The 57,671-nt window shown below is 64.2% G+C and carries 50 protein-coding genes (1 of these 50 running past the window's edge); 23 read left to right on the forward strand and 27 right to left on the reverse strand.

Features of this window, described 5'->3' with window-relative positions; translation table 11 throughout:
* Positions 1-426 precede the first annotated feature (426 nt).
* The 3 genes from hrpB to CRO48_RS06580 all read left to right on the forward strand — a co-directional run bounded on the left by hrpB (position 427) and on the right by CRO48_RS06580 (position 4,921).
* Positions 427-2,889 (forward strand): ATP-dependent helicase HrpB, encoded by a 2,463-nt coding sequence (gene hrpB / locus CRO48_RS06570; RefSeq protein ID WP_097138019.1) that lies wholly within the window; start codon positions 427-429, stop codon positions 2,887-2,889.
* Positions 2,890-2,945: 56 nt separating this feature from the next.
* Positions 2,946-4,262 (forward strand): ActS/PrrB/RegB family redox-sensitive histidine kinase, encoded by a 1,317-nt coding sequence (locus CRO48_RS06575; protein WP_097137539.1) that lies wholly within the window; start codon positions 2,946-2,948, stop codon positions 4,260-4,262.
* 71 nt (positions 4,263-4,333) lie between these two features.
* Entirely contained in the window at positions 4,334-4,921 is a 588-nt protein-coding gene (locus CRO48_RS06580) for an ActR/PrrA/RegA family redox response regulator transcription factor (protein ID WP_097137541.1), read from the forward strand.
* A gap of 132 nt (positions 4,922-5,053) precedes the next feature.
* On the opposite strand, the gene CRO48_RS06585 is transcribed toward CRO48_RS06580, so the two are convergent.
* Positions 5,054-5,575, reverse strand: a complete 522-nt coding sequence (locus CRO48_RS06585; protein ID WP_097137543.1) for an MmcB family DNA repair protein — start codon at positions 5,573-5,575, stop codon at positions 5,054-5,056.
* Between the two features lie 233 nt (positions 5,576-5,808).
* Here CRO48_RS06585 and CRO48_RS06590 point away from each other — a divergent pair, with 233 nt between their 5' ends.
* Positions 5,809-6,477: a L,D-transpeptidase gene (locus tag CRO48_RS06590; RefSeq protein ID WP_097137545.1), complete on the forward strand. Its 669-nt coding sequence runs from the start codon at positions 5,809-5,811 to the stop codon at positions 6,475-6,477.
* A 125-nt stretch (positions 6,478-6,602) separates the two neighbouring features.
* Here the strand turns inward: CRO48_RS06590 and CRO48_RS06595 are convergent, their stop codons facing one another.
* From CRO48_RS06595 to hslV, 7 genes are all read right to left on the reverse strand, one after another.
* The gene (locus tag CRO48_RS06595; RefSeq protein ID WP_097137547.1) at positions 6,603-8,777 is read right to left on the reverse strand and encodes a malate synthase G; all 2,175 of its coding nucleotides are present in this window, start codon (positions 8,775-8,777) and stop codon (positions 6,603-6,605) included.
* Between the two features lie 125 nt (positions 8,778-8,902).
* Entirely contained in the window at positions 8,903-10,909 is a 2,007-nt protein-coding gene (locus CRO48_RS06600; RefSeq protein WP_097138020.1) for a hydantoinase/oxoprolinase N-terminal domain-containing protein, read from the reverse strand.
* A 175-nt stretch (positions 10,910-11,084) separates the two neighbouring features.
* Entirely contained in the window at positions 11,085-12,485 is a 1,401-nt protein-coding gene (locus CRO48_RS06605; protein WP_097137549.1) for a cytochrome P450, read from the reverse strand.
* Positions 12,486-12,548: 63 nt separating this feature from the next.
* Entirely contained in the window at positions 12,549-13,493 is a 945-nt protein-coding gene (locus tag CRO48_RS06610) for a DUF1402 family protein (protein WP_407071900.1), read from the reverse strand.
* Between the two features lie 197 nt (positions 13,494-13,690).
* Positions 13,691-14,998 (reverse strand): ATP-dependent protease ATPase subunit HslU, encoded by a 1,308-nt coding sequence (hslU, locus tag CRO48_RS06615; RefSeq protein ID WP_097137551.1) that lies wholly within the window; start codon positions 14,996-14,998, stop codon positions 13,691-13,693.
* A 7-nt stretch (positions 14,999-15,005) separates the two neighbouring features.
* Positions 15,006-15,491, reverse strand: coding sequence for a GNAT family N-acetyltransferase (locus tag CRO48_RS06620; protein ID WP_280952646.1), 486 nt, complete (start codon positions 15,489-15,491; stop codon positions 15,006-15,008).
* A gap of 3 nt (positions 15,492-15,494) precedes the next feature.
* The gene (gene hslV, locus CRO48_RS06625) at positions 15,495-16,055 is read right to left on the reverse strand and encodes an ATP-dependent protease subunit HslV (RefSeq protein WP_097137553.1); all 561 of its coding nucleotides are present in this window, start codon (positions 16,053-16,055) and stop codon (positions 15,495-15,497) included.
* A gap of 213 nt (positions 16,056-16,268) precedes the next feature.
* On the opposite strand from hslV, the gene hisB reads away from it, so the two are divergent.
* The 7 genes from hisB to coaA are packed head-to-tail and all read left to right on the forward strand — an operon-like array spanning position 16,269 to position 20,897.
* Positions 16,269-16,862, forward strand: a complete 594-nt coding sequence (gene hisB, locus CRO48_RS06630; protein WP_097137555.1) for an imidazoleglycerol-phosphate dehydratase HisB — start codon at positions 16,269-16,271, stop codon at positions 16,860-16,862.
* A 26-nt stretch (positions 16,863-16,888) separates the two neighbouring features.
* Positions 16,889-17,362, forward strand: coding sequence for a DUF2628 domain-containing protein (locus CRO48_RS06635; RefSeq protein ID WP_176526678.1), 474 nt, complete (start codon positions 16,889-16,891; stop codon positions 17,360-17,362).
* 2 nt (positions 17,363-17,364) lie between these two features.
* The gene (gene hisH, locus CRO48_RS06640; protein ID WP_097137557.1) at positions 17,365-18,015 is read left to right on the forward strand and encodes an imidazole glycerol phosphate synthase subunit HisH; all 651 of its coding nucleotides are present in this window, start codon (positions 17,365-17,367) and stop codon (positions 18,013-18,015) included.
* A 28-nt stretch (positions 18,016-18,043) separates the two neighbouring features.
* The gene (gene hisA, locus CRO48_RS06645) at positions 18,044-18,787 is read left to right on the forward strand and encodes a 1-(5-phosphoribosyl)-5-[(5-phosphoribosylamino)methylideneamino]imidazole-4-carboxamide isomerase (protein WP_097137558.1); all 744 of its coding nucleotides are present in this window, start codon (positions 18,044-18,046) and stop codon (positions 18,785-18,787) included.
* Positions 18,784-19,560 (forward strand): imidazole glycerol phosphate synthase subunit HisF, encoded by a 777-nt coding sequence (hisF, locus tag CRO48_RS06650; protein WP_097137560.1) that lies wholly within the window; start codon positions 18,784-18,786, stop codon positions 19,558-19,560. The genes hisA and hisF overlap by 4 nt, the downstream gene beginning before the upstream one ends.
* A 21-nt stretch (positions 19,561-19,581) precedes the next feature.
* Positions 19,582-19,902: a phosphoribosyl-ATP diphosphatase gene (locus CRO48_RS06655; protein WP_097138027.1), complete on the forward strand. Its 321-nt coding sequence runs from the start codon at positions 19,582-19,584 to the stop codon at positions 19,900-19,902.
* Positions 19,899-20,897, forward strand: coding sequence for a type I pantothenate kinase (gene coaA, locus CRO48_RS06660; RefSeq protein WP_097137562.1), 999 nt, complete (start codon positions 19,899-19,901; stop codon positions 20,895-20,897). The genes CRO48_RS06655 and coaA overlap by 4 nt, the downstream gene beginning before the upstream one ends.
* A gap of 129 nt (positions 20,898-21,026) precedes the next feature.
* Here the strand turns inward: coaA and CRO48_RS06665 are convergent, their stop codons facing one another.
* From CRO48_RS06665 to CRO48_RS06680, 4 genes are all read right to left on the reverse strand, one after another.
* Positions 21,027-21,632, reverse strand: coding sequence for an alpha-ketoglutarate-dependent dioxygenase AlkB family protein (locus tag CRO48_RS06665; RefSeq protein WP_245423451.1), 606 nt, complete (start codon positions 21,630-21,632; stop codon positions 21,027-21,029).
* 32 nt (positions 21,633-21,664) lie between these two features.
* On the reverse strand, positions 21,665-22,180 hold the full coding sequence (gene lysM / locus CRO48_RS06670; protein WP_097137567.1) for a peptidoglycan-binding protein LysM: 516 nt from the start codon (positions 22,178-22,180) through the stop codon (positions 21,665-21,667).
* A gap of 108 nt (positions 22,181-22,288) precedes the next feature.
* Positions 22,289-22,723: an alternative ribosome rescue aminoacyl-tRNA hydrolase ArfB gene (gene arfB / locus CRO48_RS06675; RefSeq protein ID WP_097138029.1), complete on the reverse strand. Its 435-nt coding sequence runs from the start codon at positions 22,721-22,723 to the stop codon at positions 22,289-22,291.
* Between the two features lie 180 nt (positions 22,724-22,903).
* The gene (locus CRO48_RS06680) at positions 22,904-24,514 is read right to left on the reverse strand and encodes a phosphoenolpyruvate carboxykinase (RefSeq protein ID WP_097137568.1); all 1,611 of its coding nucleotides are present in this window, start codon (positions 24,512-24,514) and stop codon (positions 22,904-22,906) included.
* A 329-nt stretch (positions 24,515-24,843) separates the two neighbouring features.
* Between CRO48_RS06680 and CRO48_RS06685 the strand changes: the two genes are divergently transcribed.
* The 12 genes from CRO48_RS06685 (at position 24,844) to trxA (ending at position 42,607) form a co-directional block, all read left to right on the forward strand.
* Positions 24,844-25,569, forward strand: a complete 726-nt coding sequence (locus CRO48_RS06685) for a response regulator transcription factor (RefSeq protein WP_097138031.1) — start codon at positions 24,844-24,846, stop codon at positions 25,567-25,569.
* Between the two features lie 194 nt (positions 25,570-25,763).
* A complete protein-coding gene (locus tag CRO48_RS06690) occupies positions 25,764-27,497 on the forward strand; it encodes a stimulus-sensing domain-containing protein (protein ID WP_245423459.1) in 1,734 nt (577 codons plus the stop codon).
* Positions 27,494-27,949 (forward strand): HPr kinase/phosphorylase, encoded by a 456-nt coding sequence (locus CRO48_RS06695; RefSeq protein WP_097137570.1) that lies wholly within the window; start codon positions 27,494-27,496, stop codon positions 27,947-27,949. The genes CRO48_RS06690 and CRO48_RS06695 overlap by 4 nt, the downstream gene beginning before the upstream one ends.
* Positions 27,950-28,098: 149 nt before the next feature.
* The gene (locus CRO48_RS06700) at positions 28,099-28,500 is read left to right on the forward strand and encodes a PTS sugar transporter subunit IIA (protein ID WP_097137572.1); all 402 of its coding nucleotides are present in this window, start codon (positions 28,099-28,101) and stop codon (positions 28,498-28,500) included.
* Positions 28,497-28,802, forward strand: a complete 306-nt coding sequence (locus CRO48_RS06705; RefSeq protein WP_407071897.1) for an HPr family phosphocarrier protein — start codon at positions 28,497-28,499, stop codon at positions 28,800-28,802. The genes CRO48_RS06700 and CRO48_RS06705 overlap by 4 nt, the downstream gene beginning before the upstream one ends.
* 183 nt (positions 28,803-28,985) lie before the next feature.
* Entirely contained in the window at positions 28,986-30,386 is a 1,401-nt protein-coding gene (ahcY, locus tag CRO48_RS06710) for an adenosylhomocysteinase (protein WP_097137574.1), read from the forward strand.
* Positions 30,387-30,674: 288 nt separating this feature from the next.
* Entirely contained in the window at positions 30,675-33,221 is a 2,547-nt protein-coding gene (locus CRO48_RS06715) for an ATP-binding protein (RefSeq protein WP_097138036.1), read from the forward strand.
* A gap of 4 nt (positions 33,222-33,225) precedes the next feature.
* On the forward strand, positions 33,226-34,728 hold the full coding sequence (gene tsaE, locus CRO48_RS06720; RefSeq protein ID WP_097137576.1) for a tRNA (adenosine(37)-N6)-threonylcarbamoyltransferase complex ATPase subunit type 1 TsaE: 1,503 nt from the start codon (positions 33,226-33,228) through the stop codon (positions 34,726-34,728).
* A 13-nt stretch (positions 34,729-34,741) separates the two neighbouring features.
* Positions 34,742-35,473: a nucleotidyltransferase family protein gene (locus CRO48_RS06725; protein WP_097137578.1), complete on the forward strand. Its 732-nt coding sequence runs from the start codon at positions 34,742-34,744 to the stop codon at positions 35,471-35,473.
* Positions 35,470-38,664: a double-strand break repair protein AddB gene (gene addB, locus CRO48_RS06730; RefSeq protein WP_097137579.1), complete on the forward strand. Its 3,195-nt coding sequence runs from the start codon at positions 35,470-35,472 to the stop codon at positions 38,662-38,664. Before CRO48_RS06725 ends, addB begins: the two co-directional genes overlap by 4 nt.
* On the forward strand, positions 38,657-42,208 hold the full coding sequence (gene addA, locus CRO48_RS06735; RefSeq protein ID WP_097137581.1) for a double-strand break repair helicase AddA: 3,552 nt from the start codon (positions 38,657-38,659) through the stop codon (positions 42,206-42,208). The genes addB and addA overlap by 8 nt, the downstream gene beginning before the upstream one ends.
* 75 nt (positions 42,209-42,283) lie before the next feature.
* On the forward strand, positions 42,284-42,607 hold the full coding sequence (gene trxA, locus CRO48_RS06740; RefSeq protein ID WP_097137584.1) for a thioredoxin: 324 nt from the start codon (positions 42,284-42,286) through the stop codon (positions 42,605-42,607).
* A 95-nt stretch (positions 42,608-42,702) separates the two neighbouring features.
* Here trxA and CRO48_RS06745 read toward each other — a convergent pair whose 3' ends face one another.
* The 15 genes from CRO48_RS06745 to CRO48_RS06815 form a co-directional block, all read right to left on the reverse strand.
* A complete protein-coding gene (locus CRO48_RS06745; RefSeq protein WP_097137585.1) occupies positions 42,703-44,046 on the reverse strand; it encodes a bifunctional folylpolyglutamate synthase/dihydrofolate synthase in 1,344 nt (447 codons plus the stop codon).
* A 21-nt stretch (positions 44,047-44,067) separates the two neighbouring features.
* A complete protein-coding gene (accD, locus tag CRO48_RS06750; protein WP_097137587.1) occupies positions 44,068-44,970 on the reverse strand; it encodes an acetyl-CoA carboxylase, carboxyltransferase subunit beta in 903 nt (300 codons plus the stop codon).
* 39 nt (positions 44,971-45,009) lie between these two features.
* The gene (gene trpA / locus CRO48_RS06755; protein ID WP_097137589.1) at positions 45,010-45,849 is read right to left on the reverse strand and encodes a tryptophan synthase subunit alpha; all 840 of its coding nucleotides are present in this window, start codon (positions 45,847-45,849) and stop codon (positions 45,010-45,012) included.
* A 1-nt stretch (position 45,850) separates the two neighbouring features.
* Positions 45,851-47,071 (reverse strand): tryptophan synthase subunit beta, encoded by a 1,221-nt coding sequence (trpB, locus tag CRO48_RS06760; protein ID WP_097137591.1) that lies wholly within the window; start codon positions 47,069-47,071, stop codon positions 45,851-45,853.
* Complete coding sequence (locus CRO48_RS06765; RefSeq protein WP_097137593.1) at positions 47,068-47,760, reverse strand: phosphoribosylanthranilate isomerase; 693 nt, start codon at positions 47,758-47,760, stop codon at positions 47,068-47,070. The genes trpB and CRO48_RS06765 overlap by 4 nt, the downstream gene beginning before the upstream one ends.
* 64 nt (positions 47,761-47,824) lie before the next feature.
* Positions 47,825-48,586, reverse strand: a complete 762-nt coding sequence (locus CRO48_RS06770; RefSeq protein ID WP_097137595.1) for a M48 family metallopeptidase — start codon at positions 48,584-48,586, stop codon at positions 47,825-47,827.
* Between the two features lie 92 nt (positions 48,587-48,678).
* Positions 48,679-49,116 carry a DUF2852 domain-containing protein gene (locus tag CRO48_RS06775; protein ID WP_097137597.1) on the reverse strand — a complete coding sequence of 146 codons (438 nt, stop codon included), beginning with the start codon at positions 49,114-49,116 and terminating at the stop codon, positions 48,679-48,681.
* 141 nt (positions 49,117-49,257) lie between these two features.
* Positions 49,258-50,538, reverse strand: a complete 1,281-nt coding sequence (locus CRO48_RS06780) for a polyhydroxyalkanoate depolymerase (protein WP_097137599.1) — start codon at positions 50,536-50,538, stop codon at positions 49,258-49,260.
* A gap of 178 nt (positions 50,539-50,716) precedes the next feature.
* Positions 50,717-51,448: an SDR family oxidoreductase gene (locus CRO48_RS06785; RefSeq protein WP_097137601.1), complete on the reverse strand. Its 732-nt coding sequence runs from the start codon at positions 51,446-51,448 to the stop codon at positions 50,717-50,719.
* Between the two features lie 47 nt (positions 51,449-51,495).
* The gene (locus CRO48_RS06790) at positions 51,496-52,512 is read right to left on the reverse strand and encodes a zinc-binding alcohol dehydrogenase family protein (protein ID WP_097137603.1); all 1,017 of its coding nucleotides are present in this window, start codon (positions 52,510-52,512) and stop codon (positions 51,496-51,498) included.
* A 65-nt stretch (positions 52,513-52,577) separates the two neighbouring features.
* Entirely contained in the window at positions 52,578-53,552 is a 975-nt protein-coding gene (locus tag CRO48_RS06795; protein ID WP_097137604.1) for an ABC transporter permease, read from the reverse strand.
* A gap of 30 nt (positions 53,553-53,582) precedes the next feature.
* Entirely contained in the window at positions 53,583-55,133 is a 1,551-nt protein-coding gene (locus CRO48_RS06800; protein WP_097137606.1) for a sugar ABC transporter ATP-binding protein, read from the reverse strand.
* Positions 55,134-55,256: 123 nt separating this feature from the next.
* Positions 55,257-56,246: an ABC transporter substrate-binding protein gene (locus CRO48_RS06805; RefSeq protein ID WP_097137608.1), complete on the reverse strand. Its 990-nt coding sequence runs from the start codon at positions 56,244-56,246 to the stop codon at positions 55,257-55,259.
* A 313-nt stretch (positions 56,247-56,559) separates the two neighbouring features.
* Positions 56,560-57,006, reverse strand: coding sequence for an RbsD/FucU family protein (locus CRO48_RS06810; RefSeq protein ID WP_097137610.1), 447 nt, complete (start codon positions 57,004-57,006; stop codon positions 56,560-56,562).
* 32 nt (positions 57,007-57,038) lie between these two features.
* Positions 57,039-57,671, reverse strand: the 3' portion of a protein-coding gene (locus CRO48_RS06815) for an aldo/keto reductase (protein ID WP_097137612.1). The gene runs 390 nt beyond the window's last position; the window shows 633 of its 1,023 coding nt (coding positions 391-1,023); its start codon lies beyond the right edge, outside the window — the gene reads right to left on this strand; the stop codon is at positions 57,039-57,041.

Below are 57,671 nucleotides of genomic sequence, written 5' to 3' on the forward strand. Positions count from 1 at the left end.
AAGAACCTTAGAGCGAGTTCGTCGGTCGCCAGCAGCGCCGCCGCCCTCGTTGGTGAGGCGGTTTCTACGGCCCAACACAAAACAAGTCAACAGCCAATTTTGGGAAAAATGATATTTCTCATAACAGTCTGATCTTAAAGGGAAAATTGTCAGGCATGCCAAAAGGGGTGCCTTTTAGACCAATCAGGAATGGCAATTTGCTTCAAAATGGGAGCCAGGACAACCATGGAGGGCGCGCCCGCCCTGGCAGGTCTGCGGACGCTTTCGCCAACCCGGACAGCAGGCTATTGAAGCTCCAGTAGACGTGAACATCGGAGACGGCATGGCTGCCCGACGATATGGCAACGAGATCGCCCGCATGCCTATACGTGCGTATGCGAGGAGGCTCGTGCAGTGAGCGAGCCCAGCTTCACCGGCGCGACCCGCATTCCACCAGGGGGATTGCCAAAGCTCCCGGTCAGCGAGGTGCTGCCGCAGCTTTCGCAGGCGCTTGTGGACGGCAACCGCGCCATACTGGCGGCCCCACCCGGCGCCGGAAAGACGACGCTGGTGCCGCTGCACCTGCTGAATGCCCCGTGGCGCGGCAGCAATGGCCGCATCATCCTGCTGGAGCCCCGCCGGCTGGCGGCGCGGGCGGCGGCCGGACGGATGGCGGAACTGCTCGGCGAGAACGTCGGAGACACCATCGGCTACCGGATGCGGCTGGAAAGCCGGATCTCGGCGCGCACGCGCATCGAGGTCGTGACCGAGGGCGTGTTCGCGCGCATGATCATCGAGGATCCCGAACTTTCCGGCATCGCTGCGGTCCTCTTCGACGAGTTTCACGAACGGTCGCTCGATGCCGATCTCGGGCTCGCGCTGGCGCTGGACGCGCAGTCGGCCCTGCGCGAGGACCTGCGCATCCTGGTGATGTCGGCAACCCTCGATGTCGACCGCGTCTCACGCCTGATGGACGCGCCGGCGATTGAAAGCGCCGGACGGAGCTTTCCCATCGATATTCGCTACGCCGACCGTCCGGCAGGTGAGCGGATCGAGGACACGATGGCGCGTGCGATCCGCGAGGCCCATTCGGGGGAAACCGGCTCCATCCTCGCCTTCCTTCCGGGGCAGGCCGAAATCCGCAGAACGATGGAGCGTCTCGAAGGGCGCTTCGACGAGAATACGGCACTGGTGCCACTCTATGGCAACCTGACGCAAAGGGAGCAGGACGAAGCCATCCGTCCAACGGCGCTGGGCCGACGCAAGATTGTGCTCGCCACCTCTGTCGCGGAGACGTCGATCACCATCGACGGGGTGCGCGTGGTGATCGACAGCGGCCTGCAGCGCCTTCCCGTGTTCGAGGCGCCCACCGGCATCACCCGGCTGGAGACGGTGCGGGTCTCGCGCGCGTCTGCAGAGCAGCGCGCCGGCCGCGCGGGCCGGACCGAACCCGGCATTGCCATTCGCCTATGGCATGCCGGGCAGACGGCGGCGCTGCGCGCCTTCACGCCGCCGCAGATCCTTGCCAGCGACCTCTCCGGCTTCGTGCTGGACCTGGCGCAATGGGGCGTGACGGATCCTTCCAGCCTCGGGCTGATCGACCAACCGCCCCTTTCCAGTCTCGAGGAGGCGCGCACGCTGCTGCGCCTGCTCGGGGCGATCGACGGCTCCGGCAGCCTCACGGCAACCGGACGGAAGATGCGCTCCCTGGCGCTGCCGCCGCGGCTGGCGGCTATGGTCATCCATGCCGCGCGGGACGATGCCGCGCTGGAGGCGGCGCTGCTGGCGGTGCTCCTGACCGAGCAGGGGCTGGGCGGACCTTCCATCGATCTCGAGGAGCGGCTGCGACGCTTCAAAAGCGAGCGCGGCGAGCGGGCGGATGCCTCACGCCGGCTGGCCGGCCGCATTGCAGCGGCAGCGGGAGGGACGGCTGCGTCGGCGACCGCCCGCCCCGGCGCACTTCTGATGCACGCTTTCCCGGACCGAATCGCGCTGCAAAGGGGCGGCAGCGGCCGGTTCGTCATGGCCAACGGACGGGGCGCGGAGCTTCCCGAGACCGAAGGCCTTGCCGCAAGCCCGATGCTGGTCGTGGCTGACCTGACCGGCCAGGCGGGGAGGCATAGGGTCCTCGCGGCCGCCGCGGTGAGCCGGGCAGATGTCGAGGCGGAAATGGCCGACAGCTTCGTGCGCGAGGACCAGTGCCTGTTCGATCCCGCCAGCCGCCAGGTGCGCGCGCGACGGGTCACCCGCCTTGGCGCCATCATATTCGAGGAAAAGCCGCTGCCCCGGCCGACAGGGGCGAATGCCGCACGCGCCCTGGCCGAGGGCGTGAAGATGCTGGGGCTGCAGGCGCTACCGTTTTCCAAGTCTGGCGGCCAACTGCGCGAGCGGATCGGCTTCCTTCACCGCAGCGTCGGCGCTCCCTGGCCGGACACGGGCGACGAGGCGCTGCTCTCACGCCTCGACGAATGGTTCACGCCCTTCCAGGAGCAGACGCGCGGGCTCGACGACGTCACGCCCGCAAGCCTTTCGGAAGGGCTGATGGCGCTGGTCCCCTACGCGTTGCAGCGGGATCTGGAGCGGCTCGTTCCCACCCATTTCGAGGCCCCGACGGGCCAGCGACATCCGATCCGCTATGATGGGGCCGAGCCGACGCTGCCGATCCGCGTCCAGGAACTGTACGGGTTGCGCGCGCATCCCGCCCTCGCCGGCGGCCGATTGCCGCTGCTGCTCGAGCTTCTTTCGCCAGCGCACCGGCCGATCCAGACGACGCGCGATCTCCCCGGCTTCTGGGCGGGCTCGTGGAAGGACGTGCGCGCCGAAATGAGAGGCCGCTATCCGCGCCACCCCTGGCCGGAGGATCCCGCCAACGCCGCTCCGACGACACGAGCAAAGCCGCGTGGTACATGACGAACCGGGAAAAGGTGCGCGGTCCCCGCGCAAGACGCTAGCAGCAGGAAATGCCGATGGCCGGAAAGACCATACCGACGTACCACGACATCAGCGAGATCAGCCGCAGCCGGCAGCTCCGGCTGGAAACGCTGATCCGGCTCAGGTGGCTGGCGGTGGTTGGCCAATCCATCGCGGTGATCGTCGTCGCGTTCTGGCTCGGCTTCCCCTTGCCGTTCGCTGCCTGCTGCGTGCTGATCTCGCTCCTGGCGGCGGCGAATTTCTATCTGACGTTCCGGTATCCGCCGGCCCACCGGCTGACGCCGGCCGCCTCGCTCGTGCTGCTCGGCTTCGACCTCAGCCAGCTGATGGCGCTGCTTTTCATCACCGGCGGACTGGCAAACCCCTTTGCGCCGCTGATCTGCGTGCCCGTCATCATCTCGTCGTCGGCCCAGCCAATCCGGCACAGCATGGCGCTCGGCATCCTTGCCGTGGCAGGGATTACCGCGCTCGCCTTCACCCCCTTTCCACTGCCGTGGTATTCGGGCTCGATCCTCGTCATGCCGCCGATCCTGATCGCGGGGGTCTGGTTCGCCATCTGCTCCACCACCGGTTTCGCCGCATTCTATTCCTACCGCGTTTCGCTGGAGGCCTCGGAGCTTTCGGATGCGCTCGCGGCGACGGAACTGGTGCTCCAGCGCGAAAAGCACCTGTCCCAGCTGGATGGGCTGGCGGCGGCGGCGGCGCACGAGCTAGGAACTCCACTGGCCACCATCAGCGTCGTCGCCAAGGAAATGGAGCGCGAACTCGGCAAGGACCCCCGCTTCGGCGAGGACGTGCAGCTGTTGCGCAGCCAGAGCGAGCGATGCCGTGATATTCTTCGCCGGCTGACGACGCTCTCGGCCGAGGACGAGGCGCACATGCGCCATCTGCCACTTTCCTCGCTGCTGGAAGAGGTCATGGCACCGCATCGCGAATTCGGCATCAAACTCACCCTGAACGAGGAAAGCGAGCGCATCGGCGAACCGATCGGCCAGCGCAATGCGGGGATACTGTATGGCCTTGGGAACCTGCTGGAGAACGCGGTCGATCATGCGAGGTCGGAGGTTCGGGTCACCGCCAGCCACAACGCCGACCGGGTAAAGATCGTGATCGAGGACGACGGAGACGGTTATGCGCCGGATATCCTGCTTCGGATCGGCGAGCCCTATGTGACGAAGCGGCAGCGCGACGATCGCGCCGGCGGGCTGGGCCTCGGCCTGTTCATCGCCAAGACGCTGCTCGAACGCTCCGGGGCGCGACTGACCTTCGGCAACCGCCAGAACGGCGTGCCCGGCGCCCGGGTGGAGGTCGAATGGCCGCGGCATAGGATGGACATCAATCTCGCGAATTGACTTTACCCGCCGCTTTGGAGCGGTCATAAGAATTTCATCTGAAAGCAAGAAATACAGCGCGGAATTGCAAGATGTCCGACAAGACCGATGCCACTCAAGCCGATCCCGGATTTAGTGATGCCGACTACATCGGCGCGGATCCATCGCTTCTGCTCGTCGATGACGACGGCCCGTTCCTGCGCCGTCTGGCGCGCGCGATGGAGGCACGCGGCTTCGTCGTCGACATCGCGGAGTCGGTGGCCGAAGGCATAGCAAAGGCCAAGGGCACGCCACCGAAATATGCCGTCATCGATCTGCGCCTCGGCGACGGCAGCGGCCTCGACGTGATCGCGGCCATCAGGCAGCGCCGCGACGACACCCGCATCATCATGCTCACGGGATACGGCAACATCGCAACGGCGGTGAACGCCGTCAAACTCGGAGCCGTGGACTATCTGGCCAAGCCGGCGGACGCCGACGACATCTTCGCCGCGCTGACGCAGAAGCCCGGCGAAAAGGCGGAGCTGCCCGAAAACCCGATGTCGGCGGACCGGGTGCGATGGGAGCATATCCAGCGGGTCTACGAGATGTGCGAGCGCAACGTCTCGGAGACGGCGCGCCGGCTCAACATGCACAGGCGCACGCTTCAGCGCATCCTGGCCAAGCGGGCACCGAAGTAAGAGACATTCCCGAAGCTGCAAGCCGGCAGGCGGCGCCATTGCCTGCTTGGGTCTTGTTCTCGCGCATGCTGGTGTCGCAAAACCGCTGCGCACTTTCCCCGACATGCTTCCAGCGATACACGCGCGGCGAAATCAATCGCGGTCGCCGGAAACGATGGCGGCCATCTCCGAGCCCTCTCCCGCCTTGCCTGTCAGCAACTCGGCCTGAAGCAGGCGCCCTGCCGCAACCCGTGCGAAGGAAAAGGTGACGGACTTCCGGGTCGGCGGCGCAAGCCTGTGTTCGGGCGCCTCGCGCAGGATGTGGGCGCCGTAGCCGTCGGAGACGACGAGACCGCAGTCTTCCGGAAAAATGTCCAGCGGAACGCCCCTGTGCGTGGCGAAGAAGAGCCGGTCGCAGTGCAGCCGATAGTCGGGCCACTTCCTGTCGACGCGGAAATCCTCGATCGACGTCTTGATCTCGACGATCCAGATTTCGCCCTTCGGCGAAAGGCTGATCAGGTCGGCCCGCCTGCCGCTCGCCAGTGTCAGCTCGGCCAGCACCGCGTGGCTGAGTTCGCTGAACAGGCGTTGCACGCCGCGCCGCACCATCATGGCGCGCTCCGACTGCCGTCCGTCGAGGAGCGGATTGTCATTGTGCAGCGACAGGATCGTCATCGTCGAATCTCCAGGTGGACGCGGTCGCGCCATCTTATCAGCTTTCCAGAAAAGGAACCGCAACCGCCTGCGGCATCGGGAAATGTTGCAAAAAAGCAAGCCGTCGCCTTTTTGCTCCTGCGCAACCGCGCAGAGCGGCCGACGCCCTTGCAATGAGGCCGCCAACGAAAATAAACGTGGTTGCAGACGTCCGGAATGACCGGCACGCCACCTCCCGAGTCGAAGAGAATTAGATGCGCCTCCGCACTGCCCTTTTTCTATGCGGCCTTGCAGCGTCCGCGACGCTTGCCGGTTGTTCTTCCGTTCCCACGTCCACGCCGATCATCGGCGAGAAGGTGGCCACCAACCAGATCTTCACCTCCGAATACGGCCCGGTCGAGGACCACGGCTACGCGCTGCCGGCCATTCCGATCCAGCGGGTCGATCCGAAGTATCACCGCCAGATTGTCGATTATAAGACCGACGAGAAGCCGGGCACGATCGTGGTCAACACACCGACCCGCTTCCTCTATTTCGTGCTGCCCGGCGGCAAGGCCGTCCGTTACGGCATCGGTGTCGGCAAGCAGGGCTTCGCATGGGAAGGCGAGGCCTATATCGCCTGGAAGCAGGAATGGCCGATGTGGCATCCGCCGGAAGAAATGGCCCAGCGCAAACCTGAAGTGGCGAAGTATGTGAAAGAAGGCATGCAGCCGGGCCTGACGAACCCGCTCGGCGCCCGCGCCCTCTACCTCTTCAACGCCAAGGGGCAGGACACGCTGTTCCGCCTGCACGGCACGCCGGAATGGAGCTCCATCGGTACGGCTGCCTCCTCGGGCTGCATCCGCCTGATGAACCAGGACATCATCGACCTTTATTCGCGGGTTCGTCCCGGCAAGGGCGCGCGCGTCGTCGTCCAGCAGTAAGCTTCAAGCCACTCGCAAAGACGAAGAAAGCCGCCGGTCTCCCGGCGGCTTTCTTGTTTGATGGCGGCAGGGTGAAGCTCGGCCCGGCGATGGAGGCGCGCTCAGGCCGGCGACCAGAATGCCGATCAGCGCGCGGCGCGGGCAGCCTTGAGTTCGCGACGGCGGCGATGCAGGACCGGTTCGGTATAGCCGTTCGGCTGCTCGCGTCCCTTCAGCACCAGCTCGCAAGCCGCCTGGAACGCGATGGAGCCGTCGAAGTCCGTCGCCATCGGCGTATAGAGCGGGTCGCCGGCGTTCTGGGCGTCGACGATTGCGGCCATCCGCTTCATGGTCTCGACGATCTGCGCCTGCGTCACCACACCATGGTGCAGCCAGTTCGCCATATGCTGGGCGGAGATGCGCAGGGTGGCCCTGTCTTCCATCAGGCCGACATTGTTGATGTCCGGAACCTTGGAGCAGCCGACGCCCTGATCGACCCAGCGCACGACATAGCCGAGGATGCCCTGGGCATTGTTGTCGAGCTCCTTCTGGATCTCCTCAGCCGTCCAGTTCGGGCGCGTCGCGACCGGTACCGACAGGATATCGGCGAGCTTGGCGCGGGGGCGGCTTTTCAGCGCTGCCTGCAGGGCGGCCACCGAGACTCTGTGGTAGTGCGTCGCATGCAGCGTCGCCGCCGTCGGCGACGGCACCCAGGCGGTGTTGGCGCCGGCTTTCGGGTGGCCGATCTTCTGCTCGAGCATCGCCGCCATAAGGTCCGGCATCGCCCACATGCCCTTGCCGATCTGCGCATGGCCGGAAAGGCCGCATTCCAGACCAATATCGACGTTGGCGTTTTCGTAGGCGCCGATCCAGGCGGACTGTTTCATGTCGCCCTTGCGGATCATCGGGCCGGCCTCCATCGAGGTATGAATCTCGTCACCGGTCCGGTCGAGGAAGCCGGTGTTGATGAAGAAGACCCGTTCCTTCGCAGCCCTGATTGCCTCCTTGAGGTTGACGGTCGTGCGCCGCTCCTCGTCCATGATGCCCATCTTGATCGTGTTCGGCGCCATGCCGAGCGCGCCTTCGACGCGTTCGAAGATCCTGCTGGCAAAGGCGACTTCTTCCGGGCCGTGCATCTTCGGCTTGACGATATAGATCGAGCCGGCTCGCGAATTCTTGCGGCGACCGGCCGGGCCGACGTCGTGCAGCGCGATCAGCGCGGTGACCAGCGCATCCATGATGCCCTCGGGGACTTCGTTCCCGTCTGCGTCGAGGATCGCCGGATTGGTCATGAGGTGGCCGACATTGCGCACCAGCATCAGCGAGCGGCCGGGCAAGGTGATGGTCGAGCCGTCCGGCGCGGTGTAGGACGCATCGGCATGGAGCTTGCGGGTGAAGGTCTTGCCCGCCTTCTCGACCTGCTCTTCCAGGTCCGCCTTCATGAGGCCCAGCCAGTTCCGGTAGACGACGACCTTGTCGGCCGCGTCGACCGCCGCAACCGAATCCTCGCAGTCCATGATCGTGGTCAGCGCCGCCTCGATGCGGACATCCGAGACATGCGCGGCATCGCTCCCGCCGATCTCGGTCGTGGGATCGATGACGATCTCGATGTGAAGGCCGTTGTTGCGGAGCAGGATCGCGTTCGGCGCCGCAGCCTCGCCAAGATAGCCGACGAATTTCTCTGGTGTCTTCAGGCCCAACACCTCGCCATCGGTTACGACAACCTGTAGCGCACCGTTCTTGACGCCGAAAGACCTCGCCTCGCTCCACAGTGCCCCGGCCAGCGGCACGCTGTCGTCGAGGAAACCGCGTACCCAGGCGATCACCTTTTCACCGCGCTTGGGATTGTACCCCTTGCCGCGCGCAGCACCGTCGTCCTCCGCAATGGCGTCGGTTCCGTAAAGCGCATCGTAGAGCGAGCCCCAGCGGGCGTTCGCCGCATTCAGAGCGTATCGGGCATTCATGACGGGAACGACGAGCTGCGGTCCCGCAACCGTGGAGATCTCGGGATCGACATTTGCGGTGGTCACGGCGAAGTCCGAGCCTTCGGGTACGATGTAACCGATCTCGCGCAGATAGGCTTCATAGACAGCAAGGTCTGTCGGGGCACCGTTCTTCTTGTACCAATCGTCCAGCTTCGCCTGCAGCCCGTCACGCTTTTCCAGAAGGGCGCGGTTCTCTGGCGCAAGCTCCGTGACGATCGAAGCAAAGGCTGCGAAATAAGCATCGGCATCGACGCCGGTGCCTGGCAGGGCTTCCCTGACGAGGAACTCCAGCAACTCGTTGTCGTAGGAAAGCCCGTTCTTCTCGGTGTAATTCATCGTGATGCGCTCCGCGGCTGCGAGGACGTTCAGGTCCGTGATGCTGCCACTTTCTGCAAGCTTTCATTGCCAGTCAATTCAGCAATGGTACAAAGAATTTATTCCGCCAGAGAACAAATCGCCGGCTATTGATCGATAGCGATCCTTGGGCGCCCCGTCGCCGTCGCGGTGAAGCGCGCTTCCACCAGCTTTCTCTGGCCCTCGATTTCCGGCGCCTCGATCAATTCGGCCAGGGTCACGGCGGGTTCATCGGCACCGCTGAGGTGCGCCGCATGCAGGGCCGCGCCGATCGCGCGTTCGCGCGCCAGCGAGAAGGCCTCTTCCTCCGCCAGCAGCCGCACGCTTTCGCCCGATCCGCCGACGATGAAGATGCCCTCTTCCGGCACCGTGACGAAGACGGTCGCACTTGCGCGCACCTGGCCGACGACAGCACCGATCGCGTTGGCCACGTCGGCGTCGAACGGGATGGCCTGCTCGGTGTCGAGCATGTTCGCGATGGCCGGATAGTAGACCGGCGCGGAAGCGCCGAGGCCGATCAGCGGGCGATCGAGATGGATGCGGAACTGGACGATCCCCGGCCGACGCAGCAGGGCGCGGTCGACGGGTAGAGATTCTGCCGGGTCAATCGCGCCTACCCCGTCCTCGGCCAGGCAAGCGCCCATGATGGCGTCGCAGGACTGCCGCGTCAGCCGGTCGACGATCATGCGCGCCAACCGTTCGGCCGAATCCGCAATGGGCCTGCCTGACCCGTCCTTCGCCCGTGCCGCCAACTCGAGCCCGAGCCGGGCTGCCTCGCGGTCCCATTGGTCCTGCCGCCCGAGGACATGCATGGCGTCCGATGGCGTAATGGCGCTGATATGCACGAGACCGCGACCGACGAGCCGGTCAAGGGTCGCCTTCTGCAATGTGCTGGCAAGAAGCTGGTCCAGCGGCAGGGGCACGCCGGTGATGCGGTCGTAGAGCGCCTGCTCCTGCGACTGCAGGCCGCTTGCAAGGTTGTCCGGCAGGCCGGTGCGCACGGCAAAGCGACCGTCGTATCGCCCGACATGCGATGCCCGGAGCTGTCGTTCCAGCGCAGTGCGAACGACGTCGCCGTGAAGCGTGGACGCAAGGCTGAGGGGCAGGAAGCGCCGCGGGCCGAGATCGAGCCGAGCGGTCAGGCCGCGGTCGTTGATGCGCACTTCGGAATCGCCGCCGAGGCCGTAGGTCCGCATGGCGACCGCCTCGACCATGGTGCGGTAGCCCCCGACCACCGCCCCCTCGGCGTCGAGCCGCGGGCGCCCCTTGTCCAGTATCGCCACGTCGGTGGTCGTACCGCCAATGTCGGAGACCACTGCGTCGTCCATACCGGTCAGGTGGCGGGCGCCGACAAGGCTCGCCGCCGGCCCGGAGAGGATCGTCTCGATCGGCCGCAGGCTCGCCTCGGCCGCCGAAATCAGCGCGCCGTCGCCGCGCACGACCATCATCGGCACATGGATGCCGCGCCGGTCCAGATAGCCCTCGCAGGCCCCGATGAGCCGGTCGATCATCGAAACCAGCCGCGCATTCAGCAACGTGGTCAGTGCCCGCCGCGGACCGCCGAGCTTGGAGGAAAGTTCGTGGCTGCAGGTCACGGGCAGATGCGAGACCTCCCGGATCCGGTCGCGCACGCGCTGCTCGTGGGCGGGATTGCGCACGGCGAAGTATCCGGCCACCGCGAAGGATGAAATGCTCTGCGCCAGATCCGGCAACGCTGCATCGAGTGCAGCCATGTCCAGCGGGGTCTCGTGTCCATGCACGTTGTGGCCGCCGGGCAGGAACAGGACCGGGTCGTTGCCGAGCGCCTCGCCGAGCCCGTCGCGCTTTAGGTCCTCCGGCCCGAATCCGATCATGACCAGACCGGCGCGCCCGCCCTGCCCCTCTACGAGCGCATTGGTGGCAAGCGTCGTCGATAGCGATACGAGGCTGATGGCGGAGACGGGCGCCTTTGCCTGGTCGAGCACCGCCTCCACCGCGCCTGCTATGCCGACCACCAGGTCGTGCCGTGTCGTCAGCGCCTTGGCCTTCGCCACGACGCCGCTCGCTTCGCTAAAGAGGACCGCATCGGTATAGGTTCCGCCGGTGTCGATGCCGAGTAACAAATGGTCCGCCACGTGATCCATCCGGAGTGCTGCGTGCCCCTGCAGACACGCCAGATAAGGTTGCCGAAGGTGTTATTGCATCTTGGCCGGGATTGCCACAGCCCCGCATGCGACGGGATGCATCGAGAAGGGGCCGGCACGTGTCGCTTCGCCGCCACGCCGATCGAAGCGATCGACGGGCGACATTTCAGGCGGCGCGGGCGGTGACCGTCATGGGGAGCCCCCCGGCCGGCTGGGTCGTCAGACGCTGCAGCGGCCAGGGCCGGGTCTGCGGCGTCAGGTCGAAGCGATAGCGGCTCATCAGCACCGCCAGCGCGATCACGGCTTCCTGAAGCGCAAAGGTGGCGCCGATGCAGATGCGCGGACCGGCACCGAAGGGAAGGAACTGGAAGCGGTCGATGCCATCGCGGTTTTCCGGCAGGAAGCGCTCGGGGATGAAGGCGCGCGGCTTGTCCCAGTAGAGTTCGTGGCGATGCAGGGTCCAGGGCATGATGAGAACGGTGATCCCTGCCGGGATCTCGACGGTTTCGCCGCCCGGGCTGGTCCAGCGATCCGCCGCGATCGCAGCACGATTGATCGAGGGGGCCGGCGGATAAAGCCGAAGCGCCTCCTCGAAGGCGGCACGTGTCCAGGGCATCAGCTCCAGCCATTCGACGGGCTCTGCGCCGGACGCCAGCACCCGATCGATTTCCTCCTCCATAGCCGCGCGCGCATGCGGCACGTTGGCCACGCAATAGAGCGTCCAGGCAAGTGCGCGGGCCGTCGTCTCATGGCCGGCGCCGATGAACGTCAGGATGTTGTCCTCGATCTCTTCGCTAGCAAGCCCGTCGGGGCCCGCCTGCTGCAACAGCAACGTGAGGAAATCTCGCGGCACCGCGTCGGGGGCGGCACGCATGCGCTCCAGCCGGAGGTTCATGGTATTGCGGACAATCGACCGGAATTTCTCCAGAACTTTCTGGCCGCCGATCCGCGTCAGGCGCGGCACCCAGGAGGGCGCCTTCAAGAGATCGAACGGATCGACCCGACCCATTCGATGCAGCAGCGCGTTGACGTCGTCGGCAAAGCTTCCGCTGGAAGAGACGATCTCGCCGGAAAAGAGCGTGTCTGCGAGAATGGCGAATGTCAGCTCGGTCATGTCGTTGGCGACGTCGAAGACCGTGCCGTTTTCGCCCGCGTCCGCATACTTCGCAGCATAAAGTTCGGACTGGCGCAGCATCTGGCCGGCGAAGCCGCGAGCGTGGCGGGGCGTGAAGATCGGCGCCACCGCCTTGCGCGAACGTTTCCAGACGGCCCCTTCCGCCGTCAACAGACCATCACGCAGGATCGGGCGCAGAACCAGCTGGCGCACGTCCCCCATGCGATAGTTCTGGGCGTTGTCGACCAGTACGTGCTTTATCAGGCCGGGGTCGTTGACGATCAGCGTGTGTTCGCGAAAGAAGCGCGTCTCGATCCAGGGAAGCGTGTAGGACGGCTCGCCCCACAGTTCGAGCGGGTTGCGCAGGACCGTACGGATGATTTCCAGCCGGGACGGCGGCACGGTCCGCGGAAGCGGTGCCGGGGGTTCGAAGGGCTGCGGACGCATATCCATGGCGCTCCCTCGCACGTTACGCATTCCCGATCGGACGGACATCTTCGCCCGTGTTCATCCAGACTAGAGCAGCCCCTGCAATTCGGCCAGCTTATCGTTCACCAGCCAGCCGTAATAGTTTTCCTCCGGCCAGGGCGAGGTCCCCTCCGACCGGCGCCGGGCGAAATCCGCAGCGCGCGCATCGGGATTGCCGACATTATAGAGCGTCGCAGTAATGCCCGGATTGCTGGAGATGTCGACGTCGGCAATCTGCTTGTAGGCATCGATCGAACGACGGATCGACGCTGCCATGTAGGCCAGCGAGATATCCGGATCCATGATCGCCTTGTAGACGCCGGCGGCATCCTTTTCGTCCAGTCGGTCGTAGCCCGACACACGCACAACGACGTCCGTCAGCATCAGTGCCGTCAGTGGGTTGATCTGACCGAGGCCGAACGTCTGGCCGGCATAGAACGGCTGGAAGAAGACCGCGCTGAAACGGTTGTTCGGATAGGCGACGCCGCTAACCGTCCTGCCCTTGAACTGGCGGTCCCAGACGGTTTCGCGGCAAGACCATACCGCATAGGAGCCCTTCTTGCCCTCGCAGGAGGCAAACTCGGGACGATCCACGAACGTATCCACGCGCTCGCCATTGTAGGCGAAGCGAAAGCTGTCGCCGGCATAGGATGCGGCCTTGATGTAGTAACTCTGGAGACGGTCGTAGGCATCGACGTTGTAGGTATGCTCACCCACGATCGCGCCGACCATGTGGATCGGGGCGATGCCATATTGCGCCGCCACCGACTTGATCTTGGAGACCAGTTCGCGGTCGCCGGCCAAAAGGTCGCGCACCTTGTCGTACTTGGCGTCGAAGCTCGTCTTGCCCGCCTTGGTGCGGCGAACCGACGCGCCGGGCACGTTCGGCTGCTCGGCATTGCGATTGCCGGGTGGCACCACTTCGGTCGCCGAAGCGGGTGCGGCGGCAAGAAGGGTGGCGGAAATGGCAAGCATTGTCAGCAGATGTCGCACGATGCGGTTTCTCGGACCTTCGGACATGGTCTCTTCCAGCCTGTGTTGATTTTCGCGGCACCCATGCAGACCAATCGTGTCGGAATGATGCCGCACAGACACACGAAAACGCCGCGTTTCTAGAGCGAAGCGCGGCGCGTGTCGAGGAGACGGCGATCAAAATCGCGGGACCGGCAGGCTGGCCGCCGGTCGCCCTGTCAGAGGATGTAGCGCGAAAGATCGGTGTTGGAGGCCAGCGCACCGACGTGCTTGCGCACGTATTCGGCGTCGATCGTCACGATACTGCCCGCCGAATCCGGCGCTTCGAACGAGATCTCGTCGAGCACCCGCTCCATCACCGTCTGCAGGCGCCGCGCGCCGATGTTCTCGACACTGGCGTTCAGCTTGACGGCGACATCGGCCAGCGCATCAAGCGCGTCCTCGGTGAAATCGAGCGAGACTTGCTCGGTTTCCATCAGCGCCTTGTATTGGCGGATAAGGCTCGCCTCCGTCTCCGTCAGGATCCGGCGGAAGTCTTCCTTCGTCAGCGCACGGAGCTCTACGCGGATCGGCAGGCGGCCCTGCAGTTCCGGCAGCAGGTCCGAGGGTTTTGCCACATGGAAGGCGCCGGAGGCGATGAAGAGGATGTGATCGGTCTTCACCGGCCCGTACTTCGTCGCCACGGTCGTTCCTTCCACGAGCGGCAGCAGGTCGCGCTGCACGCCCTCGCGCGAGACGCCTGCACCGATGCCTCCGTCACGGGCTGCGATCTTGTCGATCTCGTCGAGGAAGACGATCCCGTCGTTCTCGACAGAACGCACAGCCTCACGCTGGATCTGCTCGTTGTCGATCAGCTTGTCGGACTCGTCGTCGATCAGCAGCTTGTAGGAGTCCTTGACCGTCGTCTTGACCTTCTTGGTACGACCGCCCATCGCCTTGCCGAACATTTCGGAAAGGTTGAGCACGCCGACATTGGCGCCGGGCATGCCCGGGATCTCGAAACCGGGCATGCCCGAACCGCTGTCGGCGATGTCGATCTCGATTTCCTTGTCGTCCAGCTCGTTGCTGCGCAGCTTCTTGCGGAAGCTGTCGCGCGTGGCCGGCGAGGCGGTCGCGCCGACAAGCGCATCGAGCACGCGCTCCTCGGCATTCAGATGCGCCTTGGCGACGACCTCGGCGCGCTTCTTTTCGCGCACGAGGCCGATACCGACCTCGACGAGGTCGCGCACGATCTGTTCGACATCACGGCCCACATAGCCGACCTCGGTGAACTTGGTAGCCTCGACCTTCACGAAGGGCGCGCCGGCAAGCTTGGCCAGGCGGCGTGAAATCTCCGTCTTACCGACTCCGGTCGGACCGATCATCAGGATGTTCTTCGGCATTACCTCGTCGCGCAGGTCGTCGCCGAGCTGCTGGCGACGCCAGCGGTTGCGCAGGGCGATCGCGACGGCGCGCTTGGCGTCCTTCTGGCCGATGATGTACCGGTCCAGCTCGGAGACGATCTCTCGGGGGGAAAAATTACTCATCTCGTTCTCACTTTCGGCGACGGTCCCGGGCCATCATCAGCGCCGGGCCATCCTCTGTGTGTCGTTCATCAAATGCGTGGAAACCCGCCTTCTCGTAAGCCCGGATCGCCCGCCTGTTATCGGGGTGCGGATCTATGACGACCCGCCGAACCCCCTTTCTGAAAAGCCCTGCGACGAAGGCTTCAATCATTTGCGGGCCGAGGCCCTTTCCGATGAGCGAGGGCTCGCCGATGAACTGGTCGATGCCGACCGTTCCGGCCGGCTGGTCACCATAGGGATGCCCGGGTCCATCGACCACATAGCTCTGGACGTAACCAATCGGCCTGCCATCGAGTAAAACCAGATAAGGTTCGACCAGGGGACCGCTGAAATGGTCTCTGATCCCGGCTGCCTCCATTTCCGGCTCGCCCCACCATCGCCGCACGTGCGGCTCTCCCAGCCAGCGCAAGACAAGCGGCATGTCCGCCTCCGTCACCGGCCGGAAGCCGATCACCGCCTAGCGCTCGGCATCCAGCGTCTCCACGACCACGTTATGATTGGTGTAGACGCAGATATCACCGGCGATCTGCATCGCGCGGCGGGCGACTTCCTCAGCCGACTTGTCGCTGTCCATCAGCGCGCGGGCGGCCGCGAATGCGTAGTTGCCGCCGGATCCGATCGCGAGCGTACCATGCTCCGGTTCCAATACGTCGCCGTTGCCGGTGATCGCCAGCGTGATGTTCTTGTCGGCGACGAGCATCATCGCCTCCAGATTGCGCAGGTACTTGTTCGTTCGCCAGTCCTTGGCGAGTTCCACGGCGGCACGCATCAGCTGGTCGGGATACTGCTCGAGCTTCTCCTCGAGCCTTTCGAGAAGGGTGAAGGCGTCTGCCGTCGCCCCTGCAAATCCGGCGATGACATCGCCCTTGCCGAGCCGGCGCACCTTGCGCGCATTGCCCTTCATGACCGTCTGGCCGAGGCTAACCTGGCCATCGCCCGCCATCACCACCTTGCCGTCCTTGCGCACCGTGATGATCGTGGTCGCGTGCATCGTTCCGTAGGGATCGTGTTCACTCATATGAATACACCTGAATATTCCGCACCCGCCGAAGCCGGGCGCGCGCCGCCCGAAATGGGCCGGCTCACTCGCATCCTATGTAGGGGGCGAAATGCCGATTGCAATCGGCTCCGCAGGTGGCAAAGCAAGCGATCCGGGAATGCTGGCATTTTGCCCGTGCGCCTGATATGGGGACGGCGAAGACCTTCTGCGAATACCAGGGTACGCACGTCCATGAGCCGCACAGCCAGTATTTCCCGCAAGACCAACGAGACGGCCGTTTCCGTGACAGTCGAGATCGACGGCACTGGCACCTCGAAGATTTCGACCGGCGTCGGCTTCTTCGACCATATGCTGGAACAGTTGTCGCGCCATTCGCTCATCGACATGGAGATCGAGACGAAGGGCGACCTGCACGTCGACGACCACCATGCGGTCGAAGACACCGGGATTGCGATCGGCCAGGCAATTGCCAAGGCGCTCGGCGACCGGCGCGGCATCACCCGCTACGCCTCGCTCGACCTGGCGATGGACGAGACGATGACGCGCGCTGCAGTCGACGTCTCCGGCCGACCCTTCCTCGTCTGGAACGTAGCGTTTTCGGCGCCGAAGATCGGCACCTTCGACACCGAACTGGTGCGCGAATTCTTCCAGGCACTGGCGCAGAACGCCGGTATCACGCTGCACATCCAGAACATTTACGGCGCCAACAACCATCATATCGCCGAGACCTGCTTCAAATCCGTCGCCCGGGTGCTGCGCACGGCAACCGAAATCGATCCCCGCCAGCAAGGCCGCATTCCCTCGACGAAGGGTTCGCTGGCCTGACCGGCAGACCGGCAGGACAAACCACTTTGACCACCGCGAGCTACCTGATCCTGACCCCGCCGGGCGCTCCAGCCGCGACCGAGAAGGCAGCGTTTGTTCGCGACGGATTCCGCTGGACCGCCTTCTTCTTTCCGGCCATCTGGCTGCTCGTGCACCGGCTGTGGTTCTGGGGCGCCGTTGCGATCGTGCTGCAGATCGCCGCCACCAGCCTTTCCGGCACGCCGGATTTCGCGCTTGCCGGCCTGGTCCTTGGAATCGCCGTCTCCGTGCTGACGGCCCTGGAAGGCCCGCAGGCGATCGTGCGGGCGCTGGAGGCGCGCGACTGGACGCTGCGGAGTGCTGTCCAGGCACGCGATCTGGCGACGGCCGAGCAGATCTACTTCAGTGATGTGCCGACGACGGAAGCCGCATCTGCTGCGGCCCTGCTGCCGCCGACTGACAAGACAACCGGAGCTGCCCGACCTCCCGCGCTCGGCCTCCTCGGCTATGACGGAGAATGACCATGCGCGTGGCAATCATCGACTACGGATCGGGCAACCTGCGGTCCGCGACCAAGGCCTTCGAACGCGCGGCGCGTGAGGCGGGAATTTCGGCGGAGATCGACCTTACCGACCGCCCCGAGCGCGTGGCGACCGCCGATCGCGTCGTTTTGCCCGGCGTCGGGGCCTATGCCGACTGCCGTCGGGGACTGGACGCCGTCGAAGGCATGACGGACGCGCTTCGCGAAGCGGTGGAACTCGGCGGACGCCCCTTTCTCGGCATCTGCGTCGGCATGCAGCTGATGTCCTCACGGGGGCTGGAGAAGACGGTGACGGACGGGCTCAACTGGATTGCCGGCGACGTCACACTGATGACGCCTGCCGACCCGGACCTGAAGATTCCGCAGATCGGCTGGAATACGCTGACGCTGAAGCGCGAGCATCCGCTGTTTTCGGGCATTCCTACCGGCGATGGCGGCTTGCACGCCTATTTCGTCCATTCCTACCACCTGCAGGCCGAAAATCCGGACGACGTGGTCGCGACGGTCGAATACGGCGGGCCAATGACCGCCTTCGTCGCCCGCGGCAACAAGGCCGGCGCCCAGTTTCATCCGGAAAAGAGCCAGTCGCTCGGACTGGCCCTGATCACCAATTTCCTGCGCTGGAAGCCCTGAGCCGCGCGACCGAACGGACAAAAGACAAATGATCCTCTTTCCCGCCATCGACCTCAAGGACGGCCAGTGCGTTCGCCTCAAGCTCGGCGACATGGACCAGGCGACGGTCTACAACCCCGATCCCGCCGCCCAGGCCCGGGCCTTCGAGGAGCAGGGCTTCGAGTGGCTGCACGTGGTCGACCTGAACGGAGCCTTTGCCGGCGAAACGGTCAACGGCGCCGCCGTCGATGCGATCCTGAAGGCGACAGGGAACCCCGTGCAGCTCGGTGGTGGCATCCGAACGCTCGACCACATCGAGAACTGGCTGTCGCGCGGTCTGGCGCGGGTGATCCTCGGCACGGTCGCGGTGCGCGATCCGGCGCTGGTCATCGAGGCCTGCAAGCGCTTCCCCGGCAAGGTCGCCGTGGGCATCGACGCCAAGGGCGGCAAGGTCGCGGTCGAGGGCTGGGCTGAGGCGTCCGAACTCGGCGTGATCGAGCTTGCGAAGAAGTTCGAAGGTGCCGGCGTCGCGGCGATCATCTACACGGACATCGACCGCGACGGCATCCTGACCGGCATCAACTGGGCCTCCACGCTCGAGCTTGCCGACGCCGTCTCCATTCCCGTCATCGCGTCGGGCGGCCTTGCGTCGATCGAGGACATCCGCCGGATGCTCGAGCCCGATGCCGCCAAACTGGAAGGTGCGATCTCCGGCCGCGCGCTCTATGATGGCCGGATCGATCCGAAGGAAGCGCTGGCACTGATCCGTGCGGCGAAAGGAAAGACGGCATGACCCTCAAGGCTCGCGTCATCCCCTGCCTGGACGTCAAGGACGGCCGCGTCGTCAAGGGCGTCAGCTTCGTCAACCTGGTGGACGCCGGCGATCCGGTGGAGTCGGCCAAGGCCTATGATGCGGCCGGCGCCGACGAGCTGTGCTTTCTCGATATCACCGCCTCCTCCGACAACCGCGACACGATCTTCGACGTCGTGGCGCGCACGGCCGAGCACTGCTTCATGCCGCTGACGGTGGGCGGCGGCGTCCGCTCCGTTGCCGATATCCGCAAGCTCCTGCTTGCCGGTGCGGACAAGGTCTCGATCAACTCGGCAGCGGTGAAGGACCCTGATTTCGTGGCGGAAGCCGCCGACAAGTTCGGCAACCAGTGCATCGTCGTTTCGATCGACTCCAAGAAGGTTTCGGGCGAGGGCGAGGCGGACCGCTGGGAGATCTTCACCCATGGCGGCCGGCAGGCTACCGGCATCGATGCCGTCGCCTTTGCCGAAAAGATGGTCGAGCGCGGGGCCGGCGAACTGCTGTTGACGTCGATGGACCGCGACGGCCAGAAGGGCGGCTACGATATTGCCCTGACGCGCACCATCGCCGACCGCGTGCCGGTGCCGGTGATCGCGTCGGGCGGTGTTGGCAACCTCGACCATCTGGTCGAGGGGATCCGCGACGGGCACGCGACGGCGGTCCTTGCCGCCTCGATCTTCCACTTCGGCACCTATACCGTCGGCGAAGCCAAGCGCTACATGGCCGAACACGGCATTGCGATGCGGCTCGACTGAATGTCTGGACAGGAACTTTCGATGAGCGAATTCACCCTTGCCGATCTGGAACGCATCGTCGCCACGCGGGCGGCGGCGTCTGCAGACGAATCGTGGACGGCAAAGCTTGTCGCCGCCGGCCAGCCGAAAGCGGCCAAGAAACTGGGCGAAGAGGCCGTGGAAACGGTGATCGCGGCGATCGAGGGGGATCGCGCCGCGCTGGTGAGCGAGAGCGCCGACCTGCTTTACCACCTGATGGTGGTCCTGAAGATCGGCGGCGTCGACCTTTCCGACATCATGAACGAACTGGAGCGGCGGACCGGCCAGTCCGGCATCGCCGAGAAGGCGAGCCGCACGAAATGATTACTCAGCCTCTGCATGGCAAGAACCGGGCGGACATTCCCGACGACTACGGCAACCATCATTATTCACCTTATCGGTTCTTCTCCGCCGAGGAATGGTCGCAGTTCCGCGCCGACACGCCGCTGACGCTGACGGCCGACGAGGTGCGGCGACTGCGCTCGCTGAACGACCCGATCGACCTCGACGAAGTGCGGCGAATCTACCTGTCGCTGTCCCGCTTGCTTTCCGCCCATGTGGAATCGTCGCACCTGCTGTTCCAGCAGCGCAAACGGTTCCTCAGCCTGTCGGACGAATCGAAGACGCCGTTCGTGATCGGCATCGCCGGATCGGTCGCGGTCGGCAAATCAACCACCGCCCGCATCCTTGCCGAACTGCTGTCACGCTGGCCCTCCAGCCCCAAGGTCGATCTCGTCACCACCGACGGCTTCCTGCATCCGAACGCGGTGCTGAAGCGCGAAAACATGATGGATCGTAAGGGTTTTCCCGAAAGCTACGACATGGGCGCACTGCTGCGCTTCCTGTCGGCGATCAAGGCCGGACAGCCGAACGTCAAGGCGCCGACCTACTCGCATCTGACCTACGACGTGCTGCCGGACCAGTTCCAGGTCATCCACCGCCCGGATATCCTGATCTTCGAAGGAATCAACGTGCTGCAATCGCGCAGCCTTCCGGCCGACGGCAAGGTCGTGCCCATGGTTTCGGATTTCTTCGACTTCTCGATCTACATCGACGCCGAGGAAGCGCTGATCCACAACTGGTACGTGGAGCGCTTCATGCGGTTGCGCGAAACCGCCTTCAAGAACCCGGATTCCTACTTCAACCGCTATTCGCAGGTCAGCGAGGAAGAGGCGCTGTCGATCGCTGAGGGGCTCTGGCAGAACACCAACCTGAAGAACCTGCGCCAGAACATCCTGCCGAGCCGGCCGCGGGCCGACCTCATCCTGCAGAAGGGCCAGAACCATCTCGTCGAAACCGTGGGCCTGCGCAAGATCTGAGCGTCCTTTCGGCGGTCGCTCACCCCGCGACCGCACCGCGTGAAAGAGCGGTACGCGCGACCCGTCCCAGTCCTTGTTCTTGCGCGCCTCGTTGTCTCAGAACCGCTGCACACTTTTGTGCGACATGCTTCAAGGCTCGACGCGACGGAGCGTGAGGTTGATGCGCCCGCCGTCCTTCAGAAGCGTGGACGTGCCCGGGTAGATCCGGTCCACCCCGTGGAAGCCAAGCCGGCTGTCGCCGCCCAGAACAACCACGTCTCCGCTTGAAAGCCGCAGCGAACGCGTCGGATCGCTGCGCGCGGTGCCGCCGATGCGAAACAGGCACTGGTCCCCCAGGGATACGGAAACGACCGGCGCCTCGAGGTTCAGCTCGTCACGATCCTGGTGCAGCCCCATCCTTGCCTGTCTGTCGTAGAAATTGACCAGGCAGGCCTGAGGCGGCTTGCTATAGCCGGCAACGTCGTCCCACAGCCGCAGCAGCGATGCGGGGATGGCAGGCCAGCGGGTACCGCTGACCGGGTGGCGATCCTGATAGCGATATCCGTGCTGGCGATCCGTCACCCAGCCGAGATCGCCGCAGTTCGTCATGCGGACGGACATTGGCCGACCGGTCTTCGGCATGGTCGGAACAAAGAGCGGTGCCACAGCGGCAACGGCGCGAACCTCCTCCAGAAGCGCCTCCTGCGCCGGCCGGTCGAAATAGCCGGGCAGGTAGCGGAACCCTGAAAGAGACACGTGCGTTGCCATTGCCTGCCTTGAGCCGGATGTCAGGCTTCGTTGAGGTCGGGTATGCGCAGCACCTGCCCCGGATAGAACTTGTCGGGATGGCTCAGCATCGGGCGGTTGGCATCGAAGATGATGGTGTGCTTGGCGCCCTTGCCCTTGCCGTAGGCAGCCTCGGCGATCTTCCAGAGATTTTCGCCCTTCTTGACGGTGTGGAACACGGGCTCCCTTGCCGGTGTCGCGGCCTTGACGAGGGCCGTCATGTCGGCCTCTGCGAGTTCCAGGCCGGAATCAGGCGGGATGATCTTCAGGTCCGCGGCCTCGACCTTGGAGATGCCCAGCGTATTGCCGACCGCGACCACGGCCTTTTCGAAGATGCTCTGGTCGGCAACGACGCCTTTCAAAACGCACTTGTCACCCTCGACGGAGACTTCGACCTTATCCGTGCCGAGTGCAAACGAATCCAGTTCCTTCTTCACGTCCTCGGACTTGGGCGCCTCTTCCTCGCCGCCGATACCGAGCTTTTTCCCCGCATTCTTGATAAAACTAAATAGGCCCATGACTTCCTCCTGAAAATCCGGCTGCCGGCCGCAAGCACAACTGGCTGTAATGCCAGAGAAAAGCTAGGCCATTTCCGGCATTCTTCAAGGCGTCTTTCGCCACTGCCGTCAATCTCCGGAGGGCTTGGCGCGCATCTTCTTCACGCCGGAGCGCCCGGCCTTCTCCTTGAGCCGGCGCTCGACCGCCCCCTTCGAGGGCCGCGTCTTTTTCCGCGGCGGCGGCGGCGGTTCCGCCGCTTCGAGAATCAGCGCCTTCAGCCGCTCGCGCGCATCCTCCCGGTTGCGCTCCTGGCTGCGGAACCGATTGGCCTCGATCATCAGAACGCCGTCCTTCGACAGCCGCCGACCGGCGAGGCCTGCGGCGTTGGCCTTGATCCGGTCGTTGAGCGAGGGGGAGTTGCGCAGGTCGAAGAAAAGCTGGACGGCGGTGGAAACCTTGTTCACGTTCTGGCCGCCGGGACCGCCGGCCAGAACGAACTGCTCGGTCAGTTCCCAGCCGGCAATGACGATGGATCCCTTGATATGTAGCGGGTCGCTGGCCACGGACATTTCCTCGATTGGCCTCCTGCATAGCGCATGCGGCCCCGCGGCGAAATCCCGTGCACGCGGCAATTGCGGCCACGGGCCTGCAGGCCGCAGTCAGGCCGCTGTCAGATGCGAAAAACCCGGCCGAGGCCGGGTTTCACGTGAATCATGCTCGAATTCAGAGGCTGGCGGGCAGCGTTACTCGGCGGCAACCCGGATGCCGGGTGCCGCGTCGCGCACCCCGCCGTCGACGTGGTCCTCGAACTTGGCGAAGTTCGTGACGAACATGTCGACCAGTTTGCGGGCCTGGCGGTCATAGGCCGAGCCGTCCGCCCAGGTCGAGCGCGGATCGAGGATCTTCGTATCGACGCCCGGTACCGAGACAGGAACTTCGAAGCCGAAATTGTCATCGCGGCGGAACAGCGCGCCGTTCAGCGAACCGTCGAGTGCCGCGGCCAGCAGCGCGCGCGTCGCCTTGATCGGCATGCGGCGGCCTTCGCCGTAGGCACCGCCCGTCCAGCCGGTGTTGACGAGCCAGCAATCGACGCCATGCTCGGCAATCAGCGCCTTCAGCAGGTTGCCGTACTCCGTCGGGTGGCGCGGCATGAAGGGGGCGCCGAAGCACGTGGAGAAGGTCGCTTCGGGTTCGGTAACGCCACGCTCTGTGCCTGCCACCTTGGCGGTGTAGCCGGACAGAAAGTGGTACATGGCCTGATCGGGCGTCAGACGTGCGATCGGCGGCATGACGCCAAACGCGTCGGCGGTGAGCATGATGATGGTCTTCGGATGCCCGGAGCGCCCCGTTTCGCTGGCATTCGGGATGAAGTGCAGCGGATAGGCGCAACGGGTATTCTCCGTCAGCGAGCCATCGTTGAAGTCCGGCACGCCGTTGGCATCGAGCACGACGTTCTCGAGAACCGTGCCGAAGCGCTGCGTGGTGGCATAGATCTCCGGTTCGGCCTCTGCCGAAAGACGGATCGTCTTGGCGTAGCAGCCACCTTCGAAGTTGAAGATGCCGTTCTCGCCCCAGCCGTGTTCGTCGTCGCCGATCAGCGTGCGCGTCGGATCGGCCGAGAGCGTGGTCTTGCCGGTACCCGACAGGCCGAAGAAGACGGCAGCATCGCCATCCGGACCGACATTGGCGGAGCAGTGCATCGGCATGACGTTCCTGGCAGGCAGGATGTAGTTCAGTGCGGTGAAGACCGACTTCTTCATCTCACCCGCGTAGAACGTACCCGCGATCAGGATCAGGCCGTTGGTCAGGTCGCAGGCGATCATCGTCTCCGTGCGAGCGCCGTGACGCTCGGGATCCGCCTTGAAGGTGGGAAGGTCGATGATGGTCAGCTTCGGCAGAAAGCTGCCCAGCGCTTCCTTCGCCGGGCGGATCAGCAGGTTGCGAATGAAGAGCGAGTGCCAGGCAAGCTCGGTCACCACGCGCGTGGGCAGGGCATATTCGCTGTCTGCGCCGCCGATCAGGTCCTGCACGAACAGATCCTTGCCGGCCGCATGCGCCAGCATGTCCTGTCTGAGCGCCTCGAAATGCGCGGGCGACAGCTCCTTGTTGTTGTCCCACCAGATCTGGCCGGTCGTGTTCTCATCGCGAACGACGAACTTGTCCTTCGGCGAGCGACCTGTGTGTTGTCCGGTCAGCGCGCGCAAGGCGCCGTGGGCAGTCTTGACGGCTTCGCCTCGAGCCAACGCCTCATCATACAGTTCCTCTTCGGCAAGGTTGTAGCGGACAGTCGCCACATCCTTGAAACCGATCGCATCGAGGCCGTACGAGGGGTTGCGAATGCCCAGTTCCTTCATGGCCGAGTTTTCCTTCGCGATTTAAGGGGAGAGAGAGAATTTGACCGCAAGCTAATCTTTGCGGCAGCAAAAGGCAAGCCGTCACTTAGAATAAGTCAATGATATCAGTATATTAATCGATTTAACAATATGTATGACATTTTAAATCGTTTAGAAAATCGATTTAAATGACGTCAGAGAGGACTATCTTTTCACGCACCTCTTGTCGCACCGAAGCGATTGCCACAATTTGTTCCACGTTTACCCCCAAGGAAGCGCACCATAACGATCGCCCGGGCCAGGCCCCTAAGCAAATCAGTGAGGCGCACATGACGATGGAGACCAGCAGGATGCAGACGATCGCACTAGTAGACGACAACAGGAACATTCTGACGTCGGTGTCGATCGCGCTGGAAGCCGAAGGCTACCGCGTCGAAACCTATACGGATGGCGCCTCCGCGCTCGACGGGCTGCTGGCCCGTCCGCCGCAACTGGCCATCTTCGACATCAAGATGCCGCGCATGGACGGAATGGAGCTGCTGCGGCGGCTGCGCCAGAAATCCGACCTGCCGGTGATCTTCCTGACGTCCAAGGACGAGGAGATCGACGAACTCTTTGGCTTGAAGATGGGCGCGGACGACTTCATCACCAAGCCCTTTTCCCAGCGGCTTCTGGTCGAACGGGTCAAGGCGGTGCTCCGACGCGCCTCGAGCCGGGAGGCTGCGGCGGCGGGCGTCGTCGCTCCGGCGAAACCGGGCGACACCCAGGCACGCTCGCTGGAGCGCGGCCAGCTGGTGATGGACCAGGAGCGACACACCTGCACCTGGAAGGGCGAGCCGGTCACGCTGACCGTAACGGAATTCCTGATCCTGCACGCGCTGGCCCAACGTCCCGGCGTCGTCAAGAGCCGCGATTCGCTGATGGATGCCGCCTACGACGAGCAGGTCTACGTCGACGACCGCACGATCGACAGCCACATCAAGCGGCTGCGCAAGAAGTTCAAGATGGTCGATGGCGAGTTCGATATGATCGAAACGCTGTACGGCGTCGGCTACCGGTTCCGCGAATCGGCCTGAACGCCACCCAGGCGGGCCGACAGGCCGGAAAGCCGCCGTCACCGTTCGAATTTTCTTGCATCGGCATGGGCGGCGGTGGCATCCCAGCCGGGATGGAGGCGGCCAGGGGCCGGTCGAAGGAATTGACTGCAGTAGCGCAAAACTCGCTGGACAAGGAGCTGGACGACCAGGACGGCCGCCCGGGCCCGCGGCCTGTGCGCTCCTACTGGACCTATCCGTTCAAACTCATTCGCCGCATTTTCGGCAATGCGGTCTTTTCCAGCCTGACGCGGCGGATCCTGTTCTTCAACCTCGTCGCGCTCGTCGTGCTGGTCGCCGGAATTCTCTATCTCAACCAGTTCCGCGAAGGCCTGATCGATGCCCGCGTCGAAAGCCTGCTGACGCAGGGCGAGATCATCGCCGGCGCCATCTCGGCATCGGCATCCGTCGACACCAACTCGATCACCGTCGATCCGGAAAAGCTGCTCGAGCTGCAGGCGGGCCAGAGCATCACGCCGCTTCCGAACGACGAGGACCTCGACTTTCCGATCAATCCCGAGCGCGTGGCCCCAGTGCTGCGGCGGCTGATCTCGCCGGCACGCGTGCGGGCACGCATCTACGACACCGACGCCAACCTGCTGCTCGATTCGCGCCATCTCTACACTCAGGGACAGGTGCTGCGTTTCGACCTGCCGCCGGTGGAGCCGGAGGAAAGCTCGTTCTTCGACCGGTTCAGCGCGTGGTTCAACCGGGTGCTGCAGCCGGGCAATCTCCCCGAGTACAAGGAGGCGCCTGGCGGCGACGGTTCCATCTACCCGGAGGTGATGAACGCACTGACCGGGGTTCGCGGCGCCGTCGTACGCGTTACCGACAAGGGCGAGCTGATCGTTTCGGTCGCCGTGCCCGTCCAGCGCTTCCGCGCCGTGCTCGGCGTGCTGCTGCTCTCGACGCAGGCCGGCGACATCGACAAGATCGTCCATGCCGAGCGCCTCGCGATCATGCGCGTCTTCGGCGTGGCGGCACTGGGCAACGTGTTCCTGTCGCTGCTTCTTTCCAGCACCATCGCCAATCCGCTCCGCCGTCTGTCGGCGGCAGCGATCCGCGTCCGCCGCGGCGGCGCGAAGGAGCGCGAGGAAATTCCCGACTTCTCGTCGCGGCAGGACGAGATCGGCAACCTCTCGGTCGCCATCCGCGAAATGACGACCGCACTCTATGACCGCATCGACGCGATCGAGAGTTTTGCCGCCGACGTCAGCCACGAACTGAAAAATCCGCTCACATCGCTGCGGAGTGCTGTCGAGACGCTGCCGCTGGCGCGTACCGACGAATCGAAGAAGCGTCTGATGGACGTCATCCAGCACGATGTCCGCCGTCTCGACCGGCTCATCAGCGACATTTCCGACGCATCTCGCCTCGATGCGGAACTGGCTCGTAGCGACGCCAAGACCGTCGATCTCGAGAAAGTGCTGGGTGACCTCGTCGATATCTCGCGCCAGGTGCGCAGCAACAAGAAGCCTGTGATCCTCGACTTCGTCGTCGATCGCAACGACAACCCCAAGGCGCGCTTCGACATCAGCGGCTACGAGCTGCGCATCGGCCAGATCATCACAAACCTGATCGAGAACGCGCGCTCCTTCGTTCCCGAGCAGGGTGGGCGGATCGTGGTGCGGCTTTCAAACGGTCGCAACGGCCGGCGCATCGTTCGCATCGAGGACAACGGGCCGGGTATCCAGGCGGAGGACATCGACCGCATCTTCGAGCGCTTCTACACCGACCGACCGGCGAGCGAGGGCTTCGGGCAGAATTCCGGCCTCGGCCTCTCAATCTCGCGACAGATCGCCGAAGCGCACGGCGGTACGCTGAAGGCAGAGAACATCATCGACCGCGGCACCGGCGAGATCAAGGGTGCGCGCTTCATCCTCTCGCTGCCGGCGGGCCGCGGCAAATGAGCCGGGCGGTCAACGTCCACGGCACCGCAATCGTCATCGGCACCACGGGCCTCATCTTCGTCGGTCCATCCGGCTCGGGAAAGACGGCCGCGGCCTTGCATTGCATCGGCAGGGCCGGCGCGCGCGGCCTCTTTTCCGCACTCGTCGCCGATGACCAGGTCATGGTGTCGCTCGCAGGCACATCCGTCATCGCCCGCCCTCCTCCGACCATTGCCGGCCTCGCCGAGATACGGGGGGCTGCGATCGTCAGCGTTCCGAGCATCTCCGCCGCCATCCTTTCGCATGCGATCGGCCTCGTGCGGCCGCCATATTCGGAGCGTATCGCGCCCGAAGCGGAAGAGTACGACCTGATGCCGGGGCGGCACCTCCCCCTTACCCGCCTGCCCATCGATGACGGGTTCGACTGCTTCGAGAGATTGCTGCTTTTGTTGCCCGTTCTCGCGCGAAATTGACATGCAAGCGTCGCGAATTGCCGGGTCCGGGGCATTTTTAACTTGCGCTCGGCCTATTCATCGACAAGATGACCTCCCCAACGGTGGACGTCTTTTTCGCAGTGCGGTATGTACGGCTGCCGATATTTTGGGCAATTGGAGCGGTGCATATGATCGGACTGGTGCTTGTCACCCACGGCAAGCTGGCGGAAGAGTTTCGCCTCGCACTTGAACATGTCGTGGGGCCGCAAGAGGCGATCGAAACCGTTTGCATCGGCCCTGAAGACGACATGGACCAGCGCCGGCAGGATGTCCTCGAAGCGGCACAGCGTGCGGATCGCGGCCAGGGCGTCATCATCCTGACCGACATGTTCGGCGGCACGCCGTCTAACCTCGCCATATCCGTGATGAGCAGCGGTTCGGTCGAAGTCATCGCCGGGGTGAACCTGCCCATGCTGATCAAGCTTGCCGGCGTGCGCAACGACGGAAACATGGAGCGCGCGCTTCTGGAAGCCTCCGAAGCGGGACGGAAATATATCAACGTCGCCAGCCGCGTCCTCAGCGGTAAATGAACGACGCTCACTCCACCCACGGTTCGACCATGTCCGTCACGAAAGAACTCCTCATCATCAACAAGCGCGGCCTCCATGCTCGCGCGTCGGCGAAATTCGTGCAGACCGTCGACGGCTACGACGCCGAGGTGACCGTCTCCAAGGACGGCATGACCGTCGGCGGCACGTCGATCATGGGGCTGATGATGCTGGCCGCCAGCCCGGGATGTTCCGTCCATGTCAGCGCCACCGGTCTGCAGGCGGCCGAAGTGGTTTCGGCGCTGGAGGCGCTCGTTGCCAACCGCTTCGGCGAGGAAATGTAACGCTTTCAGCCGATATAAAGATATAAAGACCTCTTTATATGCGTGTTGCCTGTCCCGACAAATCCTGATAAGCATGCCCGCAGCTACGAGCGGGCGCATTCCGCCCCTTCTCCGCGGCCGCGCACCCGATGCGGCCGGCGCCTGCGTGCGCCGAAACAGGACCAATTCAGTCTGGAGACCCGCATGAGCAACACCAAGGACTACATCGTCGCCGATATCGGCCTGGCCGACTTCGGACGCAAGGAAATTGCGATCGCAGAAACCGAAATGCCGGGCCTGATGGCCTGCCGGGACGAATTCGGCGCGGCAAAGCCGCTCAAGGGCGCGCGCATCACCGGCTCGCTGCACATGACGATCCAGACTGCCGTTCTGATCGAAACGCTGGTGGCGCTCGGTGCGGAAGTGCGCTGGGCCTCGTGCAACATCTTCTCGACGCAGGACCACGCCGCCGCTGCCATCGCCGCCGCCGGCATCCCCGTCTATGCGGTCAAGGGTGAAACGCTGGAGGAATACTGGACCTATACCGACCAGATCTTCCAGTGGGCCGATGGCGGCCTGTCCAACATGATCCTCGACGACGGCGGCGACGCGACGATGTACATCCTGCTGGGCGCGCGCGCCGAAGCCGGCGAGGACGTGCTTTCCAATCCGGGTTCCGAAGAGGAGGAAATCCTCTTTGCGCAGATCAAGAAGCGACTGAAAGCCTCGCCCGGCTGGTTCACCAAGCAGCGCGACGCCATCAAGGGCGTCACGGAAGAGACGACCACCGGCGTCAACCGCCTCTACCAGCTGCAGCAGAAGGGCCTGCTTCCCTTCCCGGCGATCAACGTCAATGACAGCGTCACCAAGTCGAAGTTCGACAACAAGTACGGCTGCAAGGAATCGCTCGTCGACGGCATCCGCCGCGGCACCGACGTCATGATGGCCGGTAAGGTCGCCGTGGTCTGCGGCTATGGCGACGTCGGCAAGGGCTCGGCAGCCTCGCTACGCGGCGCCGGCGCCCGGGTCAAGGTCACCGAAATCGACCCGATCTGCGCGCTGCAGGCGGCCATGGACGGTTTCGAGGTCGTGCAGCTTGAAGACGTGGTCGGCAGCGCCGACATCTTCATCACGACGACCGGCAACAAGGACGTGATCCGCATCGAGCATATGCGCGAGATGAAGGACATGGCGATCGTCGGCAATATCGGCCACTTCGACAACGAGATCCAGGTCGCGTCCCTGCGCAACATGAAGTGGACCAACATCAAGCCGCAGGTCGACATGATCGAGCTGCCGAAGGGCAACCGGATCATCCTGCTGTCGGAAGGCCGCCTGCTGAACCTCGGCAATGCCACCGGCCACCCCTCCTTCGTCATGTCCGCCTCGTTCTCCAACCAGGTGCTGGCGCAGATCGAGTTGTTTGCCAACACCGGCAAGTACAACAACGAGGTCTACGTCCTGCCAAAGCAGCTCGATGAGAAGGTCGCGCGGCTGCATCTTGCCAAGCTTGGCGCCAAGCTGACGGAACTTTCCGGCGAGCAGGCTGCCTATATCGGCGTGACGCAGCAGGGTCCGTACAAGGCCGAGCACTATCGCTACTGATCGTTACCCGACTTATCCACAATATGTTGTGTGCCGCCGCCTTGACAGGGCGGCGGTTTCTTTTTTGCCGGCGCGACTTCCCGGGGATTCTGGATGGAAGTATGGTTATGTTGTTGATTCGACGCTGAGATGCGGAGCTGGAGCGCCGCACGTCACAAGCGACGTGTGCGCCCGCTATGATCCCGCTTCTGCCGCCTGGCTTCCCCTTTGGGTGAGGCCACGCGGAGACGTCGGATCGGGGATGTCTTGTCGATCAGGCGGCAAACGGACGGAGACATACCGGGGATGATGTCGGAACGGAAACGAGGCCTCTTTGGGCCGGGCGCAGACGCGTCCACAAAACTTGCCACGCAGATCAGGACGACCTGCGTCACCCGCCTGTCGGCGATCGGAAACCACGCATGGCGGCTCAGGGCGCTGGCGGCTGGCTCTGCGCTTTCCGCCTTTGCCGTTCCTGCGCACGCGCAGCAGGAGGCCGCGACGCGGCTGCTCGGCTCATCCGAAGTCATCACATTTTCCGTCCTCATCGGCGTGGTCTCGGCAGCCCTGTTTTCCGCCATCTGGATGATCCGCCAGCGCGGCCGGCTCGAAGAGGAGATCGGCGGACTGCGCGCCACCGTCTCCGATGCCAAGCACCGCAACGCCCGTCTGCAGGCGCTGATCAGCGACAAGAACCGGCGCATCATCGTCTGGGACGGCCTGTCGCAGCGACCGGAAGTGCTCGGCCAGCTGCCGCCGGAGACGGGCGCACCCGCCGCCGACGCCGAATTTCTGGCTCTCGGCCGCTGGCTTAAACCGGGATCGGCCGCCGAAGCCGAACGTGCGATCGAGACGCTGCGCTCCCAGGCACAAAGCTTCGACCTCGTCGTGGAGACCGGCCGCAACGAGATCATCGAGGTGCAGGGCCGCGTCTCGGGGGGGCAGGCTTTCGTCCGCTTCGTCGCCCTCAACAACCTGCGCCGCGAGGTGGCGGAGCTGCAGCTCGAACGCGACCGCCTCGAACAGTCGGTCACCGTCTTCCAGAACCTGCTCGATACGATCGACCTGCCGGTCTGGCAGCGCTCCCGCGAAGGGACACTCGTCTGGGCAAACACGGCCTACGGGCAGGCCGTCGAGGCACGCGACGCGCAGGAGGCCGTTCGCGAAAACCGCGAACTTCTCCCGGCGGTGACCCGCGAAAAGATCCGCGCCGTCAGCACCTTCGACACGCCCTTCCGCGACAAGGTCTCCACCGTGGTGCAGGGCAGGCGCAATTTCTTCGAGGTGGTGGATGCCCTTTGCGCCTCGGGTTCCGCCGGCATCGCCCTCGACATATCCGAGACGGAAGCTGTCCGCGAAGAGCTCCAGCGCACCCTGAAGAGCCACGCCGAAACGCTCGACCATCTCGCCACCCCCGTCGCGATCTTCGACGGGACGCAGCGACTGCAGTTCTACAACCAGGCCTTCCAGAGCCTTTGGGACCTCGATACCGCCTTCCTCGAGAGGCATCCCGATCACGGCGAAATGCTCGACCGACTGCGGGCGGCTGCAAAGCTGCCGGAGCAGCTCAACTGGCGCCAGTGGAAGGAAAACGCCCTTTCGGTTTATCGGGCAATCGATACCCAGACCGATCTCTGGCACTTGCCCAACGGCCAGACGCTGCGGGTATTCGCCACCGCGCGCCCCCAGGGCGGCGCCACCTGGGTGTTCGAGAACCTGACGGAAAAGGTCGATCTCGAAACGCGCTACAACACGTTGCTGCAAGTACAGGGCGAGACGATCGACCATCTCTCCGAAGGGGTCGCCGTGTTCGGACCTGACGGGAAGATACGCCTGTCCAACCCGGCGTTCCGCGCACTTTGGGGCATCACCGAGGCCCAGGTCCAGGCTGGCACGCATATCCGCGCAATCGAGCAGGCCTGCGCGCCGTCCTATGACGGGGCGGATGGCTGGAAGCGTTTCGGGCAGATCATCACCAGCTTTGACGACGAACGCCCGTCCTATCGCGGCGTGCTGGAGCTTCACACCGGCCTCGTGCTCGATTTCGCCGTCACCCCGCTTTCCAACGCACAGACGATGCTGACCTTCGTCAACATCACCGACAGCGTTCGCGTCGAGCGGGCCCTGACGGAAAAGAACGATGCGCTGCGCAAGGCCGATGCACTGAAGAACGACTTCGTGCAGCATGTTTCCTATGAACTGCGCTCGCCGCTGACCAACATCATCGGCTTCGCCGACCTTCTCAAGACGCCGTCGATGGGATCGCTGAGCGAGCGGCAGGCGGAGTATGTCGACCACATCGCCACCTCTTCGGCAGTCCTCCTGACCATCGTCAATGACATTCTCGACCTGGCGACCGTCGATGCCGGGATCATGGAACTCGACCTGTCGGAGGTGAGCCTTGCCGACCTGCTCGACGACGTTTCGATGGAGTTCGCCGAGAGGCTGAAGGACAACCACGTCTCGCTGGAGATCGTGGCGCCGCCATCGCTCGGCACGATTGTCGCCGATCACCAGCGCCTGAAGCAGATCCTCATCAAGCTCCTCGCAAATGCCGCGAACTTCGCACCCGAAGGCACGGCGATCGAGCTGAAGTGCTGGCGCGAAGAACGCGATCTCGTCTTCAGCGTTTCAGACAGCGGTCCCGGCATCCCGCAGGACGTGCTGCGCACCGTTTTCAACCGTTTCGAGAGCCATGGCCGGCGCGGCGGCGCGGGGCTCGGGCTCTCCATCGTCGAAAGCTTCGTCAGCCTTCACAACGGCACCGTGACGATCGACAGCCGCGAAGGCGAAGGGACGCGCGTCACCTGCCGCATCCCCGGGGCCTCGCTGCCGGCCATCGCCGCGGCGGAATAGGTCAATGCCCATCGCCACGGTCCATCTTGCCGACGAAGCCGAAACGATCCGCTTCGGCGAAGACATGGCGCGCGCCGTCCGCCCCGGCGACCTGATCGCCCTGTCCGGCGATCTGGGCGCCGGCAAGTCCACCTTCGCCCGCGCGCTGATCCGCGCCGTGGCGGATGACGCGTTCCTTGAGGTCCCCAGCCCGACCTTCACGCTGGTACAAAGCTACGCGCTGCGGATCCCGATCGCACATCTCGACCTCTACCGCGTTGCGGACGCGGCCGAACTGGACGAACTGGGGCTGGAGGAAGCGCTTGAGGACGGGGTCTGCCTTGTCGAATGGCCCGAGCGGGCGGAAGACGCGCTGCCTGCGGAACGGCTGACCCTGCGTTTCCTGCATCACGGCAACGGGAGGCTGGTGGAAATCGACGGAACCGAGCCGCTGGCCGCACGGGTGCGCCGGACGCTGGAAATCCGCGCCTTTCTTGCGGATGCCGGCTTCACCGACGCCCGGCGCCGGCACCTGACGGGCGACGCCTCGATCCGGGCCTACGAACATGTCTATGCCGGCGACCAGCGTTACGTCCTGATGGATTCGCCGCGGCACACGCCCGGGCCGATCCTCGCCGACGGCAAGTATTACCAGCAGATCGCCCATATCGCCGAGGACGTCCGCCCCTTCGTCGCCATCGCTGCCCATCTTGGCGCGCGCGGCCTTGCGGCACCCGCCGTGTTCGAAAAGGACCTCGACCGCGGCATCCTGCTGATCGAGGATCTGGGGCATGATGGCGTACTTGACGCAGAGGGGCGCCCGCTTGCGGAGCGCTACCTGGAGAGCGTTGCCACACTCGCCGAACTGCACCGGCAGCCGGTGCAGGAGACGATTCCGGTCGGCGACGGAAGCGACTACCGCATACCCGACTTCGACCACGACGCGATCCAGATCGAGGTGAGCCTGCTCACCGACTGGTATCTGCCGTGGAAGACCGGTGCTGCCGCGCAGGCGTCGACGCGCGATGCCTACAGGGCGATCTGGAGTGATCTCGTCGCCGGGCTCGAAACAGCGGAAAAGAACCTGCTTCTTCGTGATTTCCATTCGCCCAACATCATCTGGCGTCCGCAGGCAAGCGGGATCGATCGCGTCGGCATCATCGATTTCCAGGATGCGATGATCGGGCCGACCGCCTACGATGTCGCTTCGCTTGTGCAGGACGCGCGCGTCGACGTGCCGCCGGAACTGGCTTCGCAGATGCTGGAGCACTATCTTGGCCTGCGGGAAGCGCAAGGTTCGGGCTTCGATCGCGACGCCTTCATGGCCGCTTGGCACGTCATGGCAGCGCAGCGCAATTGCAAGCTCGTCGGCATCTGGGTGCGACTGATGCAGCGCGACGGCAAGCCGGCCTATATGAAACATATGCCGCGCACGCTCGAAAACCTGCGCATAGCGCTGTCGCATCCGCGCCTCGCCCCCTTGCGCGAATGGTGCGGAAAGGCTGGAATCCTGTCCGACGAATCATAGGACGGATGCACCGATGAAGATCGAACATGCCATGGTGCTCGCGGCCGGGCTCGGGACGCGGCTGCGGCCCGTGACCAACACCATGCCGAAGCCGCTGGTGCGGATCGCCGGCAAGCCAATGATCGACTACGGTCTCGACGCGCTTGAAGCGGCAGGGGTCACGAAGGCGGTGGTAAACGTCCACCATTTCGCCGACCAGATGGTCGCCCATCTGTCCCGCCGTGCGCTGCCGGAAATCCTCATATCCGACGAGACCGAAGCGTTGATGAATTCCGGTGGCGGCCTGGCCAAGGGACTGAAGCTGCTCGGTGCCGAACCCGTATTCGTTCTAAACGCGGACCTTTTCTGGGTGGGGGAAAAACCCGGCGATCAGAGCAACCTGCGCCGGCTTTCCAGCTTTTTCGACCCGGAGCGGATGGACATGGCGATGCTCTGCGTCCGGCTGGAAAACACGACCGGTCATAACGGCCGAAACGACTTCTCGATGGATGCCGACGGACGCCTGACGCGCCACGATCCCGATCGCGGACAACCGGTCGTCTATGCCGGCGCGATTGCCATGATGCCGGCACTTCTGGAAGATGCCCCGGACGACGCCTTCAACCTGAATATCTATTTCGACCGCGCGATTGCGGCCGGCCGGCTCTTCGGGCTCAATCTCGACGGCCACTGGATCACGGTCGGAACGCCCGAGGCCATCTCCGAGGCGGAAGCCGTGGTCGGCGGGCAGGCGGGGGCGGCATGACCGCGCGGCCGGACTGCGCGGGACACGTCTTCTCGATCCATCCCGGCCTGCCGTTCCTTCGCACACTGGCACGGCACCTTTGCGACGGCTCGCTCCTGCCGGGCTTTCGCTACGATGCAGACGATCCGCTGTCGCTTGCGGACGTCACCATCTACGTGCCGACCCGTCGTTCGGCCCGCACGCTTCGCTCCGAATTCGTCGATCTCCTCGGCGGCCGCTCCGCCATCCTGCCTGTCATTCGCCCTCTAGGCGAGACTGACGACGACAGCGGTTTCTTCGACGAGGTCGCCCCCGTCGCGCTCGACATGGCCGAGCCGCTCGGCGGGCCGGCGCGCTTGCTGGAACTCGCACGGCTCGTGCTCGCCTGGCGCAACAGCCTGCCGGCGGCGATCACCGCAGTTCATGCCGAGAGCCCGCTCGTCGCCCCCGCCAGCCCCGCCGACGCGATCTGGCTTGCCCGCGAACTGGCGGACCTCATCGATGCGATGGAGACGGAAGAGCGCGATTGGGCCGCGCTGGAAAACATCCAGGCGGCCGATCACGCGCAGTGGTGGCAGTTGACCCTCGCCTTCCTGACGATTGCCAGCGAATTCTGGCCGGCGCGACTTGAGGAACTGAACCGCTCCTCGCCCTCGATCCGGCGAAACGCCACCTTGCACGCGGAAGCCGAGCGCTATGCGCTGTCGCCGCCACCCGGCCCGGTGATCATCGCAGGCTCGACCGGCTCCATCCCCGCCACCGCCAGGCTGATTGAAGCCGTGGCCGGAGTTGCGGGCGGCGTTATCGTGCTGCCGGGCCTCGACTTCTCGATGTCCAGCGAGGAGTGGCAGCTGATCACACATGATCCGTTATCCGGCCAACCTTCGCGCGATGCTTCCAACCGCAGCCATCCCCAGTATGGCCTCAAGCGGTTGCTGGAGCGCCTCGGCGTCGACAGGAGCGACGTCGCGGAGCTCGGCTCGCCGGAGCCCGACCTGATGGAACGGGCACGTATTCTCTCCCGGGCGCTTTTGCCCGTGCACGCCACGGCGGGCTGGGAGCATCAGCGCCAGACCACGGACGAGCGCGCTCTTCTGAATGCCTTCACCAACGTGTCGCTGGTCGAGACGGGGAACGAGCGCGAGGAGGCTACCGCGATCGCGATTGCCCTTCGCCTTGCGCTCGAAGGGGGTGCCGACAGCCAGGCGGCGCTGATCACGCCCGACCGCAAGCTCGCGCGGCGCGTCACCGCCGAGCTTGCGCGCTTCGGGATCGAGGCGGACGATTCCGCGGGCACGCCGCTTCTTTCCACCGCTCAGGGCACGCTCATGCGTCTTCTGCTGGAAGCGACGCTGCGGCCCGGCGACCCGGTCGCGCTGGTTTCCCTGCTCAAGCATCCGCTGGCCCGCTTCGGGCTGTCGGACGAAGAGAAGACAGCTGCGGCCACCACGCTCGAACTCTTGGCCCTGCGCGGCGGCACGGCCGAGGTTGACATATCCACTCTGGAACCCTTGCTGGACGCCGCCGTCGTCCGCCACGCCGCCGACCGGAAGCCGCCGGAATGGCGGACGGCCATCGACGAAGACGCGGTCGCCAAGGCCCGCCATCTTGCCCGCCGGATCTCGGCGGCCGCAGAACCGCTTGCCGGCGTCACGGTGCGTCACGGCCGCACCGGGCGGCGCTTCACCACCACACTTCCCTTTTCCGACTGGGCCGAGCGCACGGGACGGGCACTGGAGGCCACTGCGGTCGATGAACGCGGCAGTCTCGCTAGCCTCTGGTCGGGCGAGGCCGGCAGCGGGCTCGCAACCCTGTTGAAAGGCGTGATGGAGGCCGAGGGACAACTGGAGGCCGACGGTCCGCAATGGTGCGATGCGCTCGAAGCACTGGGCGCGAGCGAGACGGTGAAGCCGCGCTCGATGCGGCATCCGCGGATTTTCATCTTCGGCGCGCTGGAATCGCGCCTGCAGAGCGTCGAGACGATCGTGATCGGCGGGCTCAACGAAGGTTCGTGGCCGGGGCAGACGACGAACGATGCATTCCTCTCGCGGGTGATGAAGGCGAATATAGGCCTGGAGCCGCCGGAACGGCGGATCGGCCAGCTGGCGCACGACTTCCAGATGGCCTGCGCCGCAAAGCGCGTGGTGCTGACACGGGCGATGCGAAGCGGCACCTCGCCCACCGTCCCCTCGCGTTGGCTGCAGCGCCTGCTGGCGATCGGCGGTCCGACGCTGGCCGACGAGTTGCGCGGGCGGGGATCTGACCTAGTGCACTGGGGATCGTTGCTGGACCAGCGGCCGGCGCAACCTTCTGCCAGGCGACCGGAACCGCGGCCGCCTGCGGACCTGCAGCCCCGCAGCTACTCCTTCAGTGAGGTCGGACGACTCCGCCGCGACCCTTACGCGATCTATGCGCGGCGGATCCTGCGGTTGCACCCGATTGCCCCGTTCAACGTCGATCCCGGCGCGGCCGAACGCGGCACGCTCTACCATAGGATCGTCGACCGCTACGTCCGCGAGAAGACAGCGGGGGCGACGGACGCGCAACTGATGAGCCGGATAACAGAGGAGGAGTTCGACCTGATGGCTCTGCCGGTCCATATCGATGCCGTCTGGCGTCCCCGCTTCCGGGGCGTCGCGCAGGCCTTCCTGAAGTGGGACGGCCGGCGCACTCTGAGCGTCGAAAAAACGCTGACAGAGGTTCAGGCTTCCCTCGACCTTTCGATTGCGGGAGTGAGGCTCACCGGAGTCGCCGACCGCATCGACCTTCGCTCCGACGGTCGCGCGGACCTGATCGACTACAAGACGGGAAGTAGCCCCTCGCCCAAGATTGCCCGCGCGCTGCTCGATCCGCAGCTGGCACTCGAGGCCGCCGCCATGAAGCGTGGCGCGTTCCGCCGCCTGCCGGCGACGCCGCCCGGTGATCTGCTCTACATACGCCTGAAGCCGGGCGAGCGCTTCAATGACGAGATCGTCAACAACGAGCACTCGGCGCCGCGGGCGAACTCCCATCCGAAGTCGGCGGATGACCTGGCCGAAGAGGCGCTGGCGGAGCTGGAAAAGCTCCTCACCCAGCTTCTGGCCGGGCGCTACGGCTTTGCCTCACGCGTGATACCGGAAGCCGAACGGGATTTCGGCGGGGAGTACGACCATCTGGCCCGTGTCGCGGAGTGGTCGACGGCGGAAGGCGGGGAAGGAGAGGACGATGGTTGAAGACGACCGGCCGTCGTCCGACGACCCGGGCGCTTGGCTCAGCTGGACCAGCCGCAAGCAGGGGATGGCATCCGATCCGTCCGGATCGGCTTGGGTTTCGGCCAATGCGGGCTCTGGCAAGACGCATGTGCTGACCCAGCGCGTGATCCGCCTGCTGCTGGCTGGCTGCCGGCCGTCGGCGATCCTCTGCCTGACCTATACCAAGGCCGCAGCGTCGGAAATGTCGAACCGCGTCTTCGAGCGCCTGGCCGAATGGGCCGTTCTGCCCGACGAAGATCTTGCCAGGCGCGTCGCCCAGATCGAGGGCGTGCAACCGGATCGGATCAAGCTGCAGGAGGCCCGCCGGCTGTTTGCACGGGCACTGGAAACGCCGGGCGGCCTGAAGATCCAGACGATCCACGCCTTTTGCGAAGCCCTGCTCCATCAGTTTCCGCTGGAAGCGAACGTTGCCGGCCATTTCTCTGTCCTCGACGACCGCGCAGCGGCGGTGCTGCTGGCCGATGCGCGCAGATCGCTTCTGACCGCCACGTCTGCCGAAGACGACGGCGATCTGGCTTCGGCCTTTGCGACCGTGCTCGACATTGCCGACGATACCGGTCTGGACAGGCTGATCAGCGATATCGTCGCTCATCGCGGGGCGCTCCGCACCTTTATCGAGGAAGCTGCCGACCATGGCGGAACGACCGCGCTGCTGCGGGCCCGGCTGGATATCGCGCCGGAGGAGGATGCTCAGAGCCTGACCGAGGCCTTCTGGCCGCCGCCCGGGTTCGACGCGGCCCTGTTCCGCCGCTATCTGGAAACGGCGCTGCAGATCGGCACGGATACGGTCAAGGGGAATGCCGCCGGCCTCTCCACCGTGCCCGAGCTTGCCACGGCAGAAGAGCGACGCCAGTCGCTGTGCGCGGTCCTCTTCAACAAGACCGGAGGTCCAGCGAGCCTCGATCGCGCCTTCCTGTCGAAGAAGATCAAGGACAGCGATCCGGCCTTCGCCACCTTCTTCGCCGACCTTCAGGACCATGTCATTGCCTGCGAGGACAGGCTTTGCCGGTTTCGCATGTTCGAGGCGACGCGCGCGGCGCTTGTCATCGCCGAAAGGCTGATCGGCGACTATGAGGATCTCAAGCGCGGGCGCAGCCTGCTCGACTTCGACGACCTGATCGATCGCGCAGCGAACCTTTTGACCCGAAGCGACGCGGGCGCCTGGATTCACTACAAGCTGGACCAGGGTATCGACCACGTGCTGGTGGACGAGGCGCAGGATACCAGCCCACGCCAATGGGAGATCATCGGGGCGCTGACGGGAGATTTCTTTGCCGGATTCTCGGCGAGGAACGGCGCCCGGACGGTGTTTTCCGTTGGCGACGAGAAGCAGTCGATCTATTCGTTCCAGGGTGCGCGACCCGAGCGCTTCGCGGACGAAGGACGAGCGACGCGGCGCCGGGCGGCCGAGGCCGGAGCGATATTCGAGACGATACGGCTGCTGCTTTCCTTCCGCTCCACCCGCGACGTGCTCTCAGCCGTCGATCAGGTGTTCTCGGTCCCTGAAAACGCCAGAGGCCTTTCGCCGGCGAACGACGACGTGGTTCATGTCTCGAACCGCGGGAGCGAGCCGGGCGCCGTCGATCTGTGGGACGTTATTGCACCGACCGAAACGGTCGACGAGCAGGACTGGATCGCACCGTTCGACGCGGTCCCCGAAAAGGCGCCGGTCAACATTCTAGCGCGCCGCATTGCCGATACGCTCGCCGACTGGATCGGCCACGAGACGGTGACGGAGAAGGGCATCGTCCGCAAGATGCGCCCCGGCGACGTGATCGTTCTGGTCAGGAAACGTGATGCTTTCGTCAACGCGCTCACACGGGCGCTTAAGCAACCGCACGGCATCCCCGTTGGCGGTGCCGACCGTCTGGTCCTGACCGGCCACATCGCCGTCCAGGACCTTATGGCGCTCGGACGGTTCGCCCTGCTGCCGGCGGACGATCTTTCGCTTGCGGCGCTTTTGAAGAGCCCGCTCTTCGGGATCTCCGAAGACATGCTCTTCGACCTTGCCGCCCGGCGACCCGAGAAGATCAGCCTTTGGGAACATCTGCGCCTGCAGGCGCAGGAGGATCTGCTGACGGCACCGCTGGTGCGGCGGCTGGAGGCACTTTCCGGGCTTGCCCGCGATCTCCCGGTTCACGACTTCTATGCGCGGGTGATCGGCATGCTCGGGGGACGCGCAGCCTTCCTCGCCCGGCTCGGGCAGGAGGCGGGTGAAATCATCGACGAGTTCCTTTCCTTCGCGCTGGAGCAGGAAGAAAACGGGCTGCCGGGCCTGCAGGCGTTCATCTCGACGCTGGAACTCGAGGCGCCGACGGTCAAGCGGGAGCAGGACAAGGGGCGCAACGAGGTCCGCATCATGACGGTGCATGCCGCCAAGGGGCTGGAGGCGCCGGTGGTTTTCCTTGTCGATGGAGGCGGCGCCCCCTTCACGCACACGCACGTGCCAAAACTCCGCTTTCTCTCAAGCCTCGAAGACGGCGACGGCCTGCCTGCGTGGCTACCCACCAAAGGGCTCGGCAACGCGCTGAGCGACGCCGATGCCGCGCGCTTGCGCATGCAGGCGGAAGAGGAATATCGGCGGCTGCTCTACGTTGCCATGACACGGGCTGCCGATCGCCTGGTCGTTAGCGGCTATCGCGGGAAGAAGGAGACGAAGGGCACGTGGCACGAGATGGTGCGCGACAGCCTTTCCAGCGACGCGCGCAGCGCCGAGACGACGTTTTCGGCGGGATCAGACAGCTGGAACGGCCTTGCATGGCGGGAGGCCGGCGCCCGCGCCGGCGCGGCCGAGGATGAGCCGGCAGAGGTTTGCGAGCCGACAACGCCGCTGCCGGCGGCACTCGGCCGGCCACTTCCGCCGCAGCGGCAATTGCCCCGTCCGCTCAGCCCCTCGGGCGCTGCGGCGGTAATCGACACGTCGCAATCCGACCTGATGATGGGATCGGCGCTGTTTGCCTCGTCAGGCTCTTCGGGAAGCGGTCGATCGCTGGAACGCGGGAAGATCCTTCACCGCCTTCTGCAAATGTTGCCGGCGTTTCCCCCGCCGGAGCGATGGGCCGCAGCTCAGCGCTATCTCGAGCGGGCAACCCGGCACTGGTCGGGGCCGGAGCGGGAGCGGCTCCTCGCCGCCACGCGCGCGATCATGGCGGAGACGTCGCTGGACGCAATCTTCTCGCCCCGTACCCGCGCCGAAGTGTCGATCATGGGTACCTTGACGCTGGGGCGGACAGACTATGCGGTCTCCGGCCGCATCGACCGCATGGTAGTCACCGACAACCACGTGGAGATCGTCGATTTCAAGACGAACCGGCAACCGCCAAGAACCAGCAACGACATAGCCTTCGAGCACGTCGCGCAGCTTGCGATCTATCGCGCCATCCTCGCCCCGCTCTATCCCGGCCGGCCGATCCGGTGCGGCCTGGTTTATACGGAAACGCCTGTGGTCTACTGGCTCGATGAGGAAGCGATGGCCGGAAGCCTTGCCCAGCTTGCGACAAAGTGAGATACCATCCATTGAAATGGCGCCTGCCGTGCATCACATAAAGTGCAACCTCAATTCGCCAAGGAGCAGCCCCTCATGGCTACCGTGAAAGTCGATAATTCCAACTTCCAGGCCGAAGTCCTCAACTCCGTCGAACCGGTGGTGGTGGATTTCTGGGCTGAATGGTGCGGTCCGTGCAAGATGATCGCCCCGGCACTGGAGGAAATCTCTGCCGAGCTCGCCGGCAAGGTCAAGGTCGCCAAACTGAATATCGACGAGAATCCCGAGCTTGCCGCCCAGTTCGGCGTCCGCTCGATTCCGACACTTGCAGTTTTCAAGGGCGGCGAAGTAGCCGACATCAAGGTTGGCGCGGCCCCGAAGACGGCCCTGTCGTCCTGGATTTCGTCCGCGGCCGCCTGAACGGCTGCCGACCTCCTGAACGAGAAAGACCCGGTCCGTCCGGGTCTTTTTTTGCCGCTTTTTCCGCTTCGCTCTTCTCCGGCTCTCTGACGCGGTCAGACCGGCGGGGTGCCGTTGTCGGCCAGCACGTCGCCGACGAGGTAGAGCGAACCGCCGATCAGGATACGCGGAGCGACCGCGTCCTCCTCGACGATGCGGCCGATCGCATACAGCGCGTCGGCGACGGAAGACAGGGGCTCTGCCTCAAGCCCTGCATCCATGGCGTCGCTGGCGAGGGCCACCGGATCGATGCCGGCGTCGGAGCCACGGATCGGCACGGTGAAGACTCGCTCGGCAATGCCGCGGAAAGCATCGAAATAGCCGCGCGGATCCTTGGTGTTGATCATGCCGGTCACGAGAAACAGCGGCCTCGGGTCGCTTTCCTCGAAGTTCGCCATGGTCTCGGCAATCACGACGCCTGCGCCGGGGTTATGTCCCCCGTCGATCCAGATCTCCGACAGTGCCGGAGCCAATTTCGCCAGCGCCCCGACGGTGAGCCTCTGCAGGCGTCCCGGCCACTCGACGGATATCAGCCCGCGCTCGAAGGCGTGCTCGTTCACCGGCAGCCCGCTTGCCTTGACGGCGCGGATCGCCGCGGCAGCATTCGCATACTGATGGCGGCCCGGCAGCTTTGGCGGCGGCAGGTCCATCAATCCGAATTCGTCCTGGTAGACCATGCGGCCGAACTCGCCATAGGCGAGAAAATCCTGGCCATAGACGGTGAGAGGGCACGACAGGCGCTCGGCGGTCGCGATGAGGACGTCGCGGGCCGCGTCCTCCTCCTGATGGCCGATCACGACGGGGGCGCCTCTCTTCATGATGCCGGCCTTCTCCGCCGCGATCAGTTCCACCCGGTCGCCGAGATAGGCCTGATGGTCCAGCGAAATCGGCATGATGACGCAAGCCGCCGGCCGCTCGATGACATTGGTGGCGTCAAAACGGCCGCCAAGGCCGACCTCAATGATGGCGACGTCCGCAGGGTGTTCGGCAAAGAGCAGGAAGGTGACGGCCGTCAGGATCTCGAAGACGGTAATCTTCTGGCCGGCATTGGCCTCTGCAACGCGGCGAACGGCATCGGCAAGAACCGGATCGGACACGTATGCGCCATGACCGCCCTTCTTGCCGAGGCGATAGCGCTCATGCCAGTTGACGAGATGCGGCGAGGTGTGGACGTGGACGGAAAGCCCCGCCGCTTCAAGGATCGCCCGGCTGAAAGCCGTTACGGAGCCCTTTCCGTTGGTGCCGGCGACGTGGATCACCGGCGGAAGCCGTTTGTGCGGATCGCCAAGCGCCGCAAGAAGGCGCGTAATGCGATCGAGCGACAGGTCGAAGCCCTTGGGATGCAGGGACAGGAGCTTCTCGATTTCCCGTCCGGCCTCGGTGGTGTCTGCCGTCTCCATCACCCCGCCCGCCTATGCGGATCAGGCGCTGGCAGCGATGGCGACGACGCCCGCGGCCTTGTTGGTTTCGGTCACCGGCTTCTTCGTGAGAATCCGCAGAACGCGCGCCAGCGTGTCGGGAATGTCGTGACGCTTGACGACCATATCGACCATGCCGTGCTCCAGCAGATACTCCGATGTCTGGAAGCCTTCCGGCAGCTTTTCACGGATGGTCTGCTCGATCACCCGCTTTCCGGCGAAGCAGATTTCAGCGCCGGGCTCCGCCATGTGGATGTCGCCCAGCATCGCATAGGACGCCGTCACGCCGCCCGTGGTGGGGTTCGTCAGGACGACGACATAGGGCTGCCCTGCTTCCTTCAGCATTTCGACAGCGACCGTCGTGCGCGGCAGCTGCATCAGGGACAGGATGCCTTCCTGCATGCGCGCGCCGCCAGAAGCGGGGAACATAACCAGCGGGCACTTCTCTGTAATCGCGCGCTCAAATGCCTTTACGATTGCCTCGCCGGCCGCCATGCCGAGCGAACCGCCCATGAAGTTGAACTCGTGCACGACGGCGACGAGCTTCACGCCGCGCACCTTGCCGACGCCGGCCAGGATCGTGTCTTCCTGATCGGTCTTGGTGCGGCTGTCCTTCAGACGGTCGGCATATTTCTTCGAATCGCGAAACTTCAGCGGATCCTGCGCGACTTTCGGTTGCGGCAGTGCCTCATAGGCGCCGTCGTCGAAGAGGTCCTTGAGGCGCGCCTTCGCCGGCATCTTCATATGATAGCCGGAGGCCGGGATGACCCACTTGTTCTCTTCCAGATCGCGATGGAAAACCATCTCGCCCGTCTCGGGGCACTTGATCCAGAGGTTCTCCGGAACTTCCCTGCGGCCCAGCATCGAATTGATCTTCGGCCGAACGTAGTTTGTGATCCAGTTCACTGAAGCTACTCCTGAAATTTTCGTCCCCTATGTGGGGATTTACTCCGCCGCCGCAAGCTTGGCGCTGCGCACGCCCGATGCCAGGCTGCGCACCAGCGCCTCGACGCCGGCGACGGTCGCTTCCGTGACGGTCCCATTGGCCGTCAGGCTGGAAGCGATCTGATTGACGATGGCGCTGCCGACGACGACGCCGTCAGCGGATGCGCCGATGGCGCGCGCGTGTTCTGCAGTCTTGACGCCGAACCCGACGCAAACAGGGAGCGTCGTGTGCTCCTTGATCCGCAGGACGGCCGCTCCGATCAGCGAAGGATCCGGCAAGGCCGAACCGGTGATGCCGTTCATCGACACGTAATAGACGAAACCGGAAGTATTCTCCAGCACGCGCGGTAGGCGCTTGGCATCCGTCGTCGGCGTTGCCAGACGAATGAAGTTGATGCCCCGCGCGACTGCGGGAACACACAGCTCGTCGTCCATCTCCGGCGGCAGATCAACGACGATCAATCCGTCGATGCCGGCTTCCAGCGCGTCGTTCAGGAAGCGCTCCACGCCGTAGATATAGATCGGGTTGTAGTACCCCATCAGAACGATCGGAGTGTCGGCATCCTCGAGGCGGAAGTCACGTGCCATCTGGAGCGTCTTCGCAAGGGTCTGGCCGGCGCGCAGCGCACGCTGGCCGGCGAGCTGGATCGCCGGACCGTCCGCCATCGGATCCGAAAAAGGCATTCCGAGTTCGATCACATCGGACCCCGCCTTCGGCAAAGCCTTCATGATGGCGAGCGAGGAGGCGTAGTCCGGGTCGCCGCCCATGAAATAGGTCACGAGTGCCGGGCGGCCTTCGGCGGCGAGATCGGCAAAACGCCTGTCCATACGCGCGGTCATCTTAGAGCTCCATGCCGAGAATTTTGCCGACGGTGAAGATGTCCTTGTCCCCGCGGCCGGAGAGGTTCATCAGGATGATTTCGTCCTTGCCCATCTTGGGCGCACGCTTGATCACCTCGGCGAGCGCGTGGGCCGGTTCCAGCGCCGGGATGATGCCCTCGATGCGGGTCAGAAGCTGGAAGGCTTCAAGCGCCTCGTGGTCCATGATCGGCACGTATTCCGCGCGACCGACATCGTTCAGCCAGGAGTGCTCGGGGCCGATGCCCGGATAGTCGAGGCCTGCGGAAATCGAGTGGCCTTCCTTGATCTGGCCGTCGCCGTCCTGCAGCAGGTAGGTGCGGTTGCCGTGCAGAACCCCGGGAGAACCGGCGGTGATCGAGGCGCAGTGCTCCTCGCCATCGAGGCCCTTGCCGCCGGCTTCGACGCCGACAATCCTTACGTCCTTGTCGTCCAGGAAGGGATGGAAAATACCGATCGCATTCGAGCCGCCGCCGACGGCAGCGATGACGACGTCGGGCAGCCTGCCTTCGGCCTCCAGGATCTGCTCGCGCGCTTCACGGCCGATCACGGCCTGAAAGTCGCGGACCATTTCCGGATAGGGATGCGGACCGGCAGCGGTGCCGATCAGGTAGTAGGTATCCTCGACATTGGTGACCCAGTCGCGCAATGCCTCGTTCATGGCGTCCTTGAGCGTGCCGTGACCGGCGGTCACCGGCTTCACCTCGGCACCAAGCAGCTTCATGCGAAAAACGTTCGGCGCCTGACGCTCGACGTCCGTCGCGCCCATATAGACCACGCAGGGCAGGCCAAAGCGGGCGGCGACGGTGGCGGACGCCACGCCATGCTGGCCGGCACCAGTCTCGGCGATGATGCGCGTCTTGCCCATGCGCTTGGCGAGCAGGATCTGCCCGATGCAGTTGTTGATCTTGTGGGACCCGGTATGGTTCAGCTCTTCGCGCTTGAAATAGATCTTCGCGCCGCCGAGGTGCTCGGTCAGGCGTTCGGCGAAATAGAGCGGAGAGGGGCGGCCGATATAGTGGGCGCCGAGGGAAGCCAGCTCCTTCTGAAACTCCGGGTCGTCCTTCGCTTCGTCCCACTTCTCCTGCAGCTCCAGGATCAGGGGCATCAGCGTCTCGGCGACGAAACGGCCGCCATAGATGCCGAAACGGCCGTCCTCGTCGGGACCGCCGCGAAACGAATTCAAATTGGGTGACTGGTTCACATCCTGCTCCCTGCGGCCGCGGCGCGACCCGTTGCCTGCCGCACTGCCTCGAAAAATTCTTCCATCCTGCCGATGTCCTTGACACCCGGCGCGCGCTCTACGCCGGATGAAACATCGATGCCGGGGGCGTGCGTCACCGCAACCGCCTCTCCGATATTGTCCTTGTTCAATCCACCGGAAAGCATGTAATCGACGCTGCCGTCAAGCGCATCCATCAGCGTCCAGTCAAAGGAAACGCCGTTGCCGCCGGGCAGATCGGAGCCTGCAGGAGGCTTGGCGTCGAAGAGAAAGCGATCGGCTATGCCGACATAGGCATCGACCTTCTTCAGATCCGCCGCCTCACGCACCGAGAACGCCTTCATGACCGGCAAACCATACACCGCCTTGACCGTCAGGACGCGTTCGGGGCTTTCGCTGCCATGCAGTTGTAGGATGTCCGGATTGAGCAGGGAGACGATCTCGTCCAGTTGATCGTTGTCGGCATCCACCGTCACGGCCACGATCCTGGCACGGCCGCGCACGAGGTCGGCCAGTTCGGCTGCGTCCGCCGGCTCTATGTTGCGGGGGCTTTTCGGAAAGAAGATGAAACCGACATGGCTGGCGCCGAGATCGACGGCCCGCTGTACCGCTTCGGGCGTCTTCAGGCCGCAAATCTTGATGTCGAAATTCTTGCTGACGTCGCTGTTCATGAGCAATGGACCTCGCATGAAACGGCCGAAGAGTCGAGGGCAAACGCGCCCATGGACCGGCCTGTCAATCGAAGTCGAGCGCGTGAAGCATCGTACCGTTGCGCTTCAACCAGCGCTTTGCTTCTTCCACGCGCGGACACAACTGCGCGCAAAGTGCCCAGAACTCTGGGCCGTGGTTCATTTCGCGCAGGTGCGCCACCTCGTGCGCGGCCAGATAGTCTAGCACAAAGGGGGGTGCCATGACGATGCGCCAGGAAAAACTCAACGCCCCGTCCGCCGAGCAGGAGCCCCAGCGGCTGCGGGTGTCGCGCAAGGTCAGCGACCGCACCTTGCGGCCGACTTTCGGCGCGTGCACCCCTACCCGCTCCTGCAGGTCCCCGCGCGCTTCCTTCTTGAGAAAATCGGCGATACGGCGCGGAACATGCTCGCTCTGGCCGCTGACCCGCAGCACCGGTTCGCCATCGATCACCATCGTTTCCGTCAGGCCACGCAACATGCCGGTCTCCTCGATGCGATGGGCGACCCCGCGAACGAAGATGTGATGGCCATCGGAGAGGGAGCTTCGGGCAGAAAAGCGGGCAAGCTTTGTCATCAGCCACGCATGGTGCCGGTCGAGGAAGTCGCGGATATCCCGTTCCGGGAGGCCAGTCGGCACGGTCATTCTCAGAGCCCGGCCGCCGGGCTCGATGCGCAGGGTCAAACGCGTCGCCTGCGCGTTGCGGCGGATCGTAAGCGGCAAGGTCCTGCCGTTCACCTCGACCTGTCGGGTCTCCGGCGGAGGCGGCGTCCTCAGTGCGCGGCGAGGCTTCAGGATCGAAGAGAACATTGAACCCTTAATAACCGATTCGCAGGGTGTTTGAACCGAACAAAACCGGCGCCACTGGGGCGCCGGCTTGTTTTGGCAGGATTTCGGCCGCTTCAGGCTCTCGATACGTCCGGCACGTTTCCGCCATTGCCGGACCGGCGCTCGCGCATGAAGCGTTCGAACTCTTCCCTGTCCTTCGCCATCCGCAGCTCGCGCATGTAGGCGTCGAAATCCTCGCGCATCTCGTCGAGCTTGCGGCGCTCTTCCTCGATGCGGTTCAATTCAGCTTCACGCCATTCGTCGAAGGCGACGTTGCCGGACCCGTAACCGGGACCACCAAAACCGCGGAAGCTCCTGCCACGTCCGCGGCAAGCTGCGAAGAAGCCGTCGGCTGCGCCGTTGGCGTCCTTCTTGAAGTTCCTCAGCCGCTCACCGAAGATGATATAGGCAAGCATGGCCAGGCCGAGGGGCCAGAAGACCATAAAACCAAGCACCATCAGTGCGACCGTCGCAGGCGTCCAATCCGGACGCAGCAATGCAGACTGGTTCATGTGCAATCTTCCTCACATTCGCCGGACCGCCACCGTGGCGACCGGTATTTTCGATGTGGTAAGAGCATGAACACGCTTCAAGACGTCGTCCGCCGGAATCGGACAAACGCCTGAAACCCCCACGAAAAATCGAATGCGGGACTATTTTCCGGCGGACTTGCCGCCCTTGATCACCCTCGGAGCGGCATTTTTCGCACGTCCGTTCGCCTCGATGAAGGACAGAATCCGCGGCGCGATCTCGCGACGGAAGCGCGAGCCGTTGAAGACGCCGTAGTGGCCGACGTCCGGCTGCATGTAATGCATACGCTTGGCGTCGGGGATGTTCGTGCAGATCGTCTGCGCCGCCTTGGTCTGGCCGAGGCCGGAGATGTCGTCATTCTCGCCTTCGACCGTAAGGAGCGCCACATTGCGGATGGCGGTCGTATCGACGCGACGATTGCGATGCATCATCTCGCCCTTCGGCAACGCGTGGCGCATGAAGACCGTTTCGACGGTCTGCAGGTAGAACTCCGCCGTCATATCCATGACCGCCAGATATTCGTCATAGAAGTCGCGATGCTTCTCGGCCGCATCGCCGTCGTTCTTGACCAGGTGCTCGAAGAACTCGCGATGCGCGATCAGGTGACGGTCGAGGTTCATCGACATGAAGCCGGACAGTTGCAGGAATCCGGGGTAGACCATCCGCATGAAGCCGGGCTGGGGCCACGGTACCGGCATGATCACGTTGTCGCGGAACCAGTCGATCGGCCGCTCTTCGGCAAGCCGGTTGACCGCCGTCGGGTTGACGCGGGTATCGATCGGCCCCCCCATCAGGGTCATCGAGGAGGGGGCGAACGCGTCACCGTCCTCCTCCATCACGGCGACCGCCGCAAGTACCGGCACCGACGGCTGGCAGACCGCGATCACATGGGTGTCCGGCCCCAGCGCGTGCAGCATCTCGATGACGTAGTCGATGAAGTCGTCGAGATCGAAGGAACCGTCCGACAGCGGCACCATCCGCGCGTCGATCCAGTCGGTGATGTAGATCTCGGCGTTCGGCAGCAGGGTTTCCACGGTGCCGCGAAGCAGCGTCGCATAGTGGCCGGACATCGGCGCGACCATGAGGATCTTCGGATCCTTGCGGTGGCCCGCCGGCAAACAACGCTCGAAATGGACGAGATTGCAGAAGGGTCGCTGCCAGACGACCTTCTCATGCACCGAGACGGCCTGGCCATCGACCATCGTTTCACTCAGCCCGAAGGCCGGTTTGCCATATCGGCGCGTGGCGCGCTCCATCACTTCCAGGCCGGCCGCCATCGTGCGCCCGAAAAAAGTGTGGGACCACGGGTTGAACGGGTTGCTGTAGGCAAGCCGCATCTGGTCGGCGACGGCACGCCACGGCGCCATCATCGCATGGTTCAACTCGTAAAGCTGGTAGTACATGGAAGTGATTACCCCGTCGTGAACTCGTTGAAGCCGTTCCCTTCGGGCGCATCGCGCTCGGACGAAATCCTGCCTTCTGCATTTCCTAACAGGCTATCACTTTTTCGTTGCGGCGCAACAGAGCGTACCCCCGCCTTCGCATCGCAACCACCCATTTCCACGCGGAACTGTCGCAATTCTATCCCGTCCAGCCGCCATCGATCACATAAGCCTGGCCGGTCGTATAGGTGGCGCCGGCGAGATGAACGGCGAGCGCCGCAATCTCCTCGGGCGTGCCGAGACGCCCCATGGGCTGCCTTGCGATGAAGGCGGCGCGTGCTGCATCGTAATCCCCGCCGGCTCGCATGCGTTCCTGCAGGGACGGGCTTTCGACGGTGCCGGGGCAGATGGCGTTGCAACGGATACCTTGGGCGACATAATCGGCCGCAATCGACTTCGTCAGGCCGATGACCGCGGCCTTCGTGACCGTGTAGGCAAATCGGTTCGGCACGCCCTTCACACTGCTTGCCACCGACGCCATGTTGACGATCGCACCACCGCCGCGGGCAAGCATGCCGGGCAGGACCGCGCGCGCCGTTCGCACCATGGAGCGAACGTTCAGGTCCCAGGCGAAATCAAGCTCCTCGTCCTTGACGTCGAGAACGGTGCCGGCATGGACGACGCCGGCACAGTTGAAGAGGATATCGACAGGGCCGACCGCAGCGATGACGTCGCGGACAGACTGATCGGAGCGGACATCAAGCACGTGGGTCGCGATGCCTTCGGAGGCCAGCGTCTCCAATGCCTCGGCATTGATGTCGGTCGCAATGACGCTAGCGCCGGCAGCCTTGTAGGCAAGCGCAGAGGCCCGCCCGATTCCCTGGCCAGCCGCCGTAACCAGCGCCGTCTTTCCTCCGAGGTCTCCACTCATCGTCTCGTCCTTGCGTTTCGCGTATCAGAATTCAATCGGATGCGCCCTCACCCGCCGATCTCGACCACCGCCTTGATCAGACCCTCTTTATGATGCGCCCAATGCGCCAGGTCCACCGGCAGTGCGTCCAGAGTCGTTCGATGCGTGATCAGCGTCTCCACCGGTATTTTGCCGGATTCGATGCAGGAAACAACATGCCTAAAATCTTCTTCCGTCGCGTTGCGACTGCCGACGAGGGTCATTTCACGCTTATGGAACTCGGGATCGGAAAAGCGGATCTCGTCCTTGACGACGCTGACGAGTACGAGCGTGCCCCCATGCGCGACATAGCCGAACGCCGCTTCCATCGAACTGGAGTAGCCGGTTGCGTCGAAGACGACATCGAAGCCATCGCCGTCGGTCAGGGACGCGAGCGCGGCAGCAACATCGTCGCCGGCCTTGACGGTCCGTTCGAAACCAAATCGTGTGCGGGCCATCTCCAGACGTTCCGCCGAAGCATCGAGCAATGTCACCTCGTGGCCGGCGATGCTGGAAAACAGCGCAGTCCCGAGACCGATCGGTCCGGCACCGATCACAAGCGAACGCGCGCCCTCGAACATGCGGGCGCGGCGCACGGCATGGGCACCGATGGCGAGAAACTCGACGGTCGCGGCAGCTTCGAGCGTCAGCTTTCCCGCCGGATAGAGATTTTTCGCCGGCAGCACGATTTCTTCGCAGAGCGCGCCGTCGGTGTGCACGCCGAGAACCTTGATGGCCGTGCAGCAGTTCGGTTTTGCCTGGCGGCAGGCGACGCAGGAGCCGCAGGACAGGTACGGATTGACGATGACCTTTTCGCCCGCCTGCAATCCGGTGCCCGGGGCCTCGACGACCGTGGCGCTGACCTCATGTCCCATCACGCGGGGGTATTCGAGAAACGGATGCTTGCCCTCGAAGATATGATAGTCGGTGCCGCAGATGCCGACATGGCCGACCGCAACGCGTGCCCATCCCGGCGGAACGGCCGAGGGGGTCGGTCTTTCGACCAGTTCGAGCCGCCCGGGCTCCTGGCAGACGATGGCGCGCATTTGCAAGCTCCTCGGCCTGAGCCGGCCGACACGCCGTCGGCCGGTTTGCAATGACTGTCCAAATGCTAGCGGCTGCCGCGACGACGGAGCTGGTCGAAATAAACGATCACGATGATCAGTAGGCCGGTGATGATGCGCTGCCAGAAGGAGTTGACGTTGAGCAGGTTGGCACCGTTGTTGATCGTCGCCAGAATGAAGGCCCCGATCAGCGGGCCGTGCACGGAGCCGACGGCGCCGAACAGGCTCGTTCCGCCGATGACCGACGATGCGATCGCCTGCAGCTCCCAGCCCTCGGCCTGGGTGGCGTTGCCGATGCCGATGCGGGACGCCAGCAGGATGCCGACGAAGGCAGCGCACGAGGCGGACAGGATATAGGCCATATAGATCGTGCGGTTAACATTCACGCCGGAAAGGCGCGCGGCCTCGCTGTTCGACCCCACGGCGAAGAGATAGCGGCCCCACCGGCTGAGATGCAGGAAGACATAGGCTGGCACGGCAATGAGGATGACCATCCAGAAGAGGCTCGGAATGCCGAGGAAATCCGCGCGGGCGAAATTGGTGAACGCCTCGTTGGTGATCGAGATCGTCGAGCCGTTGGTGATCAGCAGCCCGACGCCACGCAGCGATGTCAGCGTGGCCAGAGTGATGATGAAGGGCGGCAGCCCCATGCGGACGATGCCGAAGCCATGGAAGGCGCCGATGGCGACGCCCACCAGCAGCGTGGCGACAATCGCGACCCACAGCGGAAAGCCCGCCTGTAGCAGCCAGGCCATGACAACGGTGGAAAAGCCGACGATCGCGCCGACCGACAGATCGATGCCGGCAGTGATGATGACGAAGGTCTGGCCGACGGCGAGGATCGCCGTCATGGCGCCCTGGCGCAGCAGATTGGAAATATTCAGCGGCGTCCAGAAGCTTGCGGTGCCGATGCCGAGCGCGATCCAGAGAGCGAACAGCAGACCGATCAGCGTCAGGCTGAAGAGAACGTTCATGCCGCGCCTAGGGGCAACGGCAGCGCTTTCCGTTGAAGTGATGGCCATTTCTGCTACTCCCTCCTCAATTCTTCTGTCTCAGACGCCGATCGCTTGGGCGAGCACATCCTCATGGCTCGCCGCATGGAAATCATGGCTGCCGACGAGGCGGCCGCCACGGAACACGTGCAACCGGTCGGCAAGCTCGTAGACCTCCGGCAGGTAGGACGAGATCAGGATGATACCGGCCCCCTCCCGCAACAGCTTGGCAAACAGGCGATAGATTTCCGCCTTGGTGCCCACGTCGACACCGACCGTGGGTTCATCGAAAATGAAAAGCCTGGCACCGTGACTCAGCCACTTGCCGATGACGATCTTCTGCTGATTGCCGCCCGACATGGACGATGCCAGGACTCGCCGGCTGGGAGTCTTGATGCTGAGATCGCGGATCTGGCGGTCGGCGTTGGCCGCCTCGTCACTCCGCGAGAGGACGGGACCCCGGCTCAGGCGGTTGAAAACGGGGAGGTTGATGTTCAGGCCGATCGGCAGGTTGAGGCAAAGTCCCTGATCTCGGCGGCTTTCCGGCGCGAGTGCGATGCCGAGATCCATTGCGGTGCGCTCGTTGCGGATCTGGACCTTCTTGCCCATCCAGTAGACTTCGCCCGCCGAAACGGGCTGACGACCATAGACGCCGAGCGCAAACTCGCTCCGCCCCGCGCCGATCAGCCCATAGAGGCCGACGATCTCTCCGGCGCGCACCGTCAGCGAAATATCCTCGAAGCCCGGGCCGGACAGGCCGCGCGTTTCCAGAATAGGCTGCCCGATCGGAATCTCCTCCTTGTGGTAGATCTGCTCGATCGAGCGATTGATCATAAGGGCAATCAGTTCGGTCTCGTTCGTCTCGCCGATGTTGCGCGTGCCGACATGTGTTCCGTCCCGCAGGACCGACACCCGATCGGCAAGCTCGAACACTTCCTCCATCCGGTGGCTGATGTAGACGATCGTCACGCCCTCGCCCTGGAGCCGGCGGATCAGCTTGAACAGCTGCGCCGATTCCTGTCGCGTGAGATAGGCCGTCGGCTCATCGAAGATCAGAAACTGCGTACCGCGCATGGCGGCGCGCGCGGTGGCGACCAGCTGCTGCTGCCCGATCGTCAGCGCGCCGAGCGGCGCCCCGGCGGGCAGCCCGAAGCCGAGGTCGTCCAGCACCGACTGCGCCATCTTTTCCATCTGCTTCTTGCGCATCAAGCCGTACTGGTTGACCTCGTCACCCAAGAACAAATTGGCGGCCACCGTCAGATGCGGGCAGAGAACCACTTCCTGGTGAACGGCGTTGATGCCGCGGGCAATCGCCTCGTTGGGGGTCGCAAGTTCAACGGGATGGCCGCACCAGAGCACTTCCCCGGCGGTGCGGGGGATGACGCCGGTGAGAAGCTTGATCAGCGTCGACTTGCCGGCACCGTTCTCGCCGACGATCGCATGGACCTCTCCGGCCAGAAACGTGATCGTCGCAGGCTTCAGCGCCTGCACGTAGCCGTAGTTCTTCTGCAAGCCCTTCAATTCGAGGATGGGAGCGCCCGTCGGCACACGGCTTCCTTCGGACAGCAACGCGTCGTCGTGACGGTGCGCGATCTCTTCCAGTCGACTCATGACGCACTCCTCCCTTTCATAGTCCGCTCCCTACGGAGACGGGCCGGCACCCACCGCTCCTCATCGATCGGTGCCCCCTTAAAAGAATGTCCCGCGCCGCGTTGCGGCGCGGGACATATGTTCTCAATTCACCTTCGGATTGATCAGCGCGTCGATCTTCGGCTCGGTCATGTTGGCCTTCGTCACGAGGTTCGCACCCGTATCAACGTTCTGCTCGACCTTTTCGCCCTTGGACACGGCCAGCGCGGTCTTCACGCCGTCATAGCCCATGCGATAGGGATCCTGCACGACAAGGCCGGCCAGGGCGCCGTCCTTCAGGAACGCCAGCGTCTTGTCGTCGCTGTCGAAGCCGATGACCTTGATCTTGTCGCCGAGCTTGTTTTCCGAGATCGCCTGACCGACGCCCTGCGCCATGATCAGGTTGGAAGCGAAGACGCCAACGAGATTCGGATTGGCGGTGATCAGGTCTGTCATGATGTTGAGACCGGTTGTCGCCTGACCGTCGGCATATTTGTCGGCGATGACCTTCAGGCCCGGATACTTCGTCTTGACCTGGTCGAGGAAGCCTTCGCGGCGCTGTTCCAGCGAACCGGCGCCGGGAAGGCTGGTGATAATGGCGACTTCGCCCTCTTCCTTGCCGGTGGCTTCCTTGATCGCAGCGGCAAGGCCGTCTGCGGCGATCCGTCCGCCCTGGACGTTGTCCGTCGTCAGGAACGAGGAGAAGGCCTTGGAATCAGCGCCGGAGTCGATGCCGATCACCGGAACCGACTTGGCCGCCTCATCGATCGGCTTGCCCAGTGCCTTGAACTCGGTCGGCGAGATCACAACAGCAGCCGGCTTGCCGGCCACGGCGTTTTCGAGAATGCTGATCTGACCGTTTACGTCGGATTCCGACTGCGCGCCAAGTTCGGGCACGTTCACTCCGAGATCCTTGCCGGCGGCCCTAGCACCGGCGAGCACGATCTGCCAATAGAACGAAGTCGTATCCTTGACGATAATCGGAATGGTGACGTCCTGCGCAAAGGACGCGGCAGGCGTCATCGTCGCAAAGACGGCCGCGCCGGCCAGCGCGGTAAACGCACGTCGCGACAGAAGCGATTTTGCAATGCTCATGAAGGTTCTCCTCTCTGGTGCGTTCTCCTCCTGGAAACCGAACCGCTGAACGCAGGCGGTAGGTTTTTATCTATAAAAAACATTTATACCAGCAAGCTAGCCGAGGTACTCGCGCCTAGCAAGGCGGCGGATCCGGCCGTCTCCCACGGCGGCCCGCCACGTTGTGCTCATTCTATTCGATCCCCCTCCGCTGCGCTCTCGCCTCCACGGAGCGCCGCCTTCGGGTCGTCTGCGGACAATTGAAACAATAGTTCCGCTTTAGTGTCAACATGGAATATACATTCCATTATTGAGACCCGGTCCCCAACCGCCCTCAGCCCTTGTAGACCTCGTGCGGGTGCAGCACGCCCTTCTTCAGGATGATGTTGCCGTAGAGCCGGAATTCCGTGGTGGCGACGATATAGGCGGCGTTGCGCGTCATTTCGTAGAAGGCGAAGCGCTCCACCGAGTGCACTGCGAAATCACCGGCCAGCCGATGGACGATGTTCTGGAACTCGACACAGACCGGCGGAACAGCGTCCGGGTCGCCGACAACCTGCATCCGCCATGCCGACTGCGGAACGAATGTGTCGAGCGGCATGTGCAGCAGCACTGCTTCTGTCATGGCAAGCGCATCGACGCCGTCTGCACGGATAACCTCAGGCCCCATCGAACTTGCGGGGAAATTCGCGTCAACGATCGCGATGTCGTCCCCATGCCCCATCGACTGCAGCGCGTACAGCAGATCCGGACCGAGAAGAGGATGAATGCCTTTCAACATGCGTATGCTCCAAAAGCTATGGGAATGCCCCGTTACTGACGAACCGCCTCCTTGCCGAGCGGCGGCGCGACCAGGCTATAGGCGTTCGACTGCATATATAGAGCATCGGGAATGGGGACATGTGTCAATTCTACATTCCGGCGCAGGCTAGAAGGCTTTGCGGTCCCGAGAAGGACAGACGCGACGACGGGATGCTTCAGTGGAAACTGCAAGGCGGCGGCGGCGAGCGGCACGCCATTGGTTGCAGCCAGTTCCTCCAGCGCCCGAACGCGGGAAAGCACGTCCTCACTGGCCTGCATGTAGTCGAAATGCGCACCCGCCACAGAACCGGTCGCCAGTATGCCCGAATTGAAGACGCCGCCGACCACGACGGCGGTATTGCGCGCAGCGCAGAGCGGCAGCATTTCGTCCACCGCCGACCTGTCCAGCAGCGTGTAGCGCCCGGCAAGCAGGATGCAGTCGATCGAAGCGCGCTTCAGAACCTCCAGGCATATCGGCACCTCATTGACGCCCAGTCCGTATGCCTTGATCGTCCCCGACGATTTCAGTTCCTCCAGCGCCTTCAGGCCCGAATCCATCAGGGCGCGAAAATGAAAGGCGTTCTGTTCCGCACCATGCGTATAGGAGCCGATATCGTGCACATAGAGAATGTCGATACGGTTCAG

The sequence above is a fragment of the Rhizobium subbaraonis genome, assembly GCF_900220975.1.
Taxonomy (GTDB): domain Bacteria; phylum Pseudomonadota; class Alphaproteobacteria; order Rhizobiales; family Rhizobiaceae; genus Mycoplana; species Mycoplana subbaraonis.

What these genes read in the sequence shown, in the direction of transcription:
- CRO48_RS06775 (WP_097137597.1), bottom strand. Translation starts at nt 49,116, where the DNA reads ATGAACCAGTCTGCATTGCTGCGTCCGGATTGGACGCCTGCGACGGTC.
- CRO48_RS06785 (WP_097137601.1), bottom strand. Translation starts at nt 51,448, where the DNA reads ATGAGTGGAGACCTCGGAGGAAAGACGGCGCTGGTTACGGCGGCTGGC.
- CRO48_RS06800 (WP_097137606.1), bottom strand. Translation starts at nt 55,133, where the DNA reads ATGAGTCGACTGGAAGAGATCGCGCACCGTCACGACGACGCGTTGCTG.
- CRO48_RS06805 (WP_097137608.1), bottom strand. Translation starts at nt 56,246, where the DNA reads ATGAGCATTGCAAAATCGCTTCTGTCGCGACGTGCGTTTACCGCGCTG.
- CRO48_RS06715 (WP_097138036.1), top strand. Translation starts at nt 30,675, where the DNA reads ATGTCGGAACGGAAACGAGGCCTCTTTGGGCCGGGCGCAGACGCGTCC.
- coaA (WP_097137562.1), top strand. Translation starts at nt 19,899, where the DNA reads ATGATTACTCAGCCTCTGCATGGCAAGAACCGGGCGGACATTCCCGAC.
- addA (WP_097137581.1), top strand. Translation starts at nt 38,657, where the DNA reads ATGGTTGAAGACGACCGGCCGTCGTCCGACGACCCGGGCGCTTGGCTC.
- CRO48_RS06780 (WP_097137599.1), bottom strand. Translation starts at nt 50,538, where the DNA reads ATGTACTACCAGCTTTACGAGTTGAACCATGCGATGATGGCGCCGTGG.
- hslV (WP_097137553.1), bottom strand. Translation starts at nt 16,055, where the DNA reads ATGAGTGAACACGATCCCTACGGAACGATGCACGCGACCACGATCATC.
- CRO48_RS06725 (WP_097137578.1), top strand. Translation starts at nt 34,742, where the DNA reads ATGAAGATCGAACATGCCATGGTGCTCGCGGCCGGGCTCGGGACGCGG.
- CRO48_RS06790 (WP_097137603.1), bottom strand. Translation starts at nt 52,512, where the DNA reads ATGCGCGCCATCGTCTGCCAGGAGCCCGGGCGGCTCGAACTGGTCGAA.
- tsaE (WP_097137576.1), top strand. Translation starts at nt 33,226, where the DNA reads ATGCCCATCGCCACGGTCCATCTTGCCGACGAAGCCGAAACGATCCGC.
- hslU (WP_097137551.1), bottom strand. Translation starts at nt 14,998, where the DNA reads ATGAGTAATTTTTCCCCCCGAGAGATCGTCTCCGAGCTGGACCGGTAC.
- CRO48_RS06590 (WP_097137545.1), top strand. Translation starts at nt 5,809, where the DNA reads ATGCGCCTCCGCACTGCCCTTTTTCTATGCGGCCTTGCAGCGTCCGCG.
- CRO48_RS06605 (WP_097137549.1), bottom strand. Translation starts at nt 12,485, where the DNA reads ATGGATATGCGTCCGCAGCCCTTCGAACCCCCGGCACCGCTTCCGCGG.
- CRO48_RS06680 (WP_097137568.1), bottom strand. Translation starts at nt 24,514, where the DNA reads ATGAAGGAACTGGGCATTCGCAACCCCTCGTACGGCCTCGATGCGATC.
- hisH (WP_097137557.1), top strand. Translation starts at nt 17,365, where the DNA reads ATGCGCGTGGCAATCATCGACTACGGATCGGGCAACCTGCGGTCCGCG.
- CRO48_RS06700 (WP_097137572.1), top strand. Translation starts at nt 28,099, where the DNA reads ATGATCGGACTGGTGCTTGTCACCCACGGCAAGCTGGCGGAAGAGTTT.
- CRO48_RS06695 (WP_097137570.1), top strand. Translation starts at nt 27,494, where the DNA reads ATGAGCCGGGCGGTCAACGTCCACGGCACCGCAATCGTCATCGGCACC.
- CRO48_RS06770 (WP_097137595.1), bottom strand. Translation starts at nt 48,586, where the DNA reads ATGTTCTCTTCGATCCTGAAGCCTCGCCGCGCACTGAGGACGCCGCCT.
- addB (WP_097137579.1), top strand. Translation starts at nt 35,470, where the DNA reads ATGACCGCGCGGCCGGACTGCGCGGGACACGTCTTCTCGATCCATCCC.
- trxA (WP_097137584.1), top strand. Translation starts at nt 42,284, where the DNA reads ATGGCTACCGTGAAAGTCGATAATTCCAACTTCCAGGCCGAAGTCCTC.
- CRO48_RS06795 (WP_097137604.1), bottom strand. Translation starts at nt 53,552, where the DNA reads ATGGCCATCACTTCAACGGAAAGCGCTGCCGTTGCCCCTAGGCGCGGC.
- trpA (WP_097137589.1), bottom strand. Translation starts at nt 45,849, where the DNA reads ATGACCGCGCGTATGGACAGGCGTTTTGCCGATCTCGCCGCCGAAGGC.
- CRO48_RS06685 (WP_097138031.1), top strand. Translation starts at nt 24,844, where the DNA reads ATGCAGACGATCGCACTAGTAGACGACAACAGGAACATTCTGACGTCG.
- CRO48_RS06595 (WP_097137547.1), bottom strand. Translation starts at nt 8,777, where the DNA reads ATGAATTACACCGAGAAGAACGGGCTTTCCTACGACAACGAGTTGCTG.
- CRO48_RS06745 (WP_097137585.1), bottom strand. Translation starts at nt 44,046, where the DNA reads ATGGAGACGGCAGACACCACCGAGGCCGGACGGGAAATCGAGAAGCTC.
- hisA (WP_097137558.1), top strand. Translation starts at nt 18,044, where the DNA reads ATGATCCTCTTTCCCGCCATCGACCTCAAGGACGGCCAGTGCGTTCGC.
- CRO48_RS06585 (WP_097137543.1), bottom strand. Translation starts at nt 5,575, where the DNA reads ATGACGATCCTGTCGCTGCACAATGACAATCCGCTCCTCGACGGACGG.
- CRO48_RS06765 (WP_097137593.1), bottom strand. Translation starts at nt 47,760, where the DNA reads ATGAACAGCGACGTCAGCAAGAATTTCGACATCAAGATTTGCGGCCTG.
- lysM (WP_097137567.1), bottom strand. Translation starts at nt 22,180, where the DNA reads ATGGGCCTATTTAGTTTTATCAAGAATGCGGGGAAAAAGCTCGGTATC.
- ahcY (WP_097137574.1), top strand. Translation starts at nt 28,986, where the DNA reads ATGAGCAACACCAAGGACTACATCGTCGCCGATATCGGCCTGGCCGAC.
- hisF (WP_097137560.1), top strand. Translation starts at nt 18,784, where the DNA reads ATGACCCTCAAGGCTCGCGTCATCCCCTGCCTGGACGTCAAGGACGGC.
- CRO48_RS06655 (WP_097138027.1), top strand. Translation starts at nt 19,582, where the DNA reads ATGAGCGAATTCACCCTTGCCGATCTGGAACGCATCGTCGCCACGCGG.
- CRO48_RS06580 (WP_097137541.1), top strand. Translation starts at nt 4,334, where the DNA reads ATGTCCGACAAGACCGATGCCACTCAAGCCGATCCCGGATTTAGTGAT.
- CRO48_RS06810 (WP_097137610.1), bottom strand. Translation starts at nt 57,006, where the DNA reads ATGTTGAAAGGCATTCATCCTCTTCTCGGTCCGGATCTGCTGTACGCG.
- CRO48_RS06705 (WP_407071897.1), top strand. Translation starts at nt 28,497, where the DNA reads ATGAACGACGCTCACTCCACCCACGGTTCGACCATGTCCGTCACGAAA.
- CRO48_RS06575 (WP_097137539.1), top strand. Translation starts at nt 2,946, where the DNA reads ATGGCCGGAAAGACCATACCGACGTACCACGACATCAGCGAGATCAGC.
- hisB (WP_097137555.1), top strand. Translation starts at nt 16,269, where the DNA reads ATGAGCCGCACAGCCAGTATTTCCCGCAAGACCAACGAGACGGCCGTT.